The organism is Streptacidiphilus anmyonensis (genome assembly GCF_000787855.1).
GTDB classification, from domain to species: Bacteria; Actinomycetota; Actinomycetes; order Streptomycetales; family Streptomycetaceae; genus Streptacidiphilus; species Streptacidiphilus anmyonensis.
The window spans coordinates 1-50729 of record NZ_BBPQ01000051.1 but is presented as its reverse complement, the minus strand read 5'-3'; the positions used below and the strand labels follow the sequence as shown (position 1 = coordinate 50729).

Below are 50729 nucleotides of genomic sequence, written 5' to 3'. Positions count from 1 at the left end.
TCAACCTGGAGGACGGTCGCGCCGACGGCAGCCTCACCCCGCCGCAGCTGCACGCCGCGAAGATCGCCGCAGTCAAGGACGCCGTGCCGTGGCTCTTCGTCAACGCCCGCACGGACACCTACTGGCTGGGGCAGGGCCGCGAGGCGGAGACCGCGACCCGCCTGGCGGCCTACCGGGACGCGGGCGCGGACGGGGCCTTCGTGCCGGGTGTGAGCGCCCCGGCCGAGGTCGCGGCCGTGGCGGCCGCGACAGACCTGCCGCTCAACGTCCTCGCCGCGCCGGACGGGTCGTCCCTCGACCAGCTCGCGGGACTCGGCGTCCGCCGGGTGAGTCTCGGTTCGCTGCTGTTCCGGGTCGCCCTCGGCGCGGCCGTGGGCACCGTCGCCGAACTGCGCGCGAACGGGGTGCTCCCGGCGCTGCCGGGGGTGCCGGGCTACGCCTCCGTGCAGGCCCTCACTCAGTCCTCGGAGGACTAAAACGGGAGCGGGTGGTGGTCGTCGTCCGGCCGACGAGGATCCGCGGCAGCCGCCCAGGGCCGCTCGCCCGCCGCGCAGTGGTAGCAGCGGGCCACCCGGCCGTCGTGGTTGTACCACTCGTGCGATCCGCAGTCCCGTCGTCCCTTGCCGAGGAAGCCGCGTTCGACGAGGAACCAGGGCAATCGTCGGCGCAGACGTGTGCGCCACCGGTACCTGTACGGGTACCGATCCTTGTCAGCCACCCGAGGAGCGTACCGGCGGCGCAGTGCGTGGGGCCTGGGGCAGCTCGTGCCCGTCACGGTCACGTTCGGCGGGCGTCCCTGACGAAGACGAGTCCGTCGACGCGCGCCAGGTGCCCCGGGTCGAGCGGGGCGTAGCGGTAGGTGGGCGACACCCGGGGAGCGACGGGCACGTCCGCGAGCGCGGCCGCCAGCCTGCGGGCGTCGACGAGGACGTGCTCCTGGGGCAGCGCGTACAGCAACCCCTCGAGGGTGTCCGGCGGCGGGGCGTCCACGCCCTCGTGCGCGATCGTGCCGAGCGCTGTGGCCAGGAAGGCGTACCGCTCGCCCAGGTGGGCGCCGACGAGCGCGCCGGCGCTCCACCACTCCAGCAGGGGGTGGTCCCACATGCGCATGCTGCTCCGGTCGCGCTGGAGGTGCGCGTTGTGGGCGCTCACCAGCGTGGGGCCCTGCTCGGCGAGGGCCAGCAGGTTCGCGGCCATCATCGAGTCGCGCAGCGCCAGCAGGTGCGTCATGCGTGACGGCGACGGGTCGGCCATGGCGTGGTGGTAGCGCAGCAGGCCGACGGCGGTGCGCGCGTACCGGCGGGTCCGTTGCCAGTCCTCGCGGGACGTGGCCGCGAGCAGCTGCGGCGTCTGCGCGTCGAGCAGCGCGACGAGGTCGTCGGCGAGCAGCCGCAGTCGACCGGCCTCCGCCGACCGGCCCACGGACCGGGCCGGGTCCGTCATTGCGGCGGGCTCGGTCCACCGGTCGTCGGCGCCGAGCAGGCCGTCCAGGACGTCCTCGGTGCAGGGGAGCAGGGACGCGTCGGCCCAGGTCGCGAGGGAGCGGTGGAGCGAGGTGAGCGCCTGCCGGGGGCTGGCGGCGCCGGTGATCTCCAACGGGCCGTCGAAGCCGGCGAAGCGGAGCCGGTCGGACGCGGGCCGGTCCGCGTTGAAGGCGCGCATCCAGCGCACGAGGTCGCGGTTGCCGGGGAAGGCGCCCCAGCCGTGGCTGAACCCGCGCTCCATCACCTCGTCGAGGACGCCCGTGCCCGAGGCGACGTAGTCGTCCACGACCTCGCCCATCAGGCAGTCGCTCTCGATCGCGACGGTCCGGTAGCCCTCCTCCTCGACGAGCTGTCGGAAGAGCTGGTTGCGCAGGTCGAGCAGGGTCTCCTCGCCGTGGGTGGGCTCGCCCAGGCAGAGCAGCCGGGGCCGGGTCGAAAGCAGCCTCATGACGGCGGCAGCCTCGACGGCGTGCGTGGTGTCCGTGATGCCAGTAGCCATGCCTTCAACGCTATCGTTGAACTTCCGGTTGAGACTTTCCCGCGATTTCGGCAGGACGATGGGACGAAACCTTCAAACAGGGGTGACACTGCGCCCGGTGGATCTGGCGCGCGGGCACGGCCTGTCCACGCAGGCCGTCCGCAACTACGAGGAGGCCGGCATCCTCCCGCCCGCCGATCGCACGCCCCACGGCTACCGCGCCTACACGCCGCTGCACGCCTGCGCCCTGCGCGCGTTCCTGGCCCTGCTGCCCGGACACGGCCACCGGACCGCGACGTCGATCATGCGGGCGGTCAACGAGGGCGCGGTCGAGGAGGCCCTGCGGCTCGTCGACGAGAGCCACGCCCAACTCCTCGACGACCGCCGCACGCTGCGGGCCGTGGAGAGCGCGCTGCGGGACCTGGAGTCGTCGCCCACTCCGCCGCCGTCCCTGTACCCGGGCGCCGCGTCGGGCGGCGACGGCACGTTCATCGGACCGCTGGCGGCGGTGCTCGGCCTGCGCCCGGCGACGCTGCGTCAGTGGGAGCGCGCCGGCCTGGTGCGCCCGCGCCGCGATCCACGGACGGGGTATCGCGTCTATGACGACGCCGACGTGCGCGACGCCCGGCTGGTCCACCAACTGCGGCGCGGCGGTTACCTGCTGGAGCAGATCGCGCCGCTGGTCGCCCAGGTGCGGGCCGCCGGTGGGCTGGAACCGCTGGTGCAGGCGCTGACCGACTGGCATGCCCGACTCTCCGCCCGCGGCCGGGCCCTGCTGGCCGGCGCCGCCGAGCTGGACGCGTACCTGCGCGAGCGCGCCTGAGGGGGTGGCGGACCGGACGGCAGGACGGGGGTGTGCGAGCGGCGCGGCTCAGCCGGTCGTGGCGTCGTTCCCTGCGTCGGGACCGGGCCCCGCCGTCGGAGGCCGCCGAGTCGCGCCTGCGCGGGCGCGGGCGAAGGCGCGGACCCCACCGCACGGCGGGTCGCGCAGGCAAGCGAGGCGGGCGGGCAGCGCGGGCTCGACCCCTGGCGCCGTCGCTCTCCGCCCTGCGATCGGGCTCAGCCCGGGGGGCCGGCGCGGGCTGCGGCGGCGAGGATCGGTTGGAGGCGGCGGGCGACGTCGACGTGGTCGCCGGTCCAGATGACGCGGACGGCCGTCGCCGTGGCCTGGCCGTCGCGGTCGACGAGGTCGGTGCGGACGGACTCGACGAGGCGGGCCGCCGCCTCGGGACGGCGCGGCACCAGGGGCGGAAGCGGCGTGTGTCCGGTGAGGTTGTCGGCGAGGCCTCGGTACCAGTCGGTGATCAGGGCGGTCCAGGTGAGGATCGTGCGGTGCGCCTCGGTCTGGTCGGCCTTGGTGCGGGTGCGACCGCACTCCTGCCACAGCGAGACCACGGCGTCGGCCGCGAGGCGCAGGCCGACGACGCCGGTCACCAGGGTGGTGGTGTCGGCCAGCGACAGCGGTTTCGCGCCCCGTTCCGCCAGGTAGCTGCGGAACGCGTCGTCGAGGCGGCGCGCGGACGCGGCCGCCTCGCGGCTCTGGCGAGCCGGCTCCGGCGGAGCGGGCAGGAGACCGGGGTCGGGATCGTGCGGGGCGCCGCAGTGGCCGAGGGCGTAGGCGACCGCGCCGGACAGGTAGCCGGCGCTGTCGGTGTAGGCCCGTGCCAGGGCCCGGTCGACGGCGGCCCCGGCGCCGCGCGGCCAGAAGAACAGGGCGACGACGACGCTGACCGCGCAGCCCAGCGCGATGTCCTCGACGCGGAGCAGGGCGATGTGCCAGTCCGGGTCCTGACCGATGTTGAACAGCACGACCAGGGTGACGGTGAACGCCGCCTGCCCGGCGGCGAAGGAGATCGCGGCGGGCGCGATCCCGGCGACCAGGATGGCGATCGGCAGCAGGAACCACAGGACCGTGCCGTGGTGGCCGATCAGCACCAGCAGCCCCGCGCCGACGAACGAGCCGACCACCGTGCCGCCGACCGCGCGGATCGCGTTCTGTCCGGTGCTGAGGGCGTTGGAGCGCAGCACGGACAGCGTTCCGAGCAGCACCCAGAACGAGTGCTGGACGCTGGTCAGATCGGCCAGGTACACCGCGATCCCGAGCCCGACCGCGCCGCGCAGGCTGTTGTGCAGCCAGACCGAGCCCCGGCCCAGATGCGCGGCCGCCCGCTCGCGGGCCGAGTCCAGCGGAGCGGTCAGCGCGTCGGGTTCGCGACCGAGCAGCCGGTCCGGCCAACTGCGCTGCCAGGCGGTGGCGGCCAGGGCGACGTTCCCGGCGACCTGCTGCACGGCGAAGCCGAGCTCCTGCGCGCGGAAGGAGAAGTCGAGCGTGCCGAGGAAGCCGTAGACCTCGGCCTCGCTCTCGCCGACCGGTTGTTCGACGGGGAGGCGGGCCGTCGAGCTGTCGGCCATCGCCGCCATGGTCACCCGCAGCTCCTTCACCGCGTCGCGGAGCGGGTCGACGTCGCCGCGCAGGTCGGCGAGCAGGTCGGCGGCGCGGTCCAGCACGTCGGCGGCGGCGAGCCGCACGGTACGGGCGGCCGGATCGCAGGCCGGCGGCTCCTCGGTCCAGGCGGGCCGGTCCCCGATGACGGTGCTGAGCCAGGTCAGCTCGTCGACCAGGCGTACCAGCGTCCGCGAGCTGGTGGACAGGCCGGTGGGACGGTAGGGGGTGGCGTCGAAGACCCGGCGCAGCTCCGCGCTGGCCTCGTCGGTCCGCTGGGCCACGACGCGGCACCGGTCGGCGTCCGGACGCTGCCAGGATTCGCCGTAGCGTGCGGCGTCGGTGCGCAGCCGCTCGGCGGCCGCACGGCAGACGCGGGCCGCCGGTCTGCAGAGCGGATCGGCGACGGGGCGCGGCCACAGCAGCGCCACCGCCGGGATCGCCGCGGCCGCCGCGAGCCCCGCGCCCGCGAGCCGGTCCGGCAGCTGGGACAGGGGCACCGGCGTCGCGACCGGCAGCACGAACGCCAGCAGCAGCGACGTCGTGCTTCCCGCCAGCACCGAGCTGACCACACCGGAGAAGAGCACGACGAACGCGACCACCACCGTGGTCAGCACGGCGAGCCAGGTCCGGTGCGCGACTACGGTGCCCAGGCAGATCAGGGCCGCCCAGGCGACCGCCAGCCCCGCCTGGGCGCGCAGCCGCTCCACCATCGGGCCGGAGTAGTCGACGAGCAGCAGCATCGAGAAGGAGCCGAACGCGGCGAAGCTCGCCGTCGCCGGGGCGTGCAGCACCTGCGTGCACAGCGCGAACAGGGCCGGCATCACCAGCGCGGTGCGCCCGGCCCGTCGCGTCGCCGCGAGCCCGGGGTCGTGCGCGCGCAACCATCCCACACCACCCATTGGCCTGCACCGCCGCCGGACGCGCAACAGCACCGACCGAATCGGAAAACCGGTTGGGCCGGAGACCGTCCGCTTGATAACCTGCGAGTCGCCGTGACCGCATGCAAGGAGGTGAGACCCGTGAACAAGGTTCTTCAGTGGGTACTCCCCCTTCCGCACACGGTGAGCGAGTGACGTAGGCGTCCTCGGGAGTGCCGTCCTTCGACATCGAGGCACTCTGCAAAGGGGATACGCCATGAACCCATCACCGTTCTCTGCTTCCTCCACGGGCACGGGCAGTCGCCCCGTGACGATCACGCGGGCCGGGGAATCCCAGTGGCTCGCCCACGACGACGGCTTCGAACTCGGGCGCGGCGACGTGTCGCGCAGGCCCGACGGGCGGTTGTTCGTCAGCATCGACAGCTGGCAGGTGGAGGTCTTCGACCGCCTGGCCGCGGCCATGCTGGCGGAGCTGCCGAGGCCGCTGCACGCGGTGGTCCACGAGGCCGATCCGGACACGAAGGCCGCCTGGGAGCGGGCCGGCTTCACGGTCGCCCGCCGCGAGGCGGAGTACGCCTTGCCCACCGATCCCCGGGTCACCGGGCTCGACGCGGTTCTGCCGCCGTCCGACGTGAGGGTCGTGCCGCTCGGCCGGGCCCAGGAGGGCCCGCTGCGCACGCTGGACCAGGCCGTGCGCGCCGAGGTCGAGGCCGGCCTCGGCTGGGCGGCCATGCCGGCCGAGGTGTTGCCGCGACCGGAAGGGGTCACCGTCGTGGACCCGTCCAGGTACGCGGTGGCGGAGGCGGACGGCCGCTACGTGGGGCTGGTCCGGGTGGTGCCCCGGCGGCGCCAGGCGCGGATCGGGCTGGTCGCCGTCCTCGCCGCCTACCAGCGCCGGGGCATCGCCCGCGCCCTGCTCGCCGACGTCCTGGGCGCGCTGCACCGAAGCGGCGTCGAGGTGGCCGGGGCCGAGGTGGACGAGTCCAACTCCCCGGCCCTGCGCCTCTTCCAGAGCCTCGGCGCCCAGCGCCGAAGCGGGCTTTTGGAGTTGGTGCGCAGCTGAGCCGCTGAGCGGCTGGACTCTCGCACGACCGTCATCATCATCACCATCGACGAAAGAGTGAACTTGCCGAAGACATCGAACGGCATCGAAATCGAGGGCATCGTCACCGAATGCCTGCGCAACGCCAACTTCACGGTGGAGCTGCAGAACGGGCACAAGGTGCTCGCCCACATCAGCGGGAAGATCCGGAAGAACTACATCAAGATCCTTCCGCAGGACCGGGTGCTCGTGGAGCTCAGCCCCTACGACCTCACCCGCGGCCGGATCCTCTACCGCTACCGGACATGAGCCCGCGTGAGGGAGTGAGCCCGCCTGAGCACGCGTGAGCACGGTCACGCGACCCGGTGAAGATCGGGTGCATCCGGGCGTTTAGTCTGGTTTGATGCGCTTGACAACCATCCTCCGCCGACGTTCGAAGCTCCCCGTCCCGCCCGAGATGGCCCGGCTGAAGGCTCGTGCCGCCCATCTGCGCGGGGAGATCTTCTACCTCCGTCCGGCCTACACCCAGCACCTGCGCTGGGAGTTGGCCGGACTGGAGCGCCGGATGCAGGAGATGGAGGCCTCGGCTCTCGCCGCCCTCACGGCGGCGGGGAGCCGGGCCGACTGAGCCGCCGCAGGGCCAACGCCCGTACGGCGTTCTGACGTTCGGACGTTCGTGCGCCTCCCGCCGACCACGCAGGTGGTGCGGGATGTAACAGAACGTCTACAAGGCGGGGGCGGAACCGGAACGTTCCCGAAGGTCACATACGATCTCCTTGCCGTCCGTTTCGTCCAGTTCCCCGGGGAGATCATGCAGCGCGACCTCGACATGCCCACGTGGTCGGGGAACGATCCCCTCGGGAACGCGCCCACGCCCCCGGGCCGCAGCCGGAAGTGGCTGATCGCCGGGGTGGCCGGGGTGGCCCTGGTCGGGGCCGGCGGCGTGGCCGTCTACGCCTACGCGGAGTCCGCGAAGTCTCCGGCCAAGCCCGACGCCCAGGCGCACGTGCCCGTCATCACCACGCCGACCGCCGCGCAGGCCGCGGCCGCGACGCAGCACTTCCTCGCCTCCTGGGCGGGAGCGGACCTGAACGGGGCCGCGCAGGCCACCGACCAGCCCGCGTCCGCGCAGACGGCGCTCGGCACGTTCGCCTCCGGGCTGCACGCGTCCAAGATCGCCTTCACCGGCCTGGCCGCGGGCGCGGCCGACCCGGCCGTGCCCCACGCGCTGAGCACCACCTTCCACACCACCGCGACGCTCAGCGGCGGCGGGAGCTTCGGCTACGCCGGCTCCGCCGACGTGCTGGTCGTCGACGGCAAGCCGGAGGTCCACTGGGCGCCCTCGGTGCTCTACACCGGCCTGAAGCCGGGCCAGACGCTTGCCTTCGGCAGCATCCCGGCCACCAGCGCGAAGGTCGTCGACCGGCACGGCGCCGCCCTGACCGCCAAGGCCTACCCCTCCCTGGCCGGCGTCATCAGCGAGCTCCAGACCCGCTACGCGGGCAAGGCCACGCGCGCCAAGGGTCAGGGCGTCGAGATCGCCGACGCCGACGGCAAGACCGTCAAGGTGCTGCACGTCGTCCAGCCCGCGGTCGCCGGCTCCATCCGGACGACCCTCGACGCCGGCCTGGAGACGGCGGCCGAGAAGGCGGTCAAGGACTCCCACATCGGCACCATGCCCTCGGACGTGGTGGCGATCGACTACACCACCGGCGAGATCCGGGCCATGGCCTTCCGGGGCGGCGACGCGGCGTTCAACGGCGCGGCGGCGCCCGGCTCCACGATGAAGATGATCACGTCGGCCGCGCTGTTCGACAAGTCGGGGATGCGCCCCTCCGACAAGTCGGCCTGCGTCAAGCAGACCGTGATCAACGGCCAGACCTTCCACAACTTCCAGAACGAGAGCGACCCGAACGCCGACCTCACCAAGGACTTCGCGATCTCCTGCAACACCGGGTTCATCGACGCGGCCACCGCGAAGCTGCACTCCGGCGACCTGCGCGCGGAGGCCCGCGACGTCTTCGGCATCGGCGACTGGAACATCGGCGTGCCCACCACCGACGGCAGCGTGCCCGACGAGAAGGGCAGCACGAACCAGATCGCGGCCCAGTCCATCGGCCAGGGCCAGGTGACGATGAACACCCTCGCCATGGCCTCCGTCGCCGCGACCATCGCCGACGGCGCGTTCCACCAGCCGATCATCGTCCCCGGCCTGCCGCAGCAGACGGCGGCCAGCCCGATCTCCGCGACCACCGCGGCCGAGCTGCGCCAGATGATGGTCGTCACGGCCACCGCCTCCTACGGCACCGCCCAGCCCCGCATGACCGGCATCCACGGCGGCGCGAAGACCGGCACGGCGGAGACGGCGACCAGCACGAACGGCTGGTTCGCCGCGTACGACACCACCAACCACCTCGCCGTCGACGCGCTCGTCATCGGCGGCAAGGAGGGCGTCCTCTCCGCCGGCTACGTCGCCCGCGACGTCCTGACGGCCGGCTGACCGCTCAGTCGTCACCCGCCTGACCTCCACGGCCGTCATGCCTTCCCCGCCGTGCAGGCGTCCGGGCCGTGACGCGTGCTTGCGGCGCGGCAACCCTCCGGATCTCAGCCGACGGGGCGTCACAACGCGGCAATAGTGGGACAATGGACCCGATCGGGACGCCTGGGCGAGGAGGCGGAATGAACCGTTCGGGGTTGCGCTGGTGGGCGGCGGGTCTGCTGACCCTGGCCGCCTTTCTGGGAGTCACCTGGGCGGTGACGGTGACGATCCCTGGCGATGTGCTCGGCCCGCTCGACCTGCGCGTCCTGGTCGGCACCGGAGCCGGTACCGCGGTCGCTGCCCTGGTCGCCCTGTGGGGGAAGAAATGGGCCACGACCACCACCGACAGTGGGGGGTCGGAACCGGTGGCCACCGATGACGTCGCGGTGACGGGACCCAACCACGGCATCATCGCCACCGGAAGCGGATCGCTGAGCTATCAGGGGGAGGGCCCGCTGCCCCCGGACACCGGCCCGGCTGGCGCCGCCCCGCTGGCCGAGGGATCCGCCAGGTCGAGGTCCGTGCGCGTCGGCGGGAGGAATGACGGGATCATCAGTACCGGCGACCGCAGCAAAAACGTCCAGAGACGCCCCTGATGGGCGAGCCCACGGTCCATGTCGCCGGCTCCAACTACGGCATCATCTCCACGGGTCCGGACGCGAAGAACACCATCGTCAACTCCTACGAGGCACCGGTCGGCTACTTCGTCACCCGGGTCGGCACGAGCCGTCCCGGCCGGTCGGAGGGCGGGCCCTGGCCGGACACGCCCAGCAGCCTTCTGCTGGCCGAGCACCAGATCGAGCACCGGATCGTCCCGTTCACCGGGCGCGAGCAGGAGCTCGCGGAACTCCTGACCTGGTGTACCGAGTCGGCCCCCCATCGGGCGGCTCGACTGGTCCACGGCCCGGGAGGCCAGGGCAAGACGCGGCTCGCGCTGCACCTGGCCGCGCAACTGGACGACGCCTGGTCCAGTTGGCGGGTGACCGACCGCGCCGGTCGTGCCGGGGACGGTGCAGCCGCGCCACCGCGACCCGAGCCCGGACACGGCACATTGGTGATCGTCGACTACACCGAGCGCTGGTCCCACAGCCGGATCAAGGAGATCATCAGCGATCTGACCGCTCGTTTCCCGGGGCGGTTGCGGCTGCTGCTGGTAGCCCGCGCGGCGGCCGGGTGGTGGGACCCGACACGCCACACCCTGCGTGACTGCGGCTTCGCCGTCGACCAGCGGGCGCTGCCGGCTCTCGTCGGGGGCCGGGAGGGCGGCCGACGGGACGCGTTCCTCGCGGCGCGGGACGGGTTCGCCAGGGAACTGAGCGTGACAGATCCAGAGGCCGTCCCCGTCCCGGGCGACCTGGACGACGAGCGCTACAACCTGATGCTCACGGTCCATATGGCAGCCCTTGTCGCGGTCGACGCGCACCGGCGTGGGCAGCGGCCGCCTGCCGACCCGGCTCAGCTGTCGGCCTACCTGCTCGACCGGGAACGCGCCTTCTGGGAGGAGGCGCATGCCGAGGGCAGCGGCCGCGTGGTCGCCAACGCGGACGAGATGGCGCAGATCGCTTACGTCGCCACGCTCGTGGGCCGGCTGTCCTATGAGGAGGCGGGAGCCGTGCTGGCCCGCGTGGGTGTCGAGTCCGCGCTGCCGGTCGGGAGCCTGCTCAAGGCGCACTCCCTGGTCTACCCCTCCGGGACCGACGACGGCTATCTGGAGCCCGTCTATCCGGACCGGCTGGGTGAGGACTTCGTGGCGCTGAGCATGCCCGGTCATACCTCGGCTCACGCACCGGATCCGTGGACCAGTGGGTGCCTGCGCCGGCTTCTGACGCAGGCACCCGAGGAGCCGGTGCCTTCGTGGATGCGGCATGCCTGCGCGGTGCTCTTCGAAACCGCAAGCCGCTGGCCGCACGTCGGAGCGGAGCACCTGTCGGGCCTCCTGCGCTCGAGCCCGCAGCTGGCCACGGCCGCCGGGGGAGCGGCGCTCGCGCAACTGCCCGCGTTGCCCGGTATCGACGAGGAGACCTTGCTGGAGGTCGCCGTGAGCATCGGCGTCGGCCGCGACAGCGACCTTGATCTCGGTGTGGCCGCACTGATGCTGGCGACCGAATCCGAACAGCTCGCGGCGGCCGGGAGTACCGCGGATCGAGCCTGGATCGAAGGACACGTCAGCTACCGGCTGGGCTGCGCCGGTCTGTGGCAGGCGGCGATACGGCCCGCGACCGAGGCCGTGGCGCTCTACCGGGAGCTGGTCGCGGGCAGCAGCGGCGACGACCGTCACCTGTACCAGCTCAGGCTGGCGCAGAGCCTGGACCGGCTCGGCATCGACCTGGAGCTCAGGGGACGGCACGCCGACGCTCTGCCGCACACCCGCGAGGCCATCGGCATCCTGCGGAGGCTGATCGAGGTGGGAGGTGACCCCGACGGTCGCGCCGGACATCAGCTCGGCTACTCGCTGGCGAACCAAGCCGGACGACGTGCTCTGCCCCCGGCCGAGCGGCTTTCTCTCGGCGAGGAGGCCGTGGCGGTGTGCCGCCGCTGGGAGGAGGAACATCCCGGTCGGACCACGGAGCTCGCCGGATCACTGGAGAACCTGGCCGACGCACTGGACGACCTCGGGCGACCGGAGGAGGCCGTCGAACGGAGCCGGGAGGCGGTCGGCCTCCGCCGGGCCCAGTGGTTGGGGACTCCCCAGGCATTCGGTGAGTACTTCGCCGACTCGGTCGCCGGGCTCGGCCGTCTGCTGTGGCGCACCGGGAATCGTGCCGAGGCCGAGCAGGTGCTGCAGGAAGCGGCAGCGCTCTTCCGGGGGCTGGCCAAGGCAAATCCGGGCATGTACGCGGCCCGGTGGTCGCAGAGTGTGTTCCGTCTGGCGTTCATCGACCAGCTGGCGGGTCGTGCCGGGGACGCCGAAGCGCTCTACAGAGAATCGTTCCGGGCCGTCCAGGCATGCGCGGGCACGGCGGTGGGCTGGGCCGCCACCGATCTCGTCTCGCTGCCGGGCCGCCTGCGGCCCGCCTTCGATGCTCTTCCCGGTCCCCTCGACGACGTCATCACCGCCCTGCGGCAGCGCGCTGAAGACTGTGACGCCGCAGCTGAGGCCGACCCGGACCGTGAGGCCGGTCCTATCCGGCTGGGCCACGCCTTGCGGGGCCTTGCTGCCCTCGCGGAGGAACTGCGCGCCGGCGAGGCGGAGCGCCGGCAGGACACCTGATGCGCCGGTGCATCGCCCCTCCTGCCCGACTCAGTACGGACTCGGCAGACACGACAAGAACGGCCAGTCGCGGTTGTGCCAGCTGGCCGTTCCTGCCAAGTCTTGCACGAAGCGATGCGGTGTCGCTGTGGTCCTGACAAGGGGGGCCGGGATTCAGCTGGGGAGGGTCCACTGCTGGTTGGCGTTGCCGGAGCAGCTCCAGATCTGGGCCTGGGTGCCGGGCGTGGTGGACCAGTTGGTGTCGTCCAGGCACTTGCCCGACTGCGGGTTCAGCAGCGAGCCGTTCGACTGCGGCTGCCACACCTGCGCACCCGTGCCGTTGCAGTCGTACAGGTCCACCGTCGTCCCGTCGGCGGTCCCGCCGCCGTTCACGTCCAGGCACTTGCCCAGCACCCGCAGCGTCCCGTCCGAACCAGGAGTCCACTGCTGCGCGCTCGTCCCGTTGCAGGTGTACACCTGCACCGGGTTGAAGTTCGCCGTCGACGCCGACCGGTCATCCAGACACAGACCCTGATACCCCGTCACCTGACCCGTACGGCTGCCGCCGCCCCCGCCGGAGCTGCCGGTCAGGGCGTTGAAGGTGGACGCGAACTGGTACGTGCTCTGCTGGGTTCCGCTGCAGGTGTCGGAGTAGGTGCCGACGGAGGCGCAGGCCTGGTCGCGGCCGAGCGACCAGTAGGAGAGCTCCTGGATGCCGTTGGCCTGGGCGAAGCTCTCCAGGGAGGAGGCGTCGCCGGTGGTGAAGACCTCGTTGGTGGAGTCGTTGACGCCGAGCATCGGCGTGTTGCCCTCCATGGCCCACAGTTGGGCCGAGCTCTTGCCGGTCCAGATCTGTCCGAGCTGGGTGTGCAGGCCCTGCGCCGCGCTGATCGCGGCCTGGCCCATCTCCTCGTTCGGGCCGTAGTCCATGGTCATGATGTTGACCAGGTTGACGTTCACCCCGTGGCTCGCGGCGTTGTCGAGCAGGCTGATCGCGTTCGATTCGAGGCCCGTGGTGTCCACGGGCAGCGTGTAGTCGACGGTGAGGGTGCGGCCCTGGGAGGCGTAGTAGGACTGGAGGTTGGCGAGCGCCTGGTTGCGGCGGTCGTTGGCGGCCGTGTCGTCGAGCGTGGACCCCTCGACGTCGAGGTCGATCCGGGTCAGGTTCAGCGTGTCGACGACCCGCTGGTACTGGGCCTGGAGCGCCGACACCGAGGTGCACGCCTCGGCGAGCTCGGTGCCGGACGCGCCGCCGAAGGAGGCGATGGCGTCGCCGCCCGACGCGCGCAGCGTGTTGACCGCGCCGGTCCAGCCGGCGTCGTCGATCGCGGTGTCACCGTTGAAGGTGGCGTTGCAGCTTCCGTTGCCGTTGATGACGAAGGCGAGGGTGTAGTACTTCAGGCCCGTCGCCGACTCGGCCGCCGCGATGGCCCCGGGGGAGTTCCAGGTCTCCACGTAGGGCGCGGCGTAGTGGGCGGGGAAGCCGGGGCCGGGGTTGGCCGCGGCGTGGGCCGCCGGCGCGGCGAGCAGCATCGCTGAGGCGGCGGTCAGCAGTACGGCGGACGGTGCGCAGGCATGCCGAAGACGCATGGTGGACTCCGTGGGGTGAGGCCGGAACGTGGGGGAGCGGCCGGGTGGAACGGAGTCAACTAGAGGTCATGACAGGCCGTCAAGAGCCAGGATTAGTAAACCTTCCTGTCAAAAGAGCCGACAGGACTCCGACGGACACATCGGGCATGTCTGATCTCTGTGTTCGAGCCCTGATCGCGGGAGAGCGTTCTCTGAGTTGGTTTCATGACTATTGACGTTGACATGACTTCAAGAGTTCAATCGGCGGGCCCCACCACCCCCACCGAGAGGTCTCGCCATGCTGTCTTCCCGCGGGCGGCCGCGTGCCCGCCGCCGGCCCTTGATCGCCGCCGCCGTCCTGCTCCAACTCCCGCTCAGCGCGGCCGCGCTGCACCCCGCCGTGGCGGCCACCCCGGCGACCGGTCAGGTGACGGGGTATCAGGGTCTGTGTCTGGATGACCGGTCGGCGTCGACGGCGAACTTCAACCCGGTGCAGGTGTACACCTGCAACGGGACGAGCGCGCAGCAGTGGACTCCTGGTTCGGACGGGACGCTGCGGGTGCTGGGCAAGTGCCTGGACGTGAACGGCGGCGGGACCGCCGACGGGACGACGGTGGACCTGTACGACTGCAACGGCACGGGTGCGCAGGTGTGGCAGCCGCAGTCGAACGGCTCGCTGCTGAACCCGCAGTCGGGCAAGTGCCTGGACGACACCAACTGGTCCACCACGCCCGGCACCCAGGCCCAGATCTGGAGCTGCTCCGCAGGCGCCAACCAGCAGTGGACCCTCCCCACGACCACGACGGGCAGCAACCCGTTCGGCCCGAACGTGCTGGTCTTCGACCCCTCCATGTCGGCCGCCAGCATCCAGAGCCAGCTGGACGCGGTCTACAGCCAGCAGCAGTCCAACCAGTTCGGCAGCAGCCGCTACGCGCTGCTGTTCAAGCCGGGCAGCTACAACGTCAACGTCAACGTGGGCTTCTACACCCAGGTCCTCGGTCTCGGCCAGACGCCGGACGCCACCACCATCACCGGCGGCGGCGTCCACGCCGACGCGCAGTGGAACGGCGGCAACGCCACCGAGAACTTCTGGCGCGGCGTGGAGAACCTGGACATCGCGCCGAGCTCCGGCAGCACCGAGTGGGCCGTCTCCCAGGCGTCGCCGATGCGCCGCGTGCACATCCAGGGCAACGTCGTCCTCGACGACAACGGCGGCTGGTCCAGCGGCGGCTTCCTCGGCGACGCCAAGGTCGACGGGCAGGTCGACTCCGGAAGCCAGCAGCAGTGGCTCTCGCGCAACGACGAGCTCGGCAGCTGGACCGGGTCCAACTGGAACATGGTCTTCGTCGGCGACACGGGTGCGCCCGCGCAGAGCTTCCCCAAGCCGCCCTACACCACCGTCGGCCAGACCCCGACCAGCGTGGAGAAGCCCAGCCTCTACGTCGACGGCTCCGGCAACTACAACGTCTTCGTGCCCGCCCCCCGCACCAACTCCACCGGCACGGACTGGACGAACGGCCAGACCCCGCCCGGCACCTCGCTGCCGCTCAGCGCCTTCTACATCGCCACGCCGTCGGACACCTCGGACACGCTCAACGCGGCGCTGGCCCAGGGCAAGAACCTCATCTTCACCCCCGGCGTCTACCAGCTGAGCTCCACCCTGCACATCACCCGCGCCGACACGGTCGTGCTCGGCCTGGGCCTCGCCACGTTGGTGGCGGACAACGGCGTCACCGCGATCAGCACCGACGACGTCGGCGGGGTGCGCATCGCCGGCCTGATCGTCGACGCGGGCACCGTCAACTCGCCCTCGCTGATGCAGATCGGCCCGGCGGGCGCGTCCGCGGACCACTCGGCCGACCCGAACGTGCTGTCGGACGTGTACTTCCGCGTCGGCGGCGCGGCCGTCGGCAAGGCGACGCAGACGCTCCAGGTCAACTCGAACAACACCATCGGCGACGACCTGTGGCTGTGGCGCGCCGACCACGGCAGCGGCGTCGGCTGGACCAGCAACACCGCGAACAACGGCCTGGTCGTCAACGGCAACAACGTGACCATGTACGGGCTCGCCGTCGAGCACTACCAGCAGTACCAGACGCAGTGGAACGGCAACGGCGGACGGACCTACTTCTACCAGTCCGAGATGCCATACGATCCGCCGAACCAGGCCGCCTGGATGAACGGCGGCAGCGACGGCTGGGCCTCCTACGAGGTCGCACCCGGCGTCACCAGCCACCAGGCCTACGGCCTCGGCGTCTACTGCTACTTCAGCGCCAACCCGGGCGAGGTCGCCGACCACGCCGTCGAGGTCCCGACCACCTCGGGCGTCGCCCTGCACGACACGATGGACGTCTCCCTCGGCGGGACCGGCACGATCGACCACATCGTCAACGGCAGCGGCGCGACCGTGAACAGCGGCAGCACCGTCGCCGACCTCACGTCCTACCCCTGATCGAGCGCCTCCCGGTCCGGCCGCCCGCCCTGCGCGCGGCCGGATCGGCGCGAGACTGGAGGTACGGCCGGGTAAGGCGAGGTACGGCGTAGTCCGTGAGGCGGGCGGTGGGAGCGATGGTCAGGCTGACGATCGACGAGGACGTGCTCCTGCTCTCCCTCGGCCTGCGGGAGCGGCTGGCGACGCGTGTCGGGAGCCTGCGGGTGCCGCTCGCCGCGGTGGTGGACGCCCGCGTCCTCGCCGAGCCGTGGCGGTGCCTGCGCGGACGGCGCGAGCACGGGCTGGACATTCCCGATGTGGCCTGGAAGGGCGTCTGGCACCACCCCGGCGGGCGGGACCTGATCGTCGTGCGGCCCGAGCACGGGCCGTGCGTCCAGGTCGAGCTGCGGGCCCCGGCGGAGTTCGCCCGGATCGCCGTGACCGTCCGCGAACCGCAGGCCGTCGTCGCCCGGGTCCGCGCCGCCCTGGACGCGGCGGAACCGCACGCTGCCTAGCCCCGGGTCGCACAGCTCCGGGTCGCACAGCTCCGGGTCGCATAGCTCCGGGTCCCGCGGGCATACGCGGAGCAGACTGAGAGGAGCGGGACCGGTCACCGGACTGACGAGGGTCGGGAGGCCTCATGGATCGGGTCAGCGGAGCCCCACACGGCCTCGATGACGGCGAGGTCGGCAGGCTCGCCGTCCGCGCGTCCCTCGATCTCGCGGAGGAGCTCACCCGGACCGAAGGACGGTACCTGCTCGACCTCGCGACCGGGATCCTCGTCGCGCAGCAGGCGGTGGAGCCCGCCGTCGCGGCCGAGTCCCTGCGACGCCTGGCGGCCGGCGCGGGGCTCACGCCCGCCGATCTCGCGGCCGACATCGTCAACGCCGCGTGCGGCGTCGAGGTCGAGCGTCCCGGGCAGGACGCTCCGCCGTTGCCCGGTCCTCGGGCGCGGCGGCAGGTCGCGAGCGCCGCCGAGACGGGGGGCGACCTGGACGAGGTGGCCGCCGCCGTGCTCCGGGAGCTGCGGCCGGTCGGCGTGCGCGGCCTGATGATCTGGCGCCGCACCGCCAGTGACTGCCTGCGCCTGGCCGCCTCCGCGGGGTTCTCGCCCCTGGAGCGCGCCCAGTGGGCGCAGATCCCGCCGCAGTGGCGGGCCCTTCCCCAGCAGGTGCTCGCGGACGAGTCCCCGCTCTGGCTCACGGAGGGCGTCGCCGACACCCGCGAGCTGCCCGGCCCCGACCGCGGCGCGGCGCGGGCCCTGCTGCCCTTGCGGTTCGGGGGCCGTTCGGCAGGAGTCGTGCTGCTGGCCTGGCGAGAGTCGCAGGACCTCGACCCGGAGCTGCGTCGTCACGTGGTCAGCCTGCTCGAGGTGTTCGCCCGCGTGCTCGCCGGACTCGAGCACGTCACCGACCCGGGAGCCACGCTGCCGGTCCTGTCCGCCGTCCTCGACCTGCTCGCGGAGCCGGCGATGACGCTGCGCCGCGGCAAGGGCGGCGCCGACGCCGAGGAGTCGCGGCTCTACGTCGAGCACATGAACGCGGCCGCGCACCGGATGAGCAGCGGCGTCCCGAGGCCTGTCGGCAGGCCGCTCGCGCACGTCCTGCCGGCGTCGGCCGACGACCTGTACGCGCTGGTCGCCGAGGCCTACCGGAACGGACCGGTCAGGCGCGCCGAGCGACTGCCGCGGGTGCGGCAGCGTGACGGCACCGCGGCGGCCCCGATGCTCAACGTCCGCGTGCTCGCCGTCTCCGCCGACCGCTGTGCCGTGCTGTGGCACGCGGAGGGCCGGGACCACAGCTTCTCCGTGCTCAAACGGGCGGGCCGCCTCGGCTCGCTCGCCGCTTTCGAGGACGACTCCGCCCGCGGGGTGACCCAGTGGAGCGAACAGGTCGCGCCGCTGCTGGGCCTGCCCGAGGACGCCGAGCCGATCCCGCTGGAGCGGGTCGCCGACCTGCTGGCCGCCGACGACCGGACCGTGCTCAGCCGCATGCTCGAGACCCTGACCGGCCGCCTCGAAGGCGTCAGCGGCGTGCTGCGGGTCCCGCGGCCCGACGGCGGCGTGCGGCACCTCAGGCTGATCGCCGAGCCGCTGCTCACCCACGGCACGCTGACCGGCCTGACCGGCTTCTTCCAGGACGTCTCCCAGCAGCACCAGACCCAGGCGGCGCTCGCCGCGACGTTCGACGCACTCGGCTCGGTCCAGGAACAGGCGGCGGTCCGCCACCGGCTGGCGCTCCAGTTGCAGCAGGCCATCGTGCCCGAGCAGACCGACCTCGGGCTGCTCGACGGCCTGAAGGTCGCGGCCCGCTACCGGCCCGCCGCGGAGGAGTACCGAGTGGGCGGCGACTGGTACGACGTGCTGAGCCTGCCCGACGGACGGGTGATGATCGCGGTGGGCGACGTCGCCGGCCACGGCATCGACGCGGCCACCGGCATGGTCGCGCTGCGCAACGCGCTGCGCGGCCTGGCCTGCTCAGGCGGAGAACCGGGCCCCCTGATGCACACCCTCAACGAGGTGGCGCTACGCACCAGCGGCCACCCGACGGCGACAGCGCTGTGCGCCCACTACGACCCCGCCGACCGCTCGCTGCACTGGACCAGCGCCGGCCACCTGCCCGCACTCCTGCTCCGCGACGGACGGGCCCGGCTGCTGGAGACCGCGCCGAACCTGCTGCTCGGCGCCGCGCCGCGGACCCGCTATCAGGAGTCACGGGTGCAACTGCGCTCGGGCGACCTGCTGCTGCTGTTCACCGACGGTCTGATCGAGCGCCGCCACGCCTCCCTCGACGACGCCCTCGCCCTGCTCTGCCGCGCCGTCGAGGCGCTGGAGTCGGGCTCCGACCTGGAGGCCCAGGTGGACGCGCTGGTGGCGACGGCGGTCGGCGACACGGACGACGACGCCAGCCTGGTGCTGGTGCGTCTCGACTGAGCGTCTCGACTGGGAGGGTCGCCAGGGTCGCTCCTGCACGGACGGGGTCACTCCTGCGGCGCGGTCGCGTCGCCGGTGTCGCCCAAGCGGCGGTGCCCGCCGGAACGGTTCGGGCGGTGGTCCTGGTGACCCGACGTGGGCCGGGTCCACACCTGTTCCCTCAGATGGCGAAGGGCCGTGTCCATCTCCTCCCGCAACCGCCGGGCCGCGGCGTCCATGGATTCGTCCTGCGGTCGGCTCACCCTTGTCGCTCCTCTCCTCCGTGGCGGTCTCCTTCCGCGCGGGCTTCTACCCGGCTCTTCGGACGTTACGCCGCGCTCTCGTCGCGGCGGCGCAGCACGCCGTGGTCCTCGTCCCACTCGGCCGTCGCCGCCGGGAATCCGCCCGCCTCGTCCTCCCAGACGCGGACCTCGACCCGGTACGGCATGGGCCGCTCCTGCACCCAGCGCCCTTGCAGTTCCGCGAAGAGGTGCTGGTCGGCGCAGCCCTGGGCGGTGGCGAAGGAATCCTCGGCGGTGGCCGGCGCGAGGACCCGGACGTCCTCGCGGACGCGCTCCTCGGTGATGCGCACCTCGCTGCGATACGGCATGGTCGTGACCTCCCGTGCCTGTGTTACGGATGTCCCGGCAGGCGTGTGCCCGCGACGGCGCGGATCACACCCGGCTGTGCGGGTCGTGTTTGAGGCCGCGGAATCGGGTGAGAAGCAAGGCGCACCGCCCCGCGGCTCACCGGTGGCAGCGGGGCGGTGACCAGGCCTGGGCACGGGCGGCCCGCCACCGGGTCAGCGCAGATGGCGGTGGACCCGGTCGAGGAGCTCGTTCGCGTCGACGGGCTTGACCAGGTAGTCGGTGGCGCCCGCGGCCAGGATCTCGTCGCGGTCGCCGGGCATCGCCTTCGCGGTGACCGCGATGATGGGCAGGTCCGCGAAACGCGGGATCGCGCGGATACGGCGTGTCGCCTCGTAGCCGTCCAGGCCGGGCATCATCAGGTCCATCAGCACCACGTCGATGTCGTCCCGGTCCTGGAGGGTGTGGAGGCCCTCGTGGCCGTTGGCCGCGAGCACGACCCGCGCGCCGTGCAGTTCCAGGACGCCCGAGAGCGCGACGACGTTGCGCTCGTCGTCGTCCACGACCAGCGCCACCCGGCCCTCCAGGTCGTCGCCCAGGCGGACGTCGCGCGCCGCGGCGGACGACGCGTCGTCCTGTTCGCCGGGTTCGGGGTCCGTCGCGTCGGGGGAGCGGACCGGCAGCAGCAGCGTGAAGGTGCTGCCCTGGCCAAGGACGCTCTCCGCCCTGATCACGCCGCCGAGCAGGCGGGCGATCTGGCGGCTGATCGACAGACCGAGGCCGGTCCCGCCGTAGCGGCGGCTGGTGGTGCCGTCCGCCTGCTGGAAGGCCCCGAAGATCGAGCTCAGGTGCTCCTCCGCGATGCCGATCCCGGTGTCCTCGACCCGGAATGCCAACACCGGCCCCCGGCCCGCGAGTTCACGTGACAGGGAGTCCGCGGCGGCCGTCTCGACCCGCAGCTCCACGCTGCCGGTCTCGGTGAACTTGACGGCGTTGGACAGCAGGTTCCGCAGCACCTGCCGCAGCCGCTGCTCGTCGTTGACCAGTTCGGACGGCAGGTCCGGGCCGGTGCTGACGTGGAACTCCAGCGCCTTGTCGCCGGTCAGCGGCCGGAAGGTGTTCTCCAGCGAGTCCAGCAGCGGCCGTAGCGCGAACCGTTCCGGGTTCACGTCGAGCTTTCCGGCCTCGACCTTCGACAGGTCGAGGATGTCGTTGATCAGCTCCAGCAGGTCCGAGCCCGCCGAGTGGATCACGGTGGCGTAGCCGACCTGCTTCTCCGTCAGGTTCCCACCGGGGTTCTGTGCCAGCAGCTGCGCCAGGACCAGCAGGCTGTTCAGCGGGGTGCGCAGTTCGTGGCTCATGTTGGCCAGGAACTCCGACTTGTACATCGACGCCGTGGACAGCTGCTGGGCCCGATCCTCCAACTCCTGCCGGGCCAGCTCGATCTCCAGGTTCTTCGCCTCGATGTCCGCGTTGCGGTCCGCCAACAGGCCCGCCTGCTGCTGCAGCTCCGCGTTGGAGCGCTGCAGCTCCTGCTGCCGCTGCTGGAGCTCGGCCGTCAGCCGCTGCGACTCGGCCAGCAGTTCGTCGGTGCGGACGTTGGACAGCAGCGAGCCGACGTTGACGCCGAGCGCCTCGGTCACCTGGTCCAGGAAGTCCCGGTGGACCTGCGCGAAGGGGTGCAGCGAGGCGAGTTCGAGGACGCCCAGCAGCTGCTCCTCGGTGACGATGGGCAGCAGCAGGAGCGAGGCGGGGCAGGCGCTCCCGGCTCCGGAGGCGATGCTGAGGTAGCTCTCGGGGAGGTTCTCGACCAGCAGCGTGCGCCGGCTGCGGGCGCACTGGCCGACCAGCGACTCGCCGACGCGGTAACTGAGCTTCTGCCCCTCCGGCGCGCCGTAGGCGCCGACGCGGATCAGCCGCGTCCCTTCCGGGGTCTCCCGGGCCAGGTAGAACGCCCCGTACTGGGCGTCGACCAGCGGCGTCAGCTCGTCGAGGACCAGTTCGGCGACGGCGGCCAGGTTCCGCGGGCCCTGCATCAGGGCGGAGATCCGGGCCAGGTTGGACTTGAGCCAGTCCTGCTCCTGGTTGCGCCGGGTGGTCTGGCGCAGCGAGTGGACCATCGCGTTGATGTTGTCCCTGAGCTCCCCGACCTCGCCCGGCGCCTCGACGGCGATCGAGCGGGTCAGGTCGCCCTCGGCGACGGCGCTGGTGACCTCGGCGATGGCCCGCACCTGCCGGGTCAGGTTCCCGGCCAACTCGTTGACGTTCTCCGTGAGCCGCTTCCAGGTGCCCGAGACGCCCTCGACCTCCGCCTGTCCGCCCAGCTGGCCCTCGGTGCCCACCTCACGGGCGACGCGGGTGACCTCGGCCGCGAACGAGGACAGCTGGTCGACCATGGTGTTGATGGTCGTCTTGAGCTGGAGGATCTCGCCGCGCGCGTCGACGTCGATCTTGCGGGTCAGGTCGCCGCGCGCGACGGCCGTGGTCACCTGGGCGATGTTGCGGACCTGGTTGGTCAGGTTGGTCGCCATCGAGTTGACGTTGTCGGTGAGGTCCTTCCAGGTGCCGGCCACGTTGGGCACGCGGGCCTGTCCGCCCAGCACGCCCTCGGTGCCGACCTCCCCGGCGACGCGGGTGACCTCGTCGGCGAAGGCCGACAACATGTCCACCATGGTGTTGATCGCGTCCGCGAGCGCGGCGACCTCGCCACTCGCCTCCACGGAGATCTTCCGGGACAGGTCGCCGCGCTCGACCGCCCGGGCGACCTGCGCGATCGAGCGCACCTGCCCGGTCAGGTTGGACGCCATCACGTTGACGTTGTCGGTGAGGCCCTTCCAGGTGCCGCCCACGCCGCGGACCGTGGCCTGGCCCCCGAGCTTGCCCTCGGTGCCGACCTCCCGGGCGACGCGGGTGACCTCGTCGGCGAAGGCGGAGAGCTGGTCGACCATCGTGTTGATGGTCTCCTTCAGCTCCAGGATCTCGCCGCGCGCGTCCACGGCGATCTTCTGGGTCAGGTCGCCGCCCGCCACCGCGCCCGCGACCTGGGCGATGGCCCGCACCTGGCTGGTGAGGTTCCCGGCCATGGAGTTCACGTTGTCGGTCAGGTCCCGCCAGGTCCCAGCCACGCCCGGCACCCGTGCCTGACCGCCCAGGCGGCCCTCGGTGCCGACCTCGCGGGCGACGCGCGTGACCTCGTCGGCGAAGGCGGAGAGCTGGTCGACCATCGTGTTGACGGTGTTCTTCAGCGCGAGGATCTCACCCAGCGCGTCGACCTCGATCTTCTGCGTCAGGTCGCCCTTGGCCACCGCCGTGGTCACCTGGGCGATGTTGCGCACCTGGTCGGTGAGGTTGCGGGCCATGCCGTTGACAGAGTCGGTCAGCTCCCGCCAGGCCCCGCTGACCCCGGGCACCTGGGACTGACCCCCGAGCCGCCCCTGGCCGCCCACCTCCTGGGCGACGCGGGTCACCTCGGAGGTGACCAGCGTCAGCTGGTCGAGCATGCCGTTGAACACCTGGGCGATCTCGCCCAACAGCCCGTCGGCGCCGGGGGACAGGCGCGTCGAGAAGTCGCCGTCGCGGACGGCGGTCAGGCCCGCGAGCAGCTGCCGCAGGCCCTCCTCCGCGCGCTCGTCGCTGCCGTGGGAGGGAACCCGGCCGGTCGGATCGGGCGACGAGGGAACCTGCATACCCGCCTCTCCACCACTCGTGGGGCACACCGGCCTGCTCGGCCGGCCTGGGCGTCGGAGCTGGGCTCCACCTTCATCGTTCCACTCGCGCGAGGGCGACGCAGCCGTCCCGGCGCTCCGGAAACGGTCCGCCGCCGCCGGAAAGGGCCCGTCGACGCGAATGGCGCGCCGTCCGGCGGGCAGACGCGTGGACACGGACAGCGCACGTCCACCGTCAGGGAGGAGGCGTGTCGTGGAAGCGAGACACGGGCCCGCACTCTCCGAGCGCGAGCGAGAGGCGCTCACCGGCATCGAGGAGGCGCTGCGCGAGGACCGGGCGCTCGAGGAGCGGCTGCGGACGATGCGGCCGGCCGGCTCGCGCTGGCTGCGGCGATGGCGTCGAACGCGTGGCCCCCGCCGCTCCGGCGGAGGAGCGGGAGCATGACCGCGGCGGAGCCGTCCGGTCGGTGGCAGCCGCAAGTCCGGGCGGCGCGCTGAACGACGCGGCGGCGGACCGGCGGACGGCGAAGGAGGCGGCTCACGGTGGAGCGGGCAGGCGGACAGGTCGAGCGGGCGGTCGTGGACCGGCTGGTGCCGGAGGGCGGCACCGGCGTGGTGGCGCGCTGCCGTCACTTCGTGCGGGCGAGCCTCGCCGCGCGCGGCTGGCTCGACGACCCGGGGGCGGACCAGCGCGCCGCGGTCGAGGACGTGCTGCTGATGACCTCCGAACTCGTCACCAACGCCTGCCTGCACGCCGGCGGGCCGGTCGCGCTGACCGTCTCGGACGCCGGGTGGGGACGGCTGCGCGTCGAGGTCCTCGACGCGAGCCCCGAAGCCCCGCGGGTGCGACCGACGACCGCCCCGGGCCGACCCGGCGGCCACGGGCTGCGCGTCGTGCGGCTGCTCGCCCGCCGGTGGGGCAGCGAGGCCCGGCCCGGCGGCAAGGCGGTCTGGTTCGAGGCCGCGAAGTTCGAGGCCGGGAAGCCGGAGGCGCTCCCATGAGCCCGTGCGTACCCAGGGCGGAACACCACCCCGGCGAGACGGCCAGGATCGGCAGCCGCCGGCACGTGGTGCGGCGCGGCCGGCTGACGGGCCTGTGCGGCCGGCTTCCGTCCCCGGTCGGGAGCGCGGCCCGATGGCCGGCTGCTCCGAGGTGACGCCGGCCGGCCGGCGCCCCGCCTGCCGGAGGGTCTACCAGAGGCGGGCCTTAGTGGTCCATGCCACTATGTGAGACGCACAAAAGCCTTACACCAGCCTCTCACTGACGTCACGTCAGGCATCCGGAGTGGAATCCGGAATCGCCCGTGTGATGTGATGGACGTGTCATAGGTTTCTGTCTGCTTCCAATGCGCAAGCTGCTGCGCCGAACAGTGGGGATACGTGTCCACACCGAACACCCCTGAGGCCATCGCCGGCGGCGCTGCCCTGCTCCTGCTGCTGGTCCTGATGGCCTGGCAGCTGCGGACCCGCAGATCAGGCCGCCGTGAGCTGGCCGCCCGCAACGCCGCGATGGACGGACTGCGCCGGGCCTATGACGACCTGGAACGCGCCTTCGGGCAGGCGCAGCAGCACAACGCGCGGATGACCCAGGAGCTCGACGACGCCGCCGAGGAGCTGCGGCGCAGCCGCAGCGAGGGCGGCGAGGTGCTCGCCAACCTCGCGCTGCGCTCGCTCGCCCTGGTGGAACGCCAGCTCGGCAGCCTGGAGGGCCTGGAGGAGATGGAATCCGACTCCGTCCGGCTGGAGCAGCTCTACGGACTCGACCACCTGGCCACCCGGATGCGCCGCAACAGCGAGAACATGCTGCTGCTCGCCGGCGCCGAGCAGCACCGCGCCGGCCGGCCGGGCGCGCCCGCGTCGCTGCTGGACGTGCTGCGCGCGGCCCTGTCCGAGATCGAGCGGTACGAGCGCGTCCACCTGACGGCGCTCCCGCAGGTCTTCCTGCGGCCCGAGGTCGCCGACGACCTCAGCCACGTGCTGGCCGAACTGCTCGACAACGGGACCGCCTTCTCCCCGCCGACCGAGGCCGTCACCGTCACCGCCTGGCACCTCGACAGCGGCGAGGTCATGGTCTCCGTCGCCGACCGGGGCATCGGCATGACCGACACGATGCTGCGTCAGGCCAACGCCGCGCTCGCCGAGCCGGGCGACGGCCACGACGTCGGCCACGGCAGCGGCCGCTCGCTCGGCCTGCGCGTGGTCACCCTGCTCGCGCGCCGCCTCGGCCTGCGCGTCCAGTTGCGCGCCAGCGCGAGCGGCGACGGCACCACCGCCCTGGTCGCCCTGCCCGCCGGGCTGCTGACGGAGGCTCCGGACGTGGCGCAGCAGCAGGCCCCCGCCGGCATCCCCGTCCCGGCGTCCGCAACGCCGACGTCGGCCGTCAGCAGACCGCGCGGCCCCGGCCTCGCCGCCGTCCCGCAGCCGGCCGGCGCCGTCCGGACGGCGGTCCGGGCCCCCGCCGCCACCCTGCCCAAGCGGGTCCCGGGCGAGAGCGGCCAGTTGGCACAGATCACCGATCCCGGCCAGGAGGCCGCGGCCGCCGGGCCCCGGAGCGCAGGCTCCGCCGCCGACGAGCTCCGCCGCCGCCTCGGCGGCTTCCAGAACGGACTGCGCGCGGCCGCAGCCCCGCGCGAGGAGGACGACAAGGCATGACCCAGGCGAATCCGCAGCTGCGGCTGCGCTGGCTGCTCGGCGACGTGCTGATGGGCACCGCCGGCCTGCGCGCGCTGGCGCTGGTCTCCACCGACGGACTGCCCCTGGTGGCCGTCGACGAGAACTGCCCGGCGGAGGAGCTGGCGACCTTCGTCGCCGGCATCAACGGACTGGCCGGGGGCCTCACCGCGCTGCTCGACTACGGGCAGCTCAAGCGGACCGTGGTCACCCTCGACGAGGGCACGCTCATCCTCATGGCCGTGGACCGCACCGCCTGCCTCGCCGCGTACACGGCCGCCGACTGCGACCTGAGCGTCGCGGCCTTCCAGATGGCCCGGCTCGTCGAGCAGGCCGGCCACGTGCTGACCGCGCACGTCCGCTCAGAGGTCTTCCCGGTCCAGGAGGCGATCCGGTGACTGTCCCCGCGCGCTCGCTCCGCGTGCGTCCGTACGCGTTGACCGGCGGCCGGACCCGCTTCGGCCAGGTGCTCCTGGTCGAGACCCTGGTCTCGGCCGTCGAGCAGCGCTCGGCGTACCCCTCCTGGCAGGCGCAGCCGACCGCGTCCACGATGCCCGAGCTGGAGCGCATCTGCGCGCTGTGCGAGGGTCAGATGCGGTCCATCGCCGAGGTCTCCGCCCTGCTGAAGCTGCCGCTGGGCGTGGTCCGGGTCTGGGTCAGCGACCTCATCGACGCCGGCCGAATGCGCGTCCACGGCGGCACCGTCGCCATGGGCTCCTCCGGCTCGCCGATCGGCGTGCCGAGCCGTCCCAACCGCGTGGTGCTCGAAAGAATCCTCGGAGGCCTCCGTGACCTGGCCTGACACCCGCACCGACGTCGCGCCCGGGGTCGGCGCACGGGGCGTCGGCGCACACGGCGTCGGGGCGCCCGGCGCCGCGACGGGCGGCGCGGTGGCCACCCCCGGCATACCGCTGACCGAGCTGCCGGTCACCTCCGCGAAGATCGTGATCGCGGGCGGCTTCGGCGTCGGCAAGACCACCATGGTCGCCTCGGTCTCCGAGATCACCCCGCTGCGCACCGAGGCGATCATGACCGACGCCGGCAGCGGCACCGACGAGCTCGCCCCCGGCAGCGGCAAGACCACCACCACCGTGGCCATGGACTTCGGCCGCCTGCGCATCGCCGACGACCTGATCCTCTACCTGTTCGGCGCGCCCGGCCAGCGGCGCTTCTGGTTCATGTGGGACGACCTGGCCCGCGGCGCCGTCGGCGCGGTGGTCCTGGTCGACACCCGCCGTCTCCAGGACGCCTTCCCCGCGGTCGACTACTTCGAGAGCAGCGGGCTGCCCTTCATCGTGGCGGTCAACGAGTTCGACGGCGCGCCGCTGTACGGGGAGGCCGACATCAGGGACGCCCTGAGCCTCGACCCCGGCGTGCCGCTGCTGCACTGCGACGCCCGTTCCCGCCCCTCCTCGGCGCGGACGCTGGCGGCCCTGGTGCAGCACACCCTCTCCGTCACGGACATCTGAACCTCCGGCCCTCCTTTCGCGGAACCATCGACACCTGGAGCACAACTTGGCGCGAATACTCGTCGTCGGCGCCGGCCAGTCCGGCCTGCAGACAGCCCTCGGCCTGCAGAGCGACGGCCACGACGTCACCGTCATGACCGACCGCACCCCGGACGAGGTCCGGGCCGGGCGCGTGATGTCGACCCAGTGCATGTTCCGCACCTCGCTCGCCCACGAGCGCGACCTCGGCATCAACCTCTGGGAGGCGGACGCCCCCAAGGCGCTGGGCCTCGGCGTCTCGGTGAGCGGCCCCGAGGCCGCCCGCGTCATCGACTGGGTCGGCCACCTCGACGGCTTCGCCCAGTCCGTCGACCAGCGCGTCAAGATGCCCGGCTGGCTGGAGCTGTTCGCCCAGCGCGGCGGCAAGGTCGTCGTCAACGGCGTCACCGTCTCCGACCTCGACTACCTCGTGCGCGGCTACGACCTGACCCTGGTCGCCGCGGGCAAGGGCGAGCTGGTCTCCATGTTCGCCCGCGACCCCGAGCGCTCCCCGTACACCGCGCCGCAGCGCGCGCTGGCCGTCTCCTACGTGCACGGCCTCGGGCCGCGCCCGGAGCACGACTTCCCGGCCGTGCGCTGCAACCTGGTGCCCGGCGTCGGCGAGCTGTTCGTCATCCCCGCCTACACCCTCTCCGGCCCGTGCGACATCCTCTTCTGGGAGGGCATCCCCGGCGGTCCGCTCGACGTCTTCGAGCCGGCCCTGGAGCCCGAGGAGCACCTGAACCGCACGCTGGACCTGATGCGCACCTACACCCCGTGGGAGTACGAGCGCGCCCGCGGCGTCGAGCTCACCGACGCCCGCGCCACCCTGGCCGGCCGCTACGCGCCCACCGTCCGCAGGCCCGTCGGCGAACTGCCGGGCGGCGGCCTGGTGATGGGCGTCGCGGACGTCGTCGTCGCCAACGACCCGATCACCGGACAAGGCTCCAACACCGCGTCCAAGTGCGCCGCGCACTACCTCGACGCGATCCGCGCCCAGGGCGACGGCCCCTTCGACCGCGCCTTCATGGAGCGGACCTTCGAGTCCTTCTGGGCGAGCGCCGCAGGCGACGTCACGGCGTGGACCAACGCGATGCTCGCGCCGCCGCCGGAGCACGTGCTCAACCTGATCGGCGCGGCCGGCCAGATCCAGCCGGTCGCCGACCGTTTCGCGAACGGCTTCGACAACCCGTCGGACTTCCCGAACTGGTTCTTCACCCCCGACGCGGCCGCGGCCTACCTGGGCTCCTTCAGCCAGGCCTGAGCCCGCCCCACCGCACGACCCGTCAGCCCGGTTGCGGCCCCGCCCGCATCCGGCGGCCCGACCGGGCTGACGGCGCCCACCGGGGGAGAGGACCGCCGCGTCGGCCACAGGCGACCGCCTCGCGCAAAACCGCTGGCCTTCGCCGCCTCGAGACGGCGACACTGCCCGCGTGAACTCCCTGCCGCCGCCCGGCCTGCCCCCGCTGCCGGCCCCGGACCCGCGCCTTCGCGACATCGTCCTCGACTACCCGGACATGCACGCGCTGGTGGCCGGGCTGGTGCTCCCCGGCGACGCGTCGATGCCCGTCAAGAGCGCGCTGGAGACCTCCCGCGAGCTCATCCGACACTCGTACTTCCGCTACGAGTTCGCCACCGTCGCCGTCACGCACTCCCTGTTCGCTCTGGAGCAGGTCCTTGCCGGGTGCCTGGCCGTCGGCGGGTCTCTCCAGGAGTTGACCGAGCGCGCCGTCGACGCGGGGCTCCTCTCGGCCGGGTGCGCCGCCGCACTCGACCGCGCCCGACTGCTCCGCGACCGGCTCGGCCAGGGCGGCGTGACGAGTGCCGCTCTCCACCCGGCCGGGGCCGTGGACCTGGTGCGCGCCGTCTTCGACGCCGTCCACGAGCTCCTCGGCCCGTCGTCCGCGGCGGAGGCGACAGTCGCCTCGTTGTGGGAGGAACACCGGCGCGTGCCGTTCCCTCCGAGCTTCAGGGGCGTCGAGGTCGAGGGCGTGGAGCTGATCCTCCTGGATGCCGACGTCGCCGGCCTCGTCCAGCGCGAGCTGGACGGGGGCCTCGACGGCGAGGGCGTCGCCGTCCTCTGGGCGTGCCTCGCCGCGCTCGACAAGGTCGTGCCCCTGATCGACGAGGAGTACTGCGCCTGCTACTTCGCAAGGCTGGCGATGCTCGCCCGGCTCGTGACGGCGCGTTACACGCCCCCGGCGACATGAAGGCCGGGGGCGACGGCAGGGCGTCGGAGGACGCCCCGGTCAGGAGGCGGTGACGGCCTCCTCCTCGGCCGAGTCCGCCGCACCGGTGCGGGTGCGCTGCTGACGGTCCAGCCACGCGCCCATCTCCGCGTAGGCGCGCTCACGCGCGTCCGGCTCGGACAGGACCACGTCGTGGCGGGCGCCCGGGATCGGGACGACGGTGGTCTCGTGGCCCAGGCAGCCGGACCAGCGGGCGATCTGGTCGACGTCGAGGACCGTGTCGGCCCGGTCGGCCTGCTCGGACCAGGTGGCGGTCCAGTGGCTCCGGTCCGACCGCAGCACCAGCGACGGCACGCCGACGTCCAGGCCCCGGTGCAGACGGGCGTGGCCGCGGCGGACCGCGTTGAGCCAGCCGTGGGTGACCGGGAAGCCCGTGAGCGGCTTCAGCTCGGTGTCGAAGTCCCACTCGCCGTGCCGCCCGACGTACACCGAATCGCCGTACACGGTGCTCGGCGGCAGCTTGAGCGGGCGCAGCGGGGCGACGCGGGCCAGCACCCGCAGCGCCTGCGTCATCGGTCCGCGCTGGATCGGCTTGCCCTGGAGGTCGAACCAGGGGCTGTTGAGGATCAGCCCGGCGACCGGCGCGACGCGTCCGGCCGCGCGGCGGCGGTCCAGCCACAGCGGCAGGATCAGGCCGCCGGTGGAGTGCGCCATCAGCGTGACCGGCAGGTCGGGGTGCGCGGCCGCGACGATCGCCAGGGCGCGCTCCAGCTCCGCGTCGTACAGCGCGAGGTCGGAGACGTAGTGCGCGGTCTGGCCCGGGCGGCGCGAACGGCCGCACTTGCGCAGGTCCAGCGCGTAGAAGGCGAGGCCGCGCGCGGCGGCGAAGTCGGCCAGCGCGGTCTGGAAGAAGTAGTCCGAGAAGCCGTGCACGTACAGCAGCGCGCCGCGCACGTCCTCGTCGGCCCGTGGCTCGCGGCGCACCAGCACCGCGGTGACGGATCCGCCCTCGCCGTCCGGGTCGCCGCCCAGGTCGAGGGTGGTCTGGGCGTAGCCGTCGCCGAGGATGTCGGGCTGCCAGTCGGGTCCGAGCATGAAACTACCTCCGGGGAGTTGAAACCGGGTTCACTTTGGCCGACCGGCGGCCTTCAGGACAAGAGCCATCAGCCCGGAGTAGCGGCCCGGGAACAGACGCGCGACCAGATCCGGAACGCGGGCGCTGAGGGCGATCAGCAGGCGGGGCCGCCGCCGCTCGACGGCGGTGGCGATCTCCTCGGCGGCCCGCTCGGGCGGATAGGTGAGCAGCCGGTTGAACGCCGACCGCCCCGCCGCCTGCTCGGCGGCGGGCACGCCCGCCGCGAAGCGGCTGCTCTCGGCGATCCGGGTGCGGATCCCGCCGGGGTGCACCACCGTCACCCCGACCCGGCCCGCGAGCTCCGCGCGCAGCGCCTCGGTGAACCCGCGCACCGCGAACTTGCTGGTGGCGTAGGCCACCTGACCGGGCGGCGCGATCAGGCCGAACAGGCTGGAGAGGTTGACCAGGTGCGAGCCCGCGTTGGCCCGCAGCACCGGCAGCAGCGCCCTGGTCAGCGTCACCACGGCCCGGTAGTTGACGGCCATCAGCCAGTCGAACTCCTCCTCGCTGACCTGCTCGAAGGTCCCGCCGAGGGCCACCCCCGCGTTGTTGACCAGCAGCGTGGCGTCCGGGTGTGCGGCCACGAGCGTGGCGCCGAGGGCGTGGGTGGCCGCGTCGTCGGACAGGTCGACGACGTAGGTCGCGACCGGACGCCCGGAGACCTGGCCGACGGCCTTGGCCACCCGCTCCAGGCCCTCGGCGTCGCGGTCCACCAGCGCCAGCGCGCTGCCGCGCCGGGCGAGCGCGTGGGCGAGCTGCTCGCCGATGCCGCCGGCCGCGCCGGTGACGACGGCCGTGCCCCGGGTGAAGTCGAAACGCTCCATCAGGCGGAGACCTCCTGGGAGGCGTCGGACTCGGAGGCGTCGGACTGGGAGGCGTCGGACCGGGAGGCGGCAGAGCCGGCCACCGGCGCCCCCGGGCTGACGCTGAACCGCAGCTCCGGGTCGGTGACCGGCAGGTGCCGCAGCAGTTGCACGTCCCCGGCGTAGCTCATCGAGGTCAGCCACGGCGCGCGGTCGCCCTGCCGGGGCAGTTTGTCGATGGCGCGCTGGATGTACCCCGCGCCGAAGTCGAGCAGCGGTCGGGTGGGCATGGCCGGGTCGGCGGGCACCGGCACGGCGGTGTCGTAGCCGAGCGAGTCCATGTGCGCGAGCAGGCGGCACAGGTGCTCGCAGAGCAGCCCGACCTTCAGCGTCCAGGAGGAGTTGGTGTAGCCGATCGAGTAGGAGAAGTTGGGCACGCCGGAGAGCATCATGCCCTTGTAGGCGACGGTGTCCGCCAGGCGCACCGGCTCGCCGTCGACGGTCAGTGAGATGCCGCCCATCGCCTGCACGTTCAGCCCCGTCGCGGTGACGACGACGTCGGCCTCCAGCTCCCGTCCCGACTCCAGCCGCACGCCGGCCTCGGTGAACGTCGCGATCCGGTCGGTCACCACCGAGGCCCGGCCCTGCCGGATCGCGCGGAACAGGTCGCCGTCCGGGACCGCGCACAGCCGCTGGTCCCAGGGGTCGTAGGGCGGGTTGAAGTGCTCGTCCACGGGATAACCCTCGGGCAGCTGCTTGACGTTGACGCGCCGGATCAGCCGCCGCGCCGCCTTCGGGTACTTCTGGAACAACCGCCAGATCACCTGCTGGCGGGCGATGTTCTTGCGTCGCGTCAGCGCGTAGGCGCGCTCCTCGCCCAGCAGCGCGCGCAGCAGGTTGGCCACCTTGTCCTGGGCGGGCACCGGCATGACGTAGGTCGGCGTGCGCTGGAGCATGGTGACGTGCGCGGCGGTCGCGGCCAGCGCCGGGACGAGCGTGACGGCGGTGGCGCCGCTGCCGATGACCAGGATCCGCTTCCCGCCGGCGTCGAGATCCTCGGGCCAGTGCTGCGGGTGCACGAGCGTGCCCGCGAAGCGCTCCCGTCCGGGGAAGTGCGGGGTGTAGCCCTCGTCGTAGCGGAAGTAGCCGGCGGCGGCGAAGAGCCAGTTGCAGGTCAGCGTGGCCCGCTCGCCGGTGTCGGTGCGTTCGGTCTCGACCGTCCAGCGGGCGTCGGCCGAGCTCCACGACGCCCCGAGGACCCGGGTGCCGTAGCGGATCCTGCGGTCGATGCCGTGCTCGGCGGCGGTCTCGCGCAGGTAGGCCAGGATCTTGTCGGCGCTCGCGATCGCGTCCTTGTCCCGCCACGGCTTGAACTCGTAGCCGAAGGTGTGCAGGTCGGAGTCGGAGCGGATGCCGGGGTAGCGGAACAGGTCCCAGGTGCCGCCGGACGCGTCGCGCGCCTCCAGGATCGCGTAGCGGCGCCCGGGGTGCTCGCGCTGGAGGTAGTAGCCCGCGCCGATGCCGGAGATCCCGGCGCCGACGATCAGCACGTCGAAGGACGTGGCCTGCCGGTCCCCGGGCGTCGCCTGCCGGTCCTCGGTCGAGGTGTCGTTCGTCGCGGCCATGGTGCGGGCTCCCGTCGCGTGGTGCGGAAATTCCGGTGACTTCCGATGACTTCCGATGCGGGTCATCGTCGGCGACGGGCGCGGCCCCGGCCTATGGGCAGGTTGCACCTGAATCGCTCCGCCGTGCAGCAGAGTGCACCAGCCCACCGTAGGGTGGGCGGATGCTGTGGGAACCGCCCTCGCCGAGGGTACGCGAGCTGATCCGCCAGGGCGCGGAGCTGTCCGTGCGGCCGCCCGAGGAGTGGCTGGCCGAGATCGACGCGGCCACGCTCTCCGGCCCCCACACCAGGGAGCTCGCGGACGATCCCGTGCTCGCGGCCGCCACCCGCCGGGCGAACCGCTCGAACCTGCTGTTCTGGGCCGCCGCCAACGTCCAGGCCCCGGGGCGGCGGGTCCCCGCGAACGTCGGCCCGCCGCAGCTGGACATCGCCCGCGATCTCGTCCGGCGCGGCCTCGACGAGTCCGCCCTGGACGCCTACCGCTCCGGCCAGGCCGTGGCACTGCGCCTGTGGACGCAGATCTGCTGCGGCCTCACCATCGACCCTGCCGAGCTGCGGGAGCTGCTCGACGTCTCGGCCCGCTCGATCGAGGCGTTCGTCGACGACACCATCGCCGCCATCGCCGAGCAGATCGCCCGTGAACGCGAGGAGCTCACCACCGGCAGCCACGCCGAACGGCTGGAGACCGTCAGCCTGCTCCTCGACGGCGCCCCGATCCCGACCGCCCGCGCGGAGCAGCGCCTGGGCTACCCGCTCGCGGGCGCCCACACGGCGGCCGTCGTGTGGAGCGACGGGCCGGGGGCCGACCTCGCGGCACTGGACCGGGCCGCCGAGCTGGTCGCCGCCGCCGCGGGCGACCGGCGTCCGCTGACCGTCCCGGCCGGCTCGGCGACCCGCTGGGTGTGGGTGCACGGCCGCCCCGACCCCGAGGAACTGCGCGCCCGCGCCGCCGCCCTGCCCGAGGCGGACGTGCGGATCGCCGTCGGCTCGACGGCCGAGGGCCTGGACGGGTTCCGGCGCGGCCACCTCGACGCGCTCGCCGTCCAGCGGATGCTGGCCCGCCTCGCCTCACCCCACCGCGTCGCCACCCACGAGGAGGTCGAGCTGGTCGCCCTGCTCACGGCCGACCCGAAGAACGCCGGGTACTTCGTCCGGCGCGTCCTCGGCGCGCTGGAGAACGCCGAGCCGGAGGTCACCGACGCCGTGCGGGTCTTCATCGCCGCCCAGTGCAACGCCTCGCACGCCGCCGCCCTCCTCTACGTCCACCGCAACACCCTGCTGCGCCGCCTGGCCCGCGCCGACCGGCTGCTGCCGCGCCCGCTCGCCGAGAACGTCGTCGAGGTGGCCGCCGCCCTCGAAGTCCTGCGCTGGCGCGCGTGACGGCACCCGCGCCGGCCGGTGGGGGACTGGAGTGGCGACCCCGTCCCGCATCGGTGAGGCTGGAGGCGCACGCGGCTGCGACGAGGCGAGGGACCCCGATGACCCAGGCAGAGAGCCGGACCGTCCGGGACGTGATGACCGCGGACGTGGTGACGGCGACGGGCCGGACGCCGTTCAAGGAGCTGGCCCGGCTGATGGACGAGCACCGGATCAGCGCTCTCCCGGTGATCGACGGGGCCAGGCACGTGCTCGGCATCGTCTCCGAGGCGGACCTGCTGCTCAAGGAGGCCGGCCGCCGGCAGAAGCTCGGGATGCGCGGCGCCCTGCTCGACCCCGACCAGGCCGCCCGGCTCACCGCCCTCGTCGCCGACGACCTGATGACCGCTCCCGCCGTCACCGTCGGCCCCGAGGAGACCGTCGCGGGCGCGGCACGGATCATGGTGCGGCGCGGCGTGAAACGCCTGCCCGTCGTGGACGAGGACCAGGCGCTCCTCGGCATCGTCAGCCGCGCCGACGTGCTGCGGGTCTTCCTCACCGACGATTCGGCCCTGGAGCAGGAGGTCCGTGCGGCCCTCTCCCGCGCGATCGGCGCCGAGGCGGCGGCGGGCCTGACGGTCGCCCTCGCGGAGGGCGTCGCCACCATCGGCGGCGTGCTCGGCGACTCCTCCCGCATCCCGGTGGTCGCGCTCGCCGTGGGCGGCGTGGACGGGGTCGTGGACGTGACCTTCGCCCTGAAGGGCTGACGGAGTCGCCGAATCGGGGACTTGACAAGAAGCCAGGCCGTACCTGTTACTATGAACCTCAGCGGAGTGAATCTCCTCCGCCAGGCTCCGGCTCCCGCAATTCTGACCGCGGTTGAGCAAGCAGGGCAGCAGTTGAGTGATTCAGCAGTTCAACACCGCACCACAAGCGCACCAACACCGCACACGTTCGGTTTCACGTTTCGCATCGCGTGACGACTTACCGCGATGCGCAGGTCCCCGGCGTCCGCGCCCGGACCTCTCACACCACCTCAGGAAGAGGACCCCATCATGACGACCACACTCGAACCCACCATCACAGCTGAACTCGACGTCGACCTCGACCTCGTCCAGGTCGACGGCGTTCTCGACATCCGCGAGAACCAAGCCTTCCTGCGGACCTCGGGCTACCAGCCCGGCCCCGACGACCTGTACGTGCCGACGGCCCAGGTCCGCGATCTCGGGCTCCGCTCCGGCGACATGGTCACCGGGGTCACCCGCACCGGCGGCCACGCGGGTGGCAGGAAGACCAAGGGCGACCGCCGCCTCTCCCTCCTGCGGGTCGACGCCGTGAACGGCCTCGCCCCCGAACGGGCCAGGAAGCGGCCCGTCTTCGGGGAACTGACGCCGCTGCACCCGGAGGAGCAGTTCCGGCTGGAGACGGAGCCCGGCGTACTGACCACGCGTGTCATCGACCTGCTCGCCCCGATCGGCAAGGGCCAGCGCGGCCTGATCGTCGCACCGCCGAAGACCGGCAAGACGATGGTCATCCAGTCCATCGCCGCGGCCCTCGCCCACAACCACCCCGAGGCCCACCTCATGGTCGTCCTCGTCGACGAGCGCCCCGAGGAGGTCACCGACATGGAGCGCTCGGTCAGGGGCGAGGTACTCGCCTCCACCTTCGACCGGCCCGCGCGCGAGCACATCGCGCTCGCCGAACTCGCCATCGAGCGCGCGAAGCGACTCGTCGAGCTCGGTCAGGACGTCGTCGTGCTGCTCGACTCGATCACCCGCCTGGCGCGCGCCTACAACACCGCCGCGCCCGCCTCGGGACGCGTGCTCACCGGCGGCATCGACGCCACCGCCCTGCACCTGCCGAAGAGGTTCTTCGGCGCCGCCCGCAACATCGAGGACGGCGGCTCGCTGACCATCGTCGCCACGGCGCTGGTCGACACCGGCTCCCGGATGGACGACCTGATCTTCGAGGAGTTCAAGAGCACCGGCAACATGGAGCTGCGGCTCGACCGCAAGCTGGCCGACCGGCGCGTCTTCCCCGCCGTCGACGCCAAGGCCTCCGGCACCCGCCGTGAGGAACTGCTGCTCGGCCCCGAGCGCACCTCCGCCGCGTGGGCCCTGCGCCGCGGCCTGAACCCGCTGGACACCCAGCAGGCGACCCAGGCGCTGCTGGAGCGGCTGAAGAAGTCGGCGGGCAACGCGGACTTCCTCCACACCCTCGCCTCGGCCCGGTCGGGCGCGGCCTGACCCGCCGGTCCGTCGGGTCGGCTCACTCTCCCAGCCGGCGCTCCTGCAGCACGATCCACTGCGTGGGCACGGCGTACGCCCACAGGGCGAGCGGCAGGATCGGCTGCGGGTGGCAGACGAACCCGACCACGCCGCCGTCGACGATCTCGAACCCGCGCTCCGGACTCTTGCGCCGCCCCTTGCCGCGCAGCAGCACGGTGTGCCGCCCGGGCTCGACGTCCAACTCCAGCCGCCCCTCGACCTGGATCGTCGCGACCTCCCGCGCGTCGAGCACGACCTTCCACGGGTGTCGGTCCCAGATCGCCGTGGGGAAGGTGCGCTGCAGCCTCAAGGTGGCGGTCATGTGCGTATCCGGTGCCTTTCGTCCGTTCGTCCCGTCCCGTCCCCGTCGGCGGCCGCAGGATCCAGTGTGCGACGCGCGAACCGCCGATCGTCCGCGCCGCGCCGGTACGCTGATCGAGCCTCAGCCTTGCCCGTGGAAGCCCTGCCCGTGGAACGGACCGGTCGATGGACCTCGTCTTCACCGGCTGCGTGATCGAATGGCGCGGCCCCGCCCCGTACTACTGCGTCCCGGTCCCGCAGGACCAGTCGGCCGACATCCGCGAGGTCGCGGCCCAGGCCAGCTACGGCTGGGGCGTGATCCCCGTCTCGGCCCGCATCGGCGACACCGACTTCACCACCTCCCTCTTCCCGAAGGACGGCGGGTACCTCCTCCCGCTCAAGGCAGCCGTCCGCCGCCCGCAGGGCCTGACGACGGGCGACGTCGTGGCGGTGGAGATGACCGTCCGCCTGTAGGGCCGGCAGGTCCTGTCCGCTTCAACCGCTGCCGGTTTCAGCCGCTTGCGCGGCGGCGGGTCTCGTCGAGGTGGAGGCCGACGGAACGGGCCAGCACGAGTGCGTCGCCCGGGGCGTCCGCCTGGTAGCTGACACGGCGGAGCAGACCGACCCCGTCGAGGGTGACGCCCTCGCGGGCGAGGACGAAGACCAGGGCGAGGAAGGCCGAGCGGGCGTTGCCGTCGTCGAAGGGATGGAAGAAGCAGACGTCCAGGTAGGCGCGCGCGGCGCGGGCGGTGAGCGGGAGTGGGCGCCGGGGGGCTGCCGGATCCCGTGCGCTCTCGGCCAGGCAGGCGTCGAGGCGGTCGCGGGTGCCGGCGTCGACGCCGTAGCGCTCGCGCCCGTCCTTGGCGAAGGCGGGCCTGGTGCGGAACGGCGGCGGTTCCGGCGTCGTCGTGCCGAGGACGTGCCGCTGCCAGCCGCGCAGCAGCTCGAAGTCGAGCGCCGCGCCGCGCGCGGCGTCGGCCCGGACCGACTCCAGGGCGGTGAGCAGGCCGCGAGCCCGCTCGGGGTCGAGGGCCCCGTCGAAGGCGCGGATGTCCTCCGCCGCGCCGTCGCGGGCCGCCACGAGAGGACGCCCGGCGGCGTCGTCGGGCGGCGCCGCGTCCCAGTCGACCGCATCGCGTACCGCGAGCCAGCGGCGGAGATGGTCCGGCGGGTCGAGCGGCGTCGCGGCGGACCACGAGCCGGACGCCGTCGGAAGGGACGCGGCCAGGCGCTCGGCGACCTCGTCGACGATGGCCGGGTCAGGGCCGGTCCAGCTGCGGAACCGGCCGCCGACGGCGTCGGCGACGAGCTCCTCCGCGACGTCGGGCGCGACGCCCCAGTGGGCCAGGAACCAGCGCAGCACCTGTCGGCAGTGCCCGTGCCAGCCGCTGCCGCATCCCGTGCGGTCCACCACATGAAGGATGAGCCTGCGGGCGGCCAGCTCCCACAGGGTCCGGTCCTCGGTGGCGGAGGCGAGATCGAGCGGGTACGCCTCGAACCGTCCGGCAAGGCTCTCCAGCCATCCGCGCCACTCCGACAGGGCGGCGACCACGCGCGGGAGCGTCTCCTCCGGGGTCGTGATCGAGTCCCGCGGGCAGCACCAGTGTCCGACCGGCCCGCCGTCGAAGTCCCCTTCGTCGTGCGACCACCGCCAGCCGACGGTCCAGCGGCCGTAGCGTTCGACGAGCGCCTGCGACATGGCGTCGGCCCAGGGCCAGGCCGATTCCCGGGTCCACGCGGTCATCACCGGGTCCGCCATGCGCACGTCGGGCCGGCGGGGCACCAGGCCGGCCGGCCCGAGTGAGCGGATCACCTGCTCGGCCGTCGCGTGGTCGAAGGGATGACCGGCGGGATCCACCTCGTCCCAAGTCAGGGAGCTGGGGGAGAGTTCGTATCTCACCGCGCCAGCCTGCCTGCGCGGGCAGTCGGCGTTCAACGCGATTTCGGCGGGCGGAGCGGGCGGGGACCGGAGTACCCTCGGAGATGTAGTTCAGATTTGAACCAACCTGTGTGACCGACGGGAACGAGGACAGTCATGACCACCGCCGCCCCGGGACGGATGCCCGCCCTCTACCTGGGCCACGGCGCCCCGCCGCTCGCCGACGACGCCCTGTGGACGGGCCAGCTCGCCCGCTGGTCGGCGGAGCTGCCCAAGCCCAAGGCCGTGCTGATGATCTCCGCCCACTGGGAGGAGGCCCCGCTCGCCCTCGGCGCGACCACCACAGTGCCGCTGGTCTACGACTTCTGGGGCTTCCCGCAGCACTACTACGAGGTCACCTACGCCGCGCCCGGCGCACCCGAACTCGCCGACTCCGTCCGCAAGCTGCTGCGCGGCGCCGGGACCCCCGTCCAGGACATCCCCGACCGGGGCCTCGACCACGGCGCCTACGTCCCGCTCGTCGAGATGTACCCCGACGCCGACGTCCCCGTGCTCCAGGTCTCCATGCCGACGCTCGACCCGGCCGAGCTGATGCGGATCGGACGCAAGCTCGCACCCCTGCGCGACGAGGGCGTCCTCATCGTCGGCAGCGGCTTCTTCACCCACAACCTGCGCGCCCTGACGCAGGACGGCAGCGTCCACTCGATCATGACGGAGTTCGACGACTGGGGCCGCCGCGCCCTGGAGGCCCAGGACGTCGACGCCCTGCTCGACTTCGAGCACAAGGCCCCCGCCGGTCATCTCGCGCACCCGCGCACGGAGCACTTCGCGCCGCTCTTCGTCACCCTCGGCGCGTCCGAGAACGAGCTGGGTTCCGGCCGCAGCGTCATCGACGGCTTCTGGATGGGCCTGTCCAAGCGCTCCCTCCAGTTCGGCTGAGCCACGCACCTCCCGCAACAGACGGCGTCCCGTTCGCCCGCCGCGCAAATCCTTCGCTGACGGCAGAGCCGGGTGACGCGACGCCCGCCCACCGCACAGACTGCTCGTCATGAAGCTTCTCGTGATCGGTGGATCGGTGTTCGTGGGACGGGCCTTCGCCGAGGAGGGCGTGCGGCGCGGCTGGGAGGTGACCGTCTTCAACCGGGGCCGGAGCCAGGGCGATCCGGAGGGCGTCCGCTCGCTGCGCGGCGACCGGACCGACGAGGCGGACCTCGGCGCGCTCGCCGCGGCCGGCCCCTACGACGCGGTGGTGGACGTCTGCGGCTACGTCCCCGTCGAGGTCGCCAAGTCCGCCGCCGCGCTGGCCCGCAGCGCGGACGCCTACCTGTTCGTGTCGACGATCAACGTCTACCCCGGCTACCCCGCCGAGCCCACCGACGAGTCCTCGCCCCGCCAGGGCGGCCGTGCCGACGCCGGTCCGGACGACGGCGACTACGGCTGGCTGAAGGACGGGTGCGAGAAGGCCGTGCGCGCGGCCTTCCCCGGGCGCGTCGTCGTGCTGCAGCCGGGCCTCATCGTCGGGCCCCACGACCGCGCCCGCCGCACCACCGCGTGGCTGCGCCGTGCCGCGCAGGGCGGCCGGATGGCCGTCCCCGGTCGTCCCGACCGGGCGCTGCGCGTCATCGACGTGCGCGACCTCGCCGCCTTCGGCCTCGACCTGCTCGCCGCCGAGCCCCGCGACGAGGTCGAGGACTACATGGTCCCCGGCGCGCCGGACAACGGCAGTTGGGGCGACTTCCTCGCCGCCTGCGTGGCCGCCGGCGGCGACAAGGCGGAACTCGTCTACGTCGACGACCAGCTCTTCGTCGACCACGAGGTGGAGCCCTGGACGGAGGTCCCGCTGTGGCTCCCGGTCGGCCTCGAGGACTCCGCCGCCACCTGGGACGCCTCCAGCGCGAAGGCCGTGGCCGCGGGCCTGCGCTGCCGCCCGGTCACGGACTCGGTCCGGGAGACGGCCGCATGGCTGTTCGCCCCCGGCGGCGAGGAGGAGGCGTTCGAGGACTACGGCAAGTTCACCGCCTGGACGCCGTTCCTGTCGGCGGAGAAGGAGCAGGCCATCCTGGCGGCGCACGACGCCCAGGTCGGCAACGCCACACGCCCGAATGAGAGTTGACGAGCCGGCACCGACAGCACGGGGGCTTCCGGCCCCGTCGGAACCCCCCGTGAACCGGTAGGGTTCCGGCATGACCGACGCCTCCGTCGCACGGTTCTACGACCAGCTGGCAGCCGACTACCACCTCATCTACGGCGACTGGGACGGCGCTGTCGTGCGCCAGGGCAAGGCGCTGGACGCCCTGATCCGCTCGGCCCTCGGCGCCGAGAGCGGCGTCGCCGTGCTGGACTGCGCCTGCGGCATCGGGACCCAGGCCCTCGGGCTCGCCATGCTCGGGCACCGGGTCACCGGAAGCGACATCAGCGCGGTCGCCGCCGAGCGGGCCGCGCGGGAGGCGGCCCGGCGCGGCCTCGACCTGCCCACACAGGCCGCCGACATGCGGTCCCTGCCCTTCGAGGACGCCGCCTTCGACGTCGTCGTCTGCGCCGACAACGCCCTGCCGCACCTGCTCACCGCCGAGGACGTGCGGACCGCGCTGGGCGAGATGCGCCGCGTGCTGCGCCGCGACGGCCTGCTGCTCGTCAGCACCCGGCCCTACGACGAGATCCGGCAGGCCCACCCCGTCTCCACCAGCCCGCAGACGCACGGATCGGGGCGCGAGCGGAGCATCACGTTCCAGCTGTGGGACTGGCACGAGGACGGGGAGCGGTACGACCTCGAACACTTCCAACTGCTGCCCGAGGGTGACGACTGGCGCGTCGCGGTGCGGCGCACGACCTACTGGGCGCTCACCCGGCACCAGTTGACCGGCTTCGTGACCGACGCCGGCTTCCACGAGCCCGCCTGGCTGCTGCCCGAGGCCACCTCGTTCTTCCAGCCTCTCCTGGCGGCGCGCGTCCCCTGAGCGCGCGGTCCTGACGGGCGCCTCAAAGGGGAGGCGTCGGCTACGCGGAGTGGGCGGTCGCGCGGTTGAGCTCGTTGGCTATCGCGACGAAGGCGCGCCGCTCCGCGCGGGACAGCGCGACCTGCTCGTCCGGGTCGAGGCCGACGCCACTGCCGCCGACGGCCCACGGGCGGAACGCGGCCAGCCAGACGGCCCGCACGCCCATCAGGGTCCACAGGCCCGCGACGGCGAGCAGCGTGTACAGGGCCACTGCGTGGAGTGGGCTCAGCTGCTGGTGCATACCCTGGACCGTCCTCTCGGAGCCGGACACGAAAGGCACGCGAGCAGGACACGAAGGGCTCGCCCGCGCTTCCGGCCTAGTTAACACCCCGTTCCGGATCTTCGGAACCTCGGGGCCGCCCCGGGCTGGAGAACCGCTCGAGTCCGGACGTGCTGTTCAGCTGTTCTGCGTGGTCGGCGTCGACGCCGCGTCGGGGGCCGTCGCGGTCCAGCTGGCCAGGAGCCGCAGGGCCTCCGCCGAGGGGGAGCCGGGCTCGGCGGCGTAGGTGACGAGCATCTGACCGGCGTCGGCGGGCAGCACCAGCGTCTCGTTCACCAGGGTGAGGCGTCCGACGACAGGGTGGTGCAGTTCCTTCGTGCACGGGCCGGTGCCCCGCACGTCGTGCGCGGCCCACCACTGGCGGAACAGGGGGCTCTTGACCGACAGCTCGCCGATCAGCGCGGCCAGGCGCGGGTCGTCGGGGGAGCGGCCGGCGTGCATCCGAAGGCCCGCCACCACGTCGCGGGCCTTGCCCTCCCAGTCCAGGTACAGCTCGTGCGAGGCGGGGTCCATGAAGACGATCCACGCCATGTTCCGCTGCTCCGGCGGCCGCGACGCGAAGTCGCCGAGCAGCGCGCCGGCCATCCGGTTCCACGCCAGGATGTCGCAGCGCCGGCCCAGCACGTAGGCGGGGACGGAGTCCATCGCGTCCAGTAGGTGCTGAAGCTGCGGCCGCACCCGCTCAGGGCGGACGGCCGCCGCCGTCCGGCCGCGACGCGGGGCGGGCTTGGCGAGGTGGTCGAGGTGCTCGCGCTCGGCGCGGTTCAGGCGCAGCGCGTCCGCGATGGCCTCCAGCACCGCCGCCGACACGTTGTGGGCGTTGCCCTGCTCCAGCCGTGTGTAGTACGCGACGCTCACCCCGGCCAGCTGCGCCAGCTCCTCGCGCCGCAGGCCCGGCACCCGGCGCCGGGCGCCGAAGTACGGCAGGCCCACGTCCTCCGGCCGCAGGCGGGCCCGCCTGGTCCGCAGGAACTCGCTCAGCTCGGCGCGCGGGTCCAGCGGCGCGGGCGCCTCCTGTGCGGAGGCGGGGTCCGTCGGGGCGGTGTCGGGGTTCATGTCAGTCAAGTATGCGGGCGATCGCGGGTACCGGGGCGTACCAGGGTGACCCTCCCAGTGGTAGGAACCGCAGGCATACGTTCACGGAGGATCTGGCTGCGCCCGCGCCCACCCGGCAGGCTGTCCACCATGACTACGAGCACGATCCCCGCGTTCGCCGCCCCGGCCGCCAAGGCCCCGCTGGAGCGCACCACCGTGCCGCGCCGCGAGCTCGGCCCGCACGACATCCTCATCGACATCGCCTACGCCGGCATCTGCCACTCGGACATCCACCAGGTCAACGAGGAGTGGGGGCCGGCCATCTTCCCGATGGTGCCCGGCCACGAGATCGCGGGCACGGTCGCCGCGGTCGGCTCCGCCGTCACCCGGCACCAGGTGGGCGACCGCGTCGGCGTCGGCTGCCTGGTCGACTCCTGCGGCGAGTGCGAGCAGTGCACGGCGGGCTTCGAGCAGTTCTGCTCCGGCCCCGGCGGCTCCACCGGCACCTACAACGACACCGGCCGCGACGGCGAGCCCACCTACGGCGGCTACGCCAAGCAGGTCGTGGTCACCGAGCGCTTCGCGCTCAAGATCCCCGAGGGCATCCCGCTGGACGCCGCCGCGCCGCTGCTCTGCGCCGGCATCACCACCTACTCCCCGCTGGACCGCTTCGGCGCCGGTCCGGGCAAGAAGGTCGCGGTCGTCGGTCTCGGCGGCCTGGGACACATGGCCGTCAAGATCGCCCACGCCAAGGGCGCCGAGGTGACGGTGCTGTCCCAGTCGCTGCGCAAGCGCGACGAGGGCCTCAAGCTGGGCGCCGACCACTACCTCGCCACCGCCGACCCGGCGACCTTCGAGAAGCTGGCCGGCTCCTTCGACCTGATCATCAACACCGTCTCGGCGGAGATCGACCTCAACGCCTACCTCGCCCTGCTCAAGCCCAACGGCGCCCTGGTCCAGGTCGGCGCGCCGCCGGTGCCGGTGCCGGTCGCGGTGTTCTCCCTCATCGGGGGGAACAAGACCCTGGCCGGTTCCATGATCGGCGGAATCCCGCAGACGCAGGAGATGTTGGACTTCTGCGCGGAGCACGGCATCGGAGCGGAGGTCGAGGTGATCCGGGCGGACCAGATCAACGAGGCCTACGCGCGCGTCCTCGACAGCGACGTGCGCTACCGCTTCGTGATCGACACCGCGACGATCTGACCTCTCTTCCGTTCCCAGGAGCACTGTCCCGATGAGCCTGCTGTTCGAGCCCCTCGCCCTGCGTGACGTCACCGCGCCCAACCGGGTCTGGATGGCGCCGATGTGCCAGTACTCGGCACCGGCCGAGGGGCCGACTGCGAACAACGAAAGCGTCGGGGCGCCGGGGGAGTGGCACTTCCAGCACCTCGCCTCCCGCGCGGCGGGCGGCACCGGCCTGATCCTGACCGAGGCCACGGCGGTCACGCCGGAGGGCCGCATCAGCCCCTGGGACCTGGGCATCTGGAACGACCACCAGGTCGCCGCCTTCCGGCGGAGCACCTCCTTCCTGCGCGAGCTGGGCACCGTCCCCGGCATCCAGCTCGCGCACGCGGGCCGCAAGGCGTCCGCCGCGCGCCCGTGGGACGCCCCGGGGGGCTCGCTGCCGCAGGGCCACCCGCTGGCCTGGCGGACCGTCGCGCCGAGCGGCGTGGCCTTCGGCGCGATGACCGCTCCGGAGGAGCTGAGCGTCGAGCAGATCGGCGCGGTCGTGCGCCGGTTCGCCGAGGCCGCGCAGCGGGCGCTCGCCGCAGGCTTCCAGGTGGCCGAGATCCACGGCGCGCACGGCTACCTGGTGCACGAGTTCCTCTCCCCGTACTCCAACCACCGCACCGACGCCTACGGCGGCCCGATCGAGAACCGCATGCGCTTCGCGCTGGAGGTGACGGAGGCCGTCCGCGCCGTCTGGCCGGAGGAGCTCCCGCTCTTCTTCCGCGTCTCGGCCACCGACTGGATCGACGAGGGCGGCTGGACCGCCGACGACACCGTGCACCTCGCCAAGGAGCTCCAGGCCCGCGGCGTCGACCTGCTCGACGTCTCCACGGGCGGCAACGTCCCGGACGCCCGCATCCCGGTCGAGCCGGGCTACCAGGTGCCGTTCGCCTCCCGCGTCCGCAACGAGACGGGGCTGCCGACCGGCGCGGTCGGCCTCATCACCGACCCGCACCAGGCGGAGCACATCCTCGCCTCCGGTCGCGCCGACGCCGTCCTGCTCGGTCGCGAGCTCCTCCGCGACCCCTACTGGGCCCGCCACGCTGCCGCCACCCTCGGCCAAGACCTGCCCAAGCTCGACCAGTACGCCCGCGCCTGACGAAGCGGCACCGTCGACTGCGGCCAGTCGTCGCCGGTGTCGAGATCGCCCGGGTCTACGAGGGCGCAGACCAGGTCCCGCTCAGCCGAGGGGACCAGGCGGCTGTGGTGCTACGCCGTCCGGTGGCGTGTCGGCGCAGCCGGCGGAGCAGAAGCGGCTGCGCGCACTGTTGCCCCAGCGTTGGTGCGGGGTGCCGCAGCGGGGGCACTGGCGGATGGCGCCCGGGCCGGTGGGCTCGATCAGGTCCAGGGCGCGGAGGAGGTCGCGGCAGTCCTGCGCACCCTGCGCGCGGGAGGCCACCAGTAGCCGGGCCTGCTGACGGGTGCGGTGGTCCTGGATGGTGTAGATGTCGCACTCGCCTGAGTCGTAGGGGTCCCGCATGGGTGGCCTTCTCTCACGGACTGTCTGTGGCAGTGTCCGATGTCGGGTTCCCGCCCGGCTGGGTGGGGTCGGGTCTGTCGTTCGCATGGGCACGACCATGCTCCGGTGCGGCCATGCTCCGGCGCAGCGCAGGGCAGCGGCGCGTCGGACGGGCGCGTCCGTCGGCCGTCAGCGTGCTCCGTCGCGGATGACCCAGGTGCCGAAGCCCGGCAGGGCCGGTGGCCTGAGGGCCTCCAGACGCCTGCGGAGCCAGGCGATGCGCTGGTCGGCGTGGTCGCCGCGGATGCCGAAGGTCAGGCCGTGCAAGCGGCCCCGGTGTCGGCACTCACGGGTGCCTGCGGCCAGATCGAAGGCGTCGAGGGCCTTTTCGTACAGCAACGCGTCGGCGCGGCCGTCGGGGGCGAGGTTGTCCACCGTGAGGAAGCGCCAACCGTCGGCGACGTCGTGAGCCTCCGCCACCAGGAGCCGTTCGGCCCGGAGTTGCGCTTCGTCGTCGGTGGTCACCGGAGCGCGACCGGGGACGGAGCGGTCCGTGCCGGTGCGCGGACCCGGCCGGGACGGCGTGGAATGTGGGGCATGGGGCACCTTCTCGTTCGAGCGTCGGCGGGAGCCGTCTTGACGAGAACGCGAGCGCTGCATGGCGCGTGCTTGCCGTGGGCCTTCGGGTGAAGCTTGGCGCAGGGAGGGGGCGTCTGGCTAGGGCCGTCCGGTGGTGGTCCTGGTCGAGCGGGAGGCCGGCGGCCCCGAGCGGGTCACTGGTCGACGTAGCCGAAGTCCCCTGCGGTCCAGGCGCTGACGTCCTCGATGGCGATCCGGTACATCCCGCCGGTCTCCGGAATCCCCACCTGGCCCTGGAGAATCCGCGCCCGGTGGAAGTGCAGGTGCGAGGGCATCCGATCGGCGCGGGCCCGGGGGTCCTCGGTCCGTCCCATGAAGATGCCGGCGAAAGGCCCCAAGAGATCGGAGTCCCGCAGCAGTCCCGCGACGTGCTGCCGCCACACCCCCTCCGGCACCAGCCTGCCGGTGATGACCGCGCCGTGGACCAGGACGGTGAGGGGCATCTGGTTGGTCTGTTCGGCTTCCACCGTGGCGGCGATCTCCACGAGGAGTGCATCCGGCGTCGACATGCCGCCGATGCTACAGCCGGGTCCCGGGCCGCGGAGGGGCTCGTGCGGACGACCTCTTCGGATGATCGCCGGTTCGAAGCCTTTCCGTGCTACTGTCGATATCAGTTGCAGTTGTGGTTCCCAAAAACTTCGAGTCCCCGCCCGGCCCGTTTCAGGGTCGAGCGGTGTGATTTCTGTATTTCCGGTGCATCCGCCGGACGGGGCAATCATCGCGGCGACCGCGGGTCCGCACAGTGCGGTTCCCGGTTATTGCCCCTGAAGGAGATTCAAGATGGCATCCGGTACGGTCAAGTGGTTCAACGCGGAAAAGGGCTTCGGCTTCATCGAGCAGGAGGGCGGCGGTCCCGACGTCTTCGCCCACTACTCGAACATCGCCACCCAGGGCTTCCGTGAGCTCCTCGAGGGCCAGAAGGTGACCTTCGACGTCACCCAGGGCCCGAAGGGTCCGCAGGCGGAGAACATCGTCCCGGCCTGACGCCGGCGCGTACGACGCGGCCGGGGCCCGCATCCACGGGGGTGCGGGCCTCGGCCGCGTCGGCTTTTCCGCCGTCGGGCGACGTGTACGCCTGAGACGACCGGATTCAGACGCCCGGGGCGCCGTCCGAATCTGCGCACCGCCGTTCCGAACAGCCGTCGGGCCCCGCTGTCGAGCGCCGGAGACGTTTTCGTCGTCCTGTGCGCAAGGCGCCACTTCACGTGAAGAGAAACCGTCGCTTTCGGCGTCGTTTCCGTTGTTCCGTTCGTTGCTGCGATGCGAAATGCAGTCGGCGGCCGTGAATTCCTCGAAGCGCCTGCCCGAGGAAGGATCTGCATGCACCGTACACACAGTTCGAACAAAGGAACGCCGCTCGCCGGGCTGGACGACTTCGCGAGTCCGGCCCCGGTCGCACCGGCGACTGTCGCCACGTCCTTCACTGATCTGGGCTTGCCGCCGGCCCTGGTGAAGGAACTCGCCCGTCAGCGGATGTCCGCCCCGTTCGTGATCCAGGCGGCCACGCTCCCCGACTCACTCGCCGGGCGCGACATTCTCGCGCGTGGGCGGACCGGGTCCGGGAAGACCCTCGCGTTCGGACTCGCCGTGCTGGCCCGGACCGCCGGGCAGCGCAGCGCGTCCCGCCGACCCCTGGCCCTGATCCTGGTGCCCACCCGTGAGCTGGCCCAGCAGGTGGCCGGGGCGCTGGCCCCCTACGCCCGGTCGCTGCGGCTCACGGTGGCCACCGTGGTGGGCGGCCGGTCGATCAGCGGACAGGCGCGCGCCCTGCGCGGCGGCGCCGAGGTCGTGGTCGCCACCGCGGGCCGGCTGGCGGACCTCGTCGAGCGCGGCGACTGCCGTCTGGACCGCGTCGCCGTCACGGTGCTCGACGAAGCCGACCAGATGGCCAACCTGGGCTTCCTGCCCCAGATCACGGCCTTGCTCGACCAGGTTCCGTCCGGCGGCCAGCACCTGCTGTTCTCCGCCACCTTGGACCGTGACGTCGACCAGCTGGTGGACCGCTATCTCACGGATCCGGTCGTGCATGTGGTGGACCCGTCGGCCGACGTGCTCGCCGCGACGGAGCATCACGTCCTGGAGGTCGCCGCGGCGGACAAGCAGGCCGCCGTCACCGAGATCGCGGCCCGCGAGGGGAGAGTGCTCCTGTTCGTGGAGACCCGTCAGGCGGTCGACCAACTCACCGAGCGGCTCCTGGACGGCGGAATCCGTGCCGCCGCCCTGCACGGCGGCAAGTCACAGGCCCAGCGCTCGCGCACGCTGGAACTCTTCAAGGCGGGACAGGTCACCGCGCTGGTGGCCACCAACGTCGCCGCCCGCGGCATCCATGTCGACCACCTCGGCCTGGTGGTCTGCGTCGATCCGCCCGGCAACCACAAGGACTACCTTCACCGCGGCGGACGCACCGCCCGCGCCGGCGAATCCGGCACGGTCGTCACTCTCGTCCTGCCCCACCAGCAGCGCGCCGTCGCCCAGCTGATGGCACGGGCCGGCATCAGCCCGCGCGTCACCCAAGGCCACGTCGCAGAAGGCGAGCCGGGCCCGGGGGCCGTGGAGCCGACCGTGCGGGTGTTCCCGAGCACCTCTGGCCCGGGGCAGGGTGAGGATGCGGGGTCCGGGGCCGCATACTTGCTGCAATGACAAGATCTGATGGACCTCGACGCCCCCTGCCCGGCAGCCCGTTCACACGCCCCGCGGCGCCGGCCCCCGAACAGTTCGCCGTCGGCGACCGGGTGACGCACGACAAGCACGGCCTCGGGCGCGTGGTCGCGGTGGAGGACGACCTCTCGGTGATCGTCGACTTCGGCTCGGCCCACCGGCGCGTCTCCCCGCCCTTCTCCTCGATGACCAGACTCTGACACCGCCGGCAGCGCGCACTCGAAGCCGGTGGGCCCGTCAGTGGTACGTGTCGCCCGCCTTCAGGCTCAGCCACCGGCAACGGTGGTAGGCGTGTGCCGGGTTCGAATGTGGATGTGATCGCGAGGTGCCGTCGCCAAGGGGCGTCCGGGACCGTCGGTGACGAGCGCCCGGGCGGACTGCTGGTTGCCGGGACGGGCCGCTGCGGCCATGAGCTGCTTCGCCCGCCAGGGGGCGCTCTCCGGCGGCACGACGAGCAGTTCCCACTCCCTGATGCGGTAGGAGGAGACGGTGATCGTGTGAGGATCGTGGCCGGGGTCGTACCAGTTCACCCGTACGTCGTGGGTTCCGGCCGGGAGGCTGTGGCGCAGCTCGGTCCAGACGGCGTCGTGGACGGCGGCCCGGGTGATGCGACCCCAGATCCCGTCCAACTCCGCGATCAAGCCGGGGAGTTGCTCGAAGAGGTTGCGTGAGTACGGCCACCAGGCGCCGTCGAGACGGGACGGGGGGCCATCCGGGGTCAAGGACAGCCGCAGCGGCGGTGGAGCTTGCGAAACGGTCGCGGGCGCGGGCGTGGTGTGGGTGGTCATGAGGGTGAGGGCCTCTCGGTCGCGGGTCGGGGCGGACCTGTAGCTGGTGTCGGCATGCAGAGGCACGGAAGGTTCGCCGACCGTGCGTCGGCGGTCCGTCAAGGGCGATGCCGCGTGTGCCGGGCGGAGGCGCCGCGGGCGGGATTCCGCGCAGGGAGGCGGTGGGTGACCGAAGGCGGTCGAATCAGTGGCACGGGAATCAGTGTCACGGACATGGTGCGGGTCCCGTCTCCAGGCCCACGCGCAGGCCCGGCGTCGGCGTTCGCCGAGAACGACAGGGGCACTGCAGCCGGTGTTCGGAAAACCCTCGGTGCCTTCACCCTACTCCGCGCCCTGCCGTAAGGAACCGGCCCGAGGTCGCCGATCCCGCCTCGGCAAAGAGCGTGCCCGCGCCCTACCGCCTCGGTGCTCGTTCGGGTGCACGATGGAAGGGACACACCTCTGATCTCCGAATCGGCATGCCCTCGCAGGGTGGATTCCCCTTCGGCCCGGGGTGACGTGGCGACGTGGTCCGTTCGTGGGTCCCGGAAGCGGCGTCGCCCGGAGGAGCGGATCGCCACCTGGCGGCCCGATCGGATCCCGCGGGGGTGGTGTCGCCAGAGGAGATGACCATGTTCGGTTATCGAGTTCCCGCTCCGGACCAGGCGATGCTGATATCCGGGGGCCGGAGGGGGATGGGGACGGCGCCGTTCCGCGTCGTCACCGGTCACGGCA

At 72.7% G+C, this 50729-nt stretch carries 48 protein-coding genes and 1 pseudogene; 31 read left to right on the top strand and 18 right to left on the bottom strand.

Features of this window, described 5'->3' with window-relative positions; all coding sequences use genetic code 11:
• On the top strand, window positions 1-476 hold a 476-nt coding region (locus tag TR50_RS31000; RefSeq protein ID WP_042429761.1), incomplete at its 5' end, for an isocitrate lyase/phosphoenolpyruvate mutase family protein.
• Here TR50_RS31000 and TR50_RS46000 read toward each other — a convergent pair.
• On the bottom strand, window positions 473-718 hold the full coding sequence (locus tag TR50_RS46000; RefSeq protein WP_152648734.1) for a hypothetical protein: 246 nt from the start codon (window positions 716-718) through the stop codon (window positions 473-475). The two genes, TR50_RS31000 and TR50_RS46000, sit on opposite strands and share 4 nt — an antisense overlap.
• A gap of 59 nt (window positions 719-777) precedes the next feature.
• Window positions 778-1983 carry an erythromycin esterase family protein gene (locus TR50_RS30995; RefSeq protein WP_042429757.1) on the bottom strand — a complete coding sequence of 402 codons (1206 nt, stop codon included), beginning with the start codon at window positions 1981-1983 and terminating at the stop codon, window positions 778-780.
• A 58-nt stretch (window positions 1984-2041) separates the two neighbouring features.
• On the opposite strand from TR50_RS30995, the gene TR50_RS30990 reads away from it, so the two are divergent.
• On the top strand, window positions 2042-2785 hold the full coding sequence (locus TR50_RS30990) for a TioE family transcriptional regulator (protein WP_042429756.1): 744 nt from the start codon (window positions 2042-2044) through the stop codon (window positions 2783-2785).
• 236 nt (window positions 2786-3021) lie between these two features.
• Here TR50_RS30990 and TR50_RS30985 read toward each other — a convergent pair whose 3' ends face one another.
• Window positions 3022-5298, bottom strand: coding sequence for an FUSC family protein (locus TR50_RS30985; protein WP_236654660.1), 2277 nt, complete (start codon window positions 5296-5298; stop codon window positions 3022-3024).
• 244 nt (window positions 5299-5542) lie between these two features.
• On the opposite strand from TR50_RS30985, the gene TR50_RS30980 reads away from it, so the two are divergent.
• The 6 genes from TR50_RS30980 to TR50_RS30955 all read left to right on the top strand — a co-directional run bounded on the left by TR50_RS30980 (window position 5543) and on the right by TR50_RS30955 (window position 12078).
• Window positions 5543-6349 carry a GNAT family N-acetyltransferase gene (locus TR50_RS30980; RefSeq protein WP_042429751.1) on the top strand — a complete coding sequence of 269 codons (807 nt, stop codon included), beginning with the start codon at window positions 5543-5545 and terminating at the stop codon, window positions 6347-6349.
• 63 nt (window positions 6350-6412) lie between these two features.
• Complete coding sequence (infA, locus tag TR50_RS30975) at window positions 6413-6637, top strand: translation initiation factor IF-1 (protein ID WP_042429811.1); 225 nt, start codon at window positions 6413-6415, stop codon at window positions 6635-6637.
• Window positions 6638-6731: 94 nt separating this feature from the next.
• Window positions 6732-6956, top strand: a complete 225-nt coding sequence (locus TR50_RS30970; protein ID WP_042429748.1) for a hypothetical protein — start codon at window positions 6732-6734, stop codon at window positions 6954-6956.
• A gap of 183 nt (window positions 6957-7139) precedes the next feature.
• The gene (locus TR50_RS30965) at window positions 7140-8828 is read left to right on the top strand and encodes a penicillin-binding transpeptidase domain-containing protein (RefSeq protein ID WP_084701271.1); all 1689 of its coding nucleotides are present in this window, start codon (window positions 7140-7142) and stop codon (window positions 8826-8828) included.
• Between the two features lie 179 nt (window positions 8829-9007).
• Window positions 9008-9463: a hypothetical protein gene (locus TR50_RS30960; protein WP_042429746.1), complete on the top strand. Its 456-nt coding sequence runs from the start codon at window positions 9008-9010 to the stop codon at window positions 9461-9463.
• Window positions 9463-12078 carry a tetratricopeptide repeat protein gene (locus TR50_RS30955; RefSeq protein ID WP_052441560.1) on the top strand — a complete coding sequence of 872 codons (2616 nt, stop codon included), beginning with the start codon at window positions 9463-9465 and terminating at the stop codon, window positions 12076-12078. The genes TR50_RS30960 and TR50_RS30955 overlap by 1 nt, the downstream gene beginning before the upstream one ends.
• Before the next feature lie 153 nt (window positions 12079-12231).
• Here the strand turns inward: TR50_RS30955 and TR50_RS30950 are convergent, their stop codons facing one another.
• Window positions 12232-13647, bottom strand: a complete 1416-nt coding sequence (locus tag TR50_RS30950) for a chitinase (protein ID WP_042429744.1) — start codon at window positions 13645-13647, stop codon at window positions 12232-12234.
• Between the two features lie 277 nt (window positions 13648-13924).
• Between TR50_RS30950 and TR50_RS30945 the strand changes: the two genes are divergently transcribed.
• The 3 genes from TR50_RS30945 to TR50_RS30935 all read left to right on the top strand — a co-directional run bounded on the left by TR50_RS30945 (window position 13925) and on the right by TR50_RS30935 (window position 18989).
• Window positions 13925-16078, top strand: coding sequence for a pectate lyase-like domain-containing protein (locus TR50_RS30945; protein WP_042429740.1), 2154 nt, complete (start codon window positions 13925-13927; stop codon window positions 16076-16078).
• 116 nt (window positions 16079-16194) lie between these two features.
• A complete protein-coding gene (locus TR50_RS43080; protein WP_052441558.1) occupies window positions 16195-16572 on the top strand; it encodes a hypothetical protein in 378 nt (125 codons plus the stop codon).
• Between the two features lie 125 nt (window positions 16573-16697).
• A complete protein-coding gene (locus TR50_RS30935; RefSeq protein WP_052441556.1) occupies window positions 16698-18989 on the top strand; it encodes a SpoIIE family protein phosphatase in 2292 nt (763 codons plus the stop codon).
• Window positions 18990-19036: 47 nt separating this feature from the next.
• On the opposite strand, the gene TR50_RS30930 is transcribed toward TR50_RS30935, so the two are convergent.
• From TR50_RS30930 to TR50_RS30920, 3 genes are all read right to left on the bottom strand, one after another.
• Window positions 19037-19231: a hypothetical protein gene (locus TR50_RS30930; RefSeq protein WP_042429739.1), complete on the bottom strand. Its 195-nt coding sequence runs from the start codon at window positions 19229-19231 to the stop codon at window positions 19037-19039.
• Window positions 19232-19296: 65 nt separating this feature from the next.
• Window positions 19297-19578, bottom strand: a complete 282-nt coding sequence (locus TR50_RS30925; protein ID WP_042429738.1) for a hypothetical protein — start codon at window positions 19576-19578, stop codon at window positions 19297-19299.
• Between the two features lie 192 nt (window positions 19579-19770).
• A complete protein-coding gene (locus tag TR50_RS30920) occupies window positions 19771-23241 on the bottom strand; it encodes a HAMP domain-containing hybrid sensor histidine kinase/response regulator (protein WP_042429736.1) in 3471 nt (1156 codons plus the stop codon).
• A gap of 232 nt (window positions 23242-23473) precedes the next feature.
• Here TR50_RS30920 and TR50_RS45995 point away from each other — a divergent pair, with 232 nt between their 5' ends.
• The 8 genes from TR50_RS45995 to TR50_RS49275 all read left to right on the top strand — a co-directional run bounded on the left by TR50_RS45995 (window position 23474) and on the right by TR50_RS49275 (window position 29587).
• Window positions 23474-23665, top strand: coding sequence for a hypothetical protein (locus TR50_RS45995; protein WP_152648733.1), 192 nt, complete (start codon window positions 23474-23476; stop codon window positions 23663-23665).
• 98 nt (window positions 23666-23763) lie between these two features.
• Window positions 23764-24222 (top strand): ATP-binding protein, encoded by a 459-nt coding sequence (locus TR50_RS30915; RefSeq protein ID WP_236654659.1) that lies wholly within the window; start codon window positions 23764-23766, stop codon window positions 24220-24222.
• 378 nt (window positions 24223-24600) lie between these two features.
• Window positions 24601-25872, top strand: a complete 1272-nt coding sequence (locus TR50_RS30910; protein ID WP_052441554.1) for a sensor histidine kinase — start codon at window positions 24601-24603, stop codon at window positions 25870-25872.
• Window positions 25869-26288, top strand: a complete 420-nt coding sequence (locus TR50_RS30905; protein ID WP_042429733.1) for a roadblock/LC7 domain-containing protein — start codon at window positions 25869-25871, stop codon at window positions 26286-26288. The genes TR50_RS30910 and TR50_RS30905 overlap by 4 nt, the downstream gene beginning before the upstream one ends.
• Complete coding sequence (locus tag TR50_RS30900) at window positions 26285-26692, top strand: DUF742 domain-containing protein (protein ID WP_042429731.1); 408 nt, start codon at window positions 26285-26287, stop codon at window positions 26690-26692. The genes TR50_RS30905 and TR50_RS30900 overlap by 4 nt, the downstream gene beginning before the upstream one ends.
• Window positions 26679-27359, top strand: a complete 681-nt coding sequence (locus tag TR50_RS30895) for a GTP-binding protein (RefSeq protein ID WP_084701267.1) — start codon at window positions 26679-26681, stop codon at window positions 27357-27359. Before TR50_RS30900 ends, TR50_RS30895 begins: the two co-directional genes overlap by 14 nt.
• A 46-nt stretch (window positions 27360-27405) precedes the next feature.
• Window positions 27406-28641 (top strand): styrene monooxygenase/indole monooxygenase family protein, encoded by a 1236-nt coding sequence (locus tag TR50_RS30890; RefSeq protein WP_042429729.1) that lies wholly within the window; start codon window positions 27406-27408, stop codon window positions 28639-28641.
• Window positions 28642-28810: 169 nt separating this feature from the next.
• Window positions 28811-29587, top strand: a complete 777-nt coding sequence (locus TR50_RS49275; protein WP_152648732.1) for a hypothetical protein — start codon at window positions 28811-28813, stop codon at window positions 29585-29587.
• A gap of 39 nt (window positions 29588-29626) precedes the next feature.
• Here TR50_RS49275 and TR50_RS30880 read toward each other — a convergent pair whose 3' ends face one another.
• The 3 genes from TR50_RS30880 to TR50_RS30870 are packed head-to-tail and all read right to left on the bottom strand — an operon-like array spanning window position 29627 to window position 33129.
• Window positions 29627-30661, bottom strand: a complete 1035-nt coding sequence (locus tag TR50_RS30880; protein WP_042429725.1) for an alpha/beta hydrolase — start codon at window positions 30659-30661, stop codon at window positions 29627-29629.
• 30 nt (window positions 30662-30691) lie between these two features.
• Window positions 30692-31525 carry an SDR family NAD(P)-dependent oxidoreductase gene (locus TR50_RS30875; RefSeq protein ID WP_042429723.1) on the bottom strand — a complete coding sequence of 278 codons (834 nt, stop codon included), beginning with the start codon at window positions 31523-31525 and terminating at the stop codon, window positions 30692-30694.
• Window positions 31525-33129, bottom strand: coding sequence for a flavin-containing monooxygenase (locus TR50_RS30870; RefSeq protein ID WP_084701265.1), 1605 nt, complete (start codon window positions 33127-33129; stop codon window positions 31525-31527). Before TR50_RS30870 ends, TR50_RS30875 begins: the two co-directional genes overlap by 1 nt.
• A gap of 161 nt (window positions 33130-33290) precedes the next feature.
• Here TR50_RS30870 and TR50_RS30865 point away from each other — a divergent pair, with 161 nt between their 5' ends.
• The 3 genes and pseudogenes from TR50_RS30865 to rho form a co-directional block, all read left to right on the top strand.
• The gene (locus TR50_RS30865) at window positions 33291-34508 is read left to right on the top strand and encodes a PucR family transcriptional regulator (RefSeq protein WP_042429720.1); all 1218 of its coding nucleotides are present in this window, start codon (window positions 33291-33293) and stop codon (window positions 34506-34508) included.
• Window positions 34509-34606: 98 nt separating this feature from the next.
• Window positions 34607-35251 carry a CBS domain-containing protein gene (locus TR50_RS30860; protein ID WP_063775178.1) on the top strand — a complete coding sequence of 215 codons (645 nt, stop codon included), beginning with the start codon at window positions 34607-34609 and terminating at the stop codon, window positions 35249-35251.
• Between the two features lie 303 nt (window positions 35252-35554).
• A pseudogene (gene rho, locus TR50_RS30855) lies at window positions 35555-36730 on the top strand (transcription termination factor Rho); the annotation flags it as partial.
• Between the two features lie 22 nt (window positions 36731-36752).
• Here rho and TR50_RS30850 read toward each other — a convergent pair.
• Complete coding sequence (locus tag TR50_RS30850) at window positions 36753-37073, bottom strand: hypothetical protein (protein ID WP_042429718.1); 321 nt, start codon at window positions 37071-37073, stop codon at window positions 36753-36755.
• A gap of 164 nt (window positions 37074-37237) precedes the next feature.
• Here TR50_RS30850 and TR50_RS30845 point away from each other — a divergent pair, with 164 nt between their 5' ends.
• Window positions 37238-37525 (top strand): DUF1905 domain-containing protein, encoded by a 288-nt coding sequence (locus tag TR50_RS30845; protein WP_042429715.1) that lies wholly within the window; start codon window positions 37238-37240, stop codon window positions 37523-37525.
• Between the two features lie 37 nt (window positions 37526-37562).
• Here TR50_RS30845 and TR50_RS30840 read toward each other — a convergent pair whose 3' ends face one another.
• Window positions 37563-38951 (bottom strand): Fic family protein, encoded by a 1389-nt coding sequence (locus TR50_RS30840; protein WP_042429713.1) that lies wholly within the window; start codon window positions 38949-38951, stop codon window positions 37563-37565.
• A 135-nt stretch (window positions 38952-39086) separates the two neighbouring features.
• Here TR50_RS30840 and TR50_RS30835 point away from each other — a divergent pair, with 135 nt between their 5' ends.
• The 3 genes from TR50_RS30835 (at window position 39087) to TR50_RS30825 (ending at window position 41887) form a co-directional block, all read left to right on the top strand.
• Window positions 39087-39869 carry a dioxygenase family protein gene (locus tag TR50_RS30835; RefSeq protein ID WP_042429708.1) on the top strand — a complete coding sequence of 261 codons (783 nt, stop codon included), beginning with the start codon at window positions 39087-39089 and terminating at the stop codon, window positions 39867-39869.
• A 109-nt stretch (window positions 39870-39978) separates the two neighbouring features.
• Window positions 39979-41043, top strand: a complete 1065-nt coding sequence (locus TR50_RS30830) for an NAD-dependent epimerase/dehydratase family protein (protein WP_042429707.1) — start codon at window positions 39979-39981, stop codon at window positions 41041-41043.
• 70 nt (window positions 41044-41113) lie between these two features.
• Window positions 41114-41887, top strand: a complete 774-nt coding sequence (locus TR50_RS30825; RefSeq protein WP_042429704.1) for a class I SAM-dependent methyltransferase — start codon at window positions 41114-41116, stop codon at window positions 41885-41887.
• Window positions 41888-41927: 40 nt separating this feature from the next.
• On the opposite strand, the gene TR50_RS30820 is transcribed toward TR50_RS30825, so the two are convergent.
• Window positions 41928-42167 carry a hypothetical protein gene (locus TR50_RS30820; protein WP_042429702.1) on the bottom strand — a complete coding sequence of 80 codons (240 nt, stop codon included), beginning with the start codon at window positions 42165-42167 and terminating at the stop codon, window positions 41928-41930.
• A gap of 156 nt (window positions 42168-42323) precedes the next feature.
• Window positions 42324-43262 carry a helix-turn-helix transcriptional regulator gene (locus TR50_RS30815; RefSeq protein WP_042429700.1) on the bottom strand — a complete coding sequence of 313 codons (939 nt, stop codon included), beginning with the start codon at window positions 43260-43262 and terminating at the stop codon, window positions 42324-42326.
• Window positions 43263-43391: 129 nt separating this feature from the next.
• On the opposite strand from TR50_RS30815, the gene TR50_RS30810 reads away from it, so the two are divergent.
• Together TR50_RS30810 and TR50_RS30805 are read left to right on the top strand one after the other, a co-directional pair.
• On the top strand, window positions 43392-44444 hold the full coding sequence (locus TR50_RS30810) for an NAD(P)-dependent alcohol dehydrogenase (protein WP_042429697.1): 1053 nt from the start codon (window positions 43392-43394) through the stop codon (window positions 44442-44444).
• 31 nt (window positions 44445-44475) lie between these two features.
• Entirely contained in the window at window positions 44476-45570 is a 1095-nt protein-coding gene (locus tag TR50_RS30805; protein WP_042429695.1) for an NADH:flavin oxidoreductase/NADH oxidase, read from the top strand.
• Window positions 45571-45651: 81 nt separating this feature from the next.
• Here the strand turns inward: TR50_RS30805 and TR50_RS30800 are convergent, their stop codons facing one another.
• The 3 genes from TR50_RS30800 to TR50_RS30790 all read right to left on the bottom strand — a co-directional run bounded on the left by TR50_RS30800 (window position 45652) and on the right by TR50_RS30790 (window position 47078).
• Window positions 45652-45951, bottom strand: a complete 300-nt coding sequence (locus TR50_RS30800) for a hypothetical protein (RefSeq protein ID WP_042429693.1) — start codon at window positions 45949-45951, stop codon at window positions 45652-45654.
• A 168-nt stretch (window positions 45952-46119) separates the two neighbouring features.
• The gene (locus TR50_RS30795) at window positions 46120-46455 is read right to left on the bottom strand and encodes a hypothetical protein (protein WP_042429690.1); all 336 of its coding nucleotides are present in this window, start codon (window positions 46453-46455) and stop codon (window positions 46120-46122) included.
• Between the two features lie 248 nt (window positions 46456-46703).
• Entirely contained in the window at window positions 46704-47078 is a 375-nt protein-coding gene (locus TR50_RS30790) for a GvpU-like protein (protein ID WP_042429687.1), read from the bottom strand.
• Between the two features lie 271 nt (window positions 47079-47349).
• Between TR50_RS30790 and TR50_RS30785 the strand changes: the two genes are divergently transcribed.
• From TR50_RS30785 to TR50_RS30775, 3 genes are all read left to right on the top strand, one after another.
• Complete coding sequence (locus TR50_RS30785; RefSeq protein ID WP_042429684.1) at window positions 47350-47553, top strand: cold-shock protein; 204 nt, start codon at window positions 47350-47352, stop codon at window positions 47551-47553.
• Between the two features lie 336 nt (window positions 47554-47889).
• Complete coding sequence (locus TR50_RS30780) at window positions 47890-49209, top strand: DEAD/DEAH box helicase (protein ID WP_236654658.1); 1320 nt, start codon at window positions 47890-47892, stop codon at window positions 49207-49209.
• Window positions 49206-49427 carry a hypothetical protein gene (locus TR50_RS30775; RefSeq protein ID WP_042429681.1) on the top strand — a complete coding sequence of 74 codons (222 nt, stop codon included), beginning with the start codon at window positions 49206-49208 and terminating at the stop codon, window positions 49425-49427. The genes TR50_RS30780 and TR50_RS30775 overlap by 4 nt, the downstream gene beginning before the upstream one ends.
• A gap of 66 nt (window positions 49428-49493) precedes the next feature.
• On the opposite strand, the gene TR50_RS30770 is transcribed toward TR50_RS30775, so the two are convergent.
• Window positions 49494-50015: a DUF5994 family protein gene (locus TR50_RS30770; RefSeq protein WP_052441550.1), complete on the bottom strand. Its 522-nt coding sequence runs from the start codon at window positions 50013-50015 to the stop codon at window positions 49494-49496.
• Between the last annotated feature and the right edge of the window lie 714 nt (window positions 50016-50729).

Bases quoted from the DNA above. Each gene is read 5' to 3' on its own strand.
- TR50_RS30995 (WP_042429757.1), bottom strand. From the start codon at position 1,983: ATGGCTACTGGCATCACGGACACCACGCACGCCGTCGAGGCTGCCGCC.
- TR50_RS30990 (WP_042429756.1), top strand. From the start codon at position 2,042: ATGGGACGAAACCTTCAAACAGGGGTGACACTGCGCCCGGTGGATCTG.
- TR50_RS30980 (WP_042429751.1), top strand. From the start codon at position 5,543: ATGAACCCATCACCGTTCTCTGCTTCCTCCACGGGCACGGGCAGTCGC.
- TR50_RS30970 (WP_042429748.1), top strand. From the start codon at position 6,732: ATGCGCTTGACAACCATCCTCCGCCGACGTTCGAAGCTCCCCGTCCCG.
- TR50_RS30965 (WP_084701271.1), top strand. From the start codon at position 7,140: ATGCAGCGCGACCTCGACATGCCCACGTGGTCGGGGAACGATCCCCTC.
- TR50_RS30960 (WP_042429746.1), top strand. From the start codon at position 9,008: ATGAACCGTTCGGGGTTGCGCTGGTGGGCGGCGGGTCTGCTGACCCTG.
- TR50_RS30955 (WP_052441560.1), top strand. From the start codon at position 9,463: ATGGGCGAGCCCACGGTCCATGTCGCCGGCTCCAACTACGGCATCATC.
- TR50_RS30950 (WP_042429744.1), bottom strand. From the start codon at position 13,647: ATGCGTCTTCGGCATGCCTGCGCACCGTCCGCCGTACTGCTGACCGCC.
- TR50_RS30945 (WP_042429740.1), top strand. From the start codon at position 13,925: ATGCTGTCTTCCCGCGGGCGGCCGCGTGCCCGCCGCCGGCCCTTGATC.
- TR50_RS43080 (WP_052441558.1), top strand. From the start codon at position 16,195: ATGGTCAGGCTGACGATCGACGAGGACGTGCTCCTGCTCTCCCTCGGC.
- TR50_RS30935 (WP_052441556.1), top strand. From the start codon at position 16,698: ATGGATCGGGTCAGCGGAGCCCCACACGGCCTCGATGACGGCGAGGTC.
- TR50_RS30925 (WP_042429738.1), bottom strand. From the start codon at position 19,578: ATGCCGTATCGCAGCGAGGTGCGCATCACCGAGGAGCGCGTCCGCGAG.
- TR50_RS30920 (WP_042429736.1), bottom strand. From the start codon at position 23,241: ATGCAGGTTCCCTCGTCGCCCGATCCGACCGGCCGGGTTCCCTCCCAC.
- TR50_RS30905 (WP_042429733.1), top strand. From the start codon at position 25,869: ATGACCCAGGCGAATCCGCAGCTGCGGCTGCGCTGGCTGCTCGGCGAC.
- TR50_RS30880 (WP_042429725.1), bottom strand. From the start codon at position 30,661: ATGCTCGGACCCGACTGGCAGCCCGACATCCTCGGCGACGGCTACGCC.
- TR50_RS30875 (WP_042429723.1), bottom strand. From the start codon at position 31,525: ATGGAGCGTTTCGACTTCACCCGGGGCACGGCCGTCGTCACCGGCGCG.
- TR50_RS30870 (WP_084701265.1), bottom strand. From the start codon at position 33,129: ATGGCCGCGACGAACGACACCTCGACCGAGGACCGGCAGGCGACGCCC.
- TR50_RS30865 (WP_042429720.1), top strand. From the start codon at position 33,291: ATGCTGTGGGAACCGCCCTCGCCGAGGGTACGCGAGCTGATCCGCCAG.
- TR50_RS30860 (WP_063775178.1), top strand. From the start codon at position 34,607: ATGACCCAGGCAGAGAGCCGGACCGTCCGGGACGTGATGACCGCGGAC.
- TR50_RS30850 (WP_042429718.1), bottom strand. From the start codon at position 37,073: ATGACCGCCACCTTGAGGCTGCAGCGCACCTTCCCCACGGCGATCTGG.
- TR50_RS30845 (WP_042429715.1), top strand. From the start codon at position 37,238: ATGGACCTCGTCTTCACCGGCTGCGTGATCGAATGGCGCGGCCCCGCC.
- TR50_RS30835 (WP_042429708.1), top strand. From the start codon at position 39,087: ATGACCACCGCCGCCCCGGGACGGATGCCCGCCCTCTACCTGGGCCAC.
- TR50_RS30830 (WP_042429707.1), top strand. From the start codon at position 39,979: ATGAAGCTTCTCGTGATCGGTGGATCGGTGTTCGTGGGACGGGCCTTC.
- TR50_RS30825 (WP_042429704.1), top strand. From the start codon at position 41,114: ATGACCGACGCCTCCGTCGCACGGTTCTACGACCAGCTGGCAGCCGAC.
- TR50_RS30820 (WP_042429702.1), bottom strand. From the start codon at position 42,167: ATGCACCAGCAGCTGAGCCCACTCCACGCAGTGGCCCTGTACACGCTG.
- TR50_RS30815 (WP_042429700.1), bottom strand. From the start codon at position 43,262: ATGAACCCCGACACCGCCCCGACGGACCCCGCCTCCGCACAGGAGGCG.
- TR50_RS30810 (WP_042429697.1), top strand. From the start codon at position 43,392: ATGACTACGAGCACGATCCCCGCGTTCGCCGCCCCGGCCGCCAAGGCC.
- TR50_RS30805 (WP_042429695.1), top strand. From the start codon at position 44,476: ATGAGCCTGCTGTTCGAGCCCCTCGCCCTGCGTGACGTCACCGCGCCC.
- TR50_RS30800 (WP_042429693.1), bottom strand. From the start codon at position 45,951: ATGCGGGACCCCTACGACTCAGGCGAGTGCGACATCTACACCATCCAG.
- TR50_RS30790 (WP_042429687.1), bottom strand. From the start codon at position 47,078: ATGTCGACGCCGGATGCACTCCTCGTGGAGATCGCCGCCACGGTGGAA.
- TR50_RS30785 (WP_042429684.1), top strand. From the start codon at position 47,350: ATGGCATCCGGTACGGTCAAGTGGTTCAACGCGGAAAAGGGCTTCGGC.
- TR50_RS30780 (WP_236654658.1), top strand. From the start codon at position 47,890: ATGCACCGTACACACAGTTCGAACAAAGGAACGCCGCTCGCCGGGCTG.
- TR50_RS30775 (WP_042429681.1), top strand. From the start codon at position 49,206: ATGACAAGATCTGATGGACCTCGACGCCCCCTGCCCGGCAGCCCGTTC.
- TR50_RS30770 (WP_052441550.1), bottom strand. From the start codon at position 50,015: ATGACCACCCACACCACGCCCGCGCCCGCGACCGTTTCGCAAGCTCCA.